Annotated in this window: 43 protein-coding genes and 1 tRNA gene (1 of these 44 cut by a window edge); 19 read left to right on the top strand and 25 right to left on the bottom strand. The window is 70.6% G+C overall.

Annotated elements, in window-relative coordinates:
• Positions 1-118: 118 nt before the first annotated feature.
• Positions 119-1,687 (bottom strand): AMP-binding protein, encoded by a 1,569-nt coding sequence (locus ACFWQG_RS17655; protein ID WP_378508937.1) that lies wholly within the window; start codon positions 1,685-1,687, stop codon positions 119-121.
• Positions 1,688-1,843: 156 nt separating this feature from the next.
• On the opposite strand from ACFWQG_RS17655, the gene ACFWQG_RS17660 reads away from it, so the two are divergent.
• Entirely contained in the window at positions 1,844-2,602 is a 759-nt protein-coding gene (locus tag ACFWQG_RS17660; protein WP_378508938.1) for an FAD-binding oxidoreductase, read from the top strand.
• A gap of 153 nt (positions 2,603-2,755) precedes the next feature.
• On the opposite strand, the gene ACFWQG_RS17665 is transcribed toward ACFWQG_RS17660, so the two are convergent.
• The 5 genes from ACFWQG_RS17665 to dnaK all read right to left on the bottom strand — a co-directional run bounded on the left by ACFWQG_RS17665 (position 2,756) and on the right by dnaK (position 8,357).
• Positions 2,756-3,919, bottom strand: coding sequence for an FAD-binding oxidoreductase (locus ACFWQG_RS17665; protein ID WP_378508939.1), 1,164 nt, complete (start codon positions 3,917-3,919; stop codon positions 2,756-2,758).
• Positions 3,920-4,279: 360 nt separating this feature from the next.
• Positions 4,280-4,681: a heat shock protein transcriptional repressor HspR gene (locus ACFWQG_RS17670; RefSeq protein WP_378508940.1), complete on the bottom strand. Its 402-nt coding sequence runs from the start codon at positions 4,679-4,681 to the stop codon at positions 4,280-4,282.
• A 41-nt stretch (positions 4,682-4,722) separates the two neighbouring features.
• Positions 4,723-5,904, bottom strand: a complete 1,182-nt coding sequence (gene dnaJ / locus ACFWQG_RS17675) for a molecular chaperone DnaJ (RefSeq protein WP_378508941.1) — start codon at positions 5,902-5,904, stop codon at positions 4,723-4,725.
• 33 nt (positions 5,905-5,937) lie between these two features.
• A complete protein-coding gene (gene grpE, locus ACFWQG_RS17680; protein ID WP_378508942.1) occupies positions 5,938-6,516 on the bottom strand; it encodes a nucleotide exchange factor GrpE in 579 nt (192 codons plus the stop codon).
• Complete coding sequence (dnaK, locus tag ACFWQG_RS17685) at positions 6,513-8,357, bottom strand: molecular chaperone DnaK (RefSeq protein ID WP_378508943.1); 1,845 nt, start codon at positions 8,355-8,357, stop codon at positions 6,513-6,515. Before dnaK ends, grpE begins: the two co-directional genes overlap by 4 nt.
• 260 nt (positions 8,358-8,617) lie before the next feature.
• Between dnaK and ACFWQG_RS17690 the strand changes: the two genes are divergently transcribed.
• Positions 8,618-9,238 carry a hypothetical protein gene (locus ACFWQG_RS17690; RefSeq protein ID WP_378508944.1) on the top strand — a complete coding sequence of 207 codons (621 nt, stop codon included), beginning with the start codon at positions 8,618-8,620 and terminating at the stop codon, positions 9,236-9,238.
• A 9-nt stretch (positions 9,239-9,247) separates the two neighbouring features.
• On the opposite strand, the gene ACFWQG_RS17695 is transcribed toward ACFWQG_RS17690, so the two are convergent.
• The 5 genes from ACFWQG_RS17695 to ACFWQG_RS17715 form a co-directional block, all read right to left on the bottom strand.
• Positions 9,248-10,057 (bottom strand): MHYT domain-containing protein, encoded by an 810-nt coding sequence (locus ACFWQG_RS17695; protein ID WP_378508945.1) that lies wholly within the window; start codon positions 10,055-10,057, stop codon positions 9,248-9,250.
• A gap of 177 nt (positions 10,058-10,234) precedes the next feature.
• Positions 10,235-11,023, bottom strand: a complete 789-nt coding sequence (locus ACFWQG_RS17700) for an MHYT domain-containing protein (protein WP_378508946.1) — start codon at positions 11,021-11,023, stop codon at positions 10,235-10,237.
• 214 nt (positions 11,024-11,237) lie between these two features.
• Positions 11,238-12,698 (bottom strand): dynamin family protein, encoded by a 1,461-nt coding sequence (locus ACFWQG_RS17705; protein ID WP_378508947.1) that lies wholly within the window; start codon positions 12,696-12,698, stop codon positions 11,238-11,240.
• Positions 12,695-14,521 (bottom strand): dynamin family protein, encoded by a 1,827-nt coding sequence (locus ACFWQG_RS17710; protein WP_378508948.1) that lies wholly within the window; start codon positions 14,519-14,521, stop codon positions 12,695-12,697. The genes ACFWQG_RS17705 and ACFWQG_RS17710 overlap by 4 nt, the downstream gene beginning before the upstream one ends.
• Positions 14,522-14,607: 86 nt before the next feature.
• On the bottom strand, positions 14,608-16,935 hold the full coding sequence (locus ACFWQG_RS17715) for an IniB N-terminal domain-containing protein (RefSeq protein ID WP_378508949.1): 2,328 nt from the start codon (positions 16,933-16,935) through the stop codon (positions 14,608-14,610).
• 324 nt (positions 16,936-17,259) lie between these two features.
• Here ACFWQG_RS17715 and ACFWQG_RS17720 point away from each other — a divergent pair, with 324 nt between their 5' ends.
• From ACFWQG_RS17720 to ACFWQG_RS17730, 3 genes are read left to right on the top strand one after another with little or no spacing between them, the layout of a single operon-like run.
• A complete protein-coding gene (locus tag ACFWQG_RS17720) occupies positions 17,260-19,068 on the top strand; it encodes an Hsp70 family protein (protein ID WP_378508950.1) in 1,809 nt (602 codons plus the stop codon).
• 11 nt (positions 19,069-19,079) lie between these two features.
• Positions 19,080-21,539, top strand: coding sequence for a LuxR C-terminal-related transcriptional regulator (locus ACFWQG_RS17725; protein WP_378508951.1), 2,460 nt, complete (start codon positions 19,080-19,082; stop codon positions 21,537-21,539).
• A gap of 53 nt (positions 21,540-21,592) precedes the next feature.
• Positions 21,593-22,156: an NADPH-dependent FMN reductase gene (locus ACFWQG_RS17730; protein WP_378508952.1), complete on the top strand. Its 564-nt coding sequence runs from the start codon at positions 21,593-21,595 to the stop codon at positions 22,154-22,156.
• Between the two features lies 1 nt (position 22,157).
• Here ACFWQG_RS17730 and ACFWQG_RS17735 read toward each other — a convergent pair whose 3' ends face one another.
• Together ACFWQG_RS17735 and ACFWQG_RS17740 are read right to left on the bottom strand one after the other, a co-directional pair.
• Positions 22,158-22,961: a family 1 encapsulin nanocompartment shell protein gene (locus ACFWQG_RS17735; RefSeq protein WP_378508953.1), complete on the bottom strand. Its 804-nt coding sequence runs from the start codon at positions 22,959-22,961 to the stop codon at positions 22,158-22,160.
• Positions 22,958-23,983 (bottom strand): Dyp-type peroxidase, encoded by a 1,026-nt coding sequence (locus ACFWQG_RS17740; RefSeq protein ID WP_378508954.1) that lies wholly within the window; start codon positions 23,981-23,983, stop codon positions 22,958-22,960. The genes ACFWQG_RS17735 and ACFWQG_RS17740 overlap by 4 nt, the downstream gene beginning before the upstream one ends.
• Positions 23,984-24,121: 138 nt before the next feature.
• Here ACFWQG_RS17740 and ACFWQG_RS17745 point away from each other — a divergent pair, with 138 nt between their 5' ends.
• The 4 genes from ACFWQG_RS17745 (at position 24,122) to ACFWQG_RS17760 (ending at position 29,160) form a co-directional block, all read left to right on the top strand.
• Complete coding sequence (locus ACFWQG_RS17745) at positions 24,122-25,855, top strand: Hsp70 family protein (protein ID WP_378508955.1); 1,734 nt, start codon at positions 24,122-24,124, stop codon at positions 25,853-25,855.
• A 96-nt stretch (positions 25,856-25,951) separates the two neighbouring features.
• Complete coding sequence (locus ACFWQG_RS17750) at positions 25,952-27,295, top strand: protease (protein ID WP_378508956.1); 1,344 nt, start codon at positions 25,952-25,954, stop codon at positions 27,293-27,295.
• A 198-nt stretch (positions 27,296-27,493) separates the two neighbouring features.
• Positions 27,494-28,783 carry a S1 family peptidase gene (locus ACFWQG_RS17755; protein WP_378508957.1) on the top strand — a complete coding sequence of 430 codons (1,290 nt, stop codon included), beginning with the start codon at positions 27,494-27,496 and terminating at the stop codon, positions 28,781-28,783.
• Positions 28,784-29,019: 236 nt separating this feature from the next.
• The gene (locus ACFWQG_RS17760) at positions 29,020-29,160 is read left to right on the top strand and encodes a hypothetical protein (protein ID WP_378508958.1); all 141 of its coding nucleotides are present in this window, start codon (positions 29,020-29,022) and stop codon (positions 29,158-29,160) included.
• A gap of 121 nt (positions 29,161-29,281) precedes the next feature.
• On the opposite strand, the gene ACFWQG_RS17765 is transcribed toward ACFWQG_RS17760, so the two are convergent.
• The gene (locus ACFWQG_RS17765; RefSeq protein ID WP_378508959.1) at positions 29,282-29,968 is read right to left on the bottom strand and encodes an ammonium transporter; all 687 of its coding nucleotides are present in this window, start codon (positions 29,966-29,968) and stop codon (positions 29,282-29,284) included.
• Positions 29,969-30,319: 351 nt separating this feature from the next.
• Between ACFWQG_RS17765 and ACFWQG_RS17770 the strand changes: the two genes are divergently transcribed.
• The gene (locus ACFWQG_RS17770) at positions 30,320-33,406 is read left to right on the top strand and encodes a (Fe-S)-binding protein (RefSeq protein ID WP_378508960.1); all 3,087 of its coding nucleotides are present in this window, start codon (positions 30,320-30,322) and stop codon (positions 33,404-33,406) included.
• 749 nt (positions 33,407-34,155) lie between these two features.
• The gene (locus ACFWQG_RS17775) at positions 34,156-35,106 is read left to right on the top strand and encodes a hypothetical protein (protein WP_378508961.1); all 951 of its coding nucleotides are present in this window, start codon (positions 34,156-34,158) and stop codon (positions 35,104-35,106) included.
• Between the two features lie 185 nt (positions 35,107-35,291).
• Here the strand turns inward: ACFWQG_RS17775 and ACFWQG_RS17780 are convergent, their stop codons facing one another.
• Together ACFWQG_RS17780 and ACFWQG_RS17785 are read right to left on the bottom strand one after the other, a co-directional pair.
• Positions 35,292-36,452 carry an alkane 1-monooxygenase gene (locus ACFWQG_RS17780; protein ID WP_378508962.1) on the bottom strand — a complete coding sequence of 387 codons (1,161 nt, stop codon included), beginning with the start codon at positions 36,450-36,452 and terminating at the stop codon, positions 35,292-35,294.
• 90 nt (positions 36,453-36,542) lie between these two features.
• The gene (locus ACFWQG_RS17785; protein ID WP_378508963.1) at positions 36,543-37,943 is read right to left on the bottom strand and encodes a carotenoid oxygenase family protein; all 1,401 of its coding nucleotides are present in this window, start codon (positions 37,941-37,943) and stop codon (positions 36,543-36,545) included.
• Between the two features lie 141 nt (positions 37,944-38,084).
• On the opposite strand from ACFWQG_RS17785, the gene ACFWQG_RS17790 reads away from it, so the two are divergent.
• The 5 genes from ACFWQG_RS17790 to ACFWQG_RS17810 all read left to right on the top strand — a co-directional run bounded on the left by ACFWQG_RS17790 (position 38,085) and on the right by ACFWQG_RS17810 (position 46,005).
• Positions 38,085-39,341: a pyridoxal phosphate-dependent aminotransferase gene (locus ACFWQG_RS17790; protein ID WP_378508964.1), complete on the top strand. Its 1,257-nt coding sequence runs from the start codon at positions 38,085-38,087 to the stop codon at positions 39,339-39,341.
• Positions 39,342-39,409: 68 nt separating this feature from the next.
• The gene (locus tag ACFWQG_RS17795; RefSeq protein WP_378508965.1) at positions 39,410-41,374 is read left to right on the top strand and encodes a hypothetical protein; all 1,965 of its coding nucleotides are present in this window, start codon (positions 39,410-39,412) and stop codon (positions 41,372-41,374) included.
• A 4-nt stretch (positions 41,375-41,378) separates the two neighbouring features.
• Positions 41,379-42,869: a hypothetical protein gene (locus ACFWQG_RS17800; protein ID WP_378508966.1), complete on the top strand. Its 1,491-nt coding sequence runs from the start codon at positions 41,379-41,381 to the stop codon at positions 42,867-42,869.
• Entirely contained in the window at positions 42,866-44,350 is a 1,485-nt protein-coding gene (locus ACFWQG_RS17805; protein WP_378508967.1) for a glycosyltransferase, read from the top strand. Before ACFWQG_RS17800 ends, ACFWQG_RS17805 begins: the two co-directional genes overlap by 4 nt.
• Positions 44,347-46,005: a glycosyltransferase family 39 protein gene (locus ACFWQG_RS17810; protein WP_378508968.1), complete on the top strand. Its 1,659-nt coding sequence runs from the start codon at positions 44,347-44,349 to the stop codon at positions 46,003-46,005. Before ACFWQG_RS17805 ends, ACFWQG_RS17810 begins: the two co-directional genes overlap by 4 nt.
• Positions 46,006-46,009: 4 nt before the next feature.
• On the opposite strand, the gene ACFWQG_RS17815 is transcribed toward ACFWQG_RS17810, so the two are convergent.
• Both ACFWQG_RS17815 and ACFWQG_RS17820 read right to left on the bottom strand, forming a co-directional pair.
• Entirely contained in the window at positions 46,010-47,059 is a 1,050-nt protein-coding gene (locus tag ACFWQG_RS17815; RefSeq protein ID WP_378508969.1) for a beta-mannosidase, read from the bottom strand.
• Positions 47,056-48,246, bottom strand: a complete 1,191-nt coding sequence (locus ACFWQG_RS17820; RefSeq protein ID WP_378508970.1) for a beta-mannosidase — start codon at positions 48,244-48,246, stop codon at positions 47,056-47,058. Before ACFWQG_RS17820 ends, ACFWQG_RS17815 begins: the two co-directional genes overlap by 4 nt.
• A gap of 134 nt (positions 48,247-48,380) precedes the next feature.
• Here ACFWQG_RS17820 and bluB point away from each other — a divergent pair, with 134 nt between their 5' ends.
• Positions 48,381-48,989 carry a 5,6-dimethylbenzimidazole synthase gene (gene bluB / locus ACFWQG_RS17825; protein WP_378508986.1) on the top strand — a complete coding sequence of 203 codons (609 nt, stop codon included), beginning with the start codon at positions 48,381-48,383 and terminating at the stop codon, positions 48,987-48,989.
• Positions 48,990-49,298: 309 nt separating this feature from the next.
• Here bluB and ACFWQG_RS17830 read toward each other — a convergent pair whose 3' ends face one another.
• Both ACFWQG_RS17830 and dcd read right to left on the bottom strand, forming a co-directional pair.
• Complete coding sequence (locus ACFWQG_RS17830) at positions 49,299-50,597, bottom strand: Hsp70 family protein (RefSeq protein WP_378508971.1); 1,299 nt, start codon at positions 50,595-50,597, stop codon at positions 49,299-49,301.
• A 208-nt stretch (positions 50,598-50,805) separates the two neighbouring features.
• Positions 50,806-51,384, bottom strand: a complete 579-nt coding sequence (dcd, locus tag ACFWQG_RS17835) for a dCTP deaminase (protein WP_378508972.1) — start codon at positions 51,382-51,384, stop codon at positions 50,806-50,808.
• A gap of 94 nt (positions 51,385-51,478) precedes the next feature.
• Between dcd and ACFWQG_RS17840 the strand changes: the two genes are divergently transcribed.
• Positions 51,479-51,552: transfer RNA gene (locus ACFWQG_RS17840), tRNA-Gly, on the top strand.
• Between the two features lie 234 nt (positions 51,553-51,786).
• On the opposite strand, the gene ACFWQG_RS17845 is transcribed toward ACFWQG_RS17840, so the two are convergent.
• The 3 genes from ACFWQG_RS17845 to ACFWQG_RS17855 all read right to left on the bottom strand — a co-directional run bounded on the left by ACFWQG_RS17845 (position 51,787) and on the right by ACFWQG_RS17855 (position 55,267).
• Positions 51,787-53,022: a hypothetical protein gene (locus ACFWQG_RS17845; protein WP_378508973.1), complete on the bottom strand. Its 1,236-nt coding sequence runs from the start codon at positions 53,020-53,022 to the stop codon at positions 51,787-51,789.
• 482 nt (positions 53,023-53,504) lie between these two features.
• Positions 53,505-54,437 (bottom strand): hypothetical protein, encoded by a 933-nt coding sequence (locus tag ACFWQG_RS17850; RefSeq protein ID WP_378508974.1) that lies wholly within the window; start codon positions 54,435-54,437, stop codon positions 53,505-53,507.
• Positions 54,437-55,267, bottom strand: coding sequence for a hypothetical protein (locus ACFWQG_RS17855; RefSeq protein ID WP_378508975.1), 831 nt, complete (start codon positions 55,265-55,267; stop codon positions 54,437-54,439). Before ACFWQG_RS17855 ends, ACFWQG_RS17850 begins: the two co-directional genes overlap by 1 nt.
• A 692-nt stretch (positions 55,268-55,959) precedes the next feature.
• On the opposite strand from ACFWQG_RS17855, the gene ACFWQG_RS17860 reads away from it, so the two are divergent.
• Positions 55,960-56,328 (top strand): hypothetical protein, encoded by a 369-nt coding sequence (locus tag ACFWQG_RS17860; RefSeq protein WP_378508976.1) that lies wholly within the window; start codon positions 55,960-55,962, stop codon positions 56,326-56,328.
• A gap of 60 nt (positions 56,329-56,388) precedes the next feature.
• Here ACFWQG_RS17860 and ACFWQG_RS17865 read toward each other — a convergent pair whose 3' ends face one another.
• On the bottom strand, positions 56,389-57,063 hold the full coding sequence (locus ACFWQG_RS17865; RefSeq protein WP_378508977.1) for a hypothetical protein: 675 nt from the start codon (positions 57,061-57,063) through the stop codon (positions 56,389-56,391).
• A 130-nt stretch (positions 57,064-57,193) separates the two neighbouring features.
• Positions 57,194-57,671: the final stretch of a sigma-70 family RNA polymerase sigma factor gene (locus ACFWQG_RS17870; RefSeq protein WP_378508978.1), read on the bottom strand. It continues 752 nt past the right edge of the window; the window shows 478 of its 1,230 coding nt (coding positions 753-1,230); the start codon falls outside the window, past its right edge; it ends in the stop codon at positions 57,194-57,196.

Genomic DNA, 57,671 nt, shown 5'->3' on the forward strand with positions numbered 1-57,671 from the left:
CTCTTTCGGATGTTCTTTCGGTGGGCGGCTTACGTGGTGGTTTGAGGGGCTCTCCTGCCGCCGCCCTGCTGTTGTGTGTCTTTGGTCCTCTTTCCGGGCCCCCCCCCGCGAGCGGGTGCTACACGGCGCGCGCCGCGCCCTCCCAGTAGCGGGCCCGCAGGGCCTTCTTGTCCAGCTTGCCGATCGGCGTCAGCGGGAGCGAGTCGACGAAGTCGACGGTCTTCGGGGCGTGCACGGCGCCCTTCGCGTCCTTCACGATCGTGTACAGCTCGTCGGCGGTGACGGCCCCACCGTCACGGAGGACGACGCACGCCTTGACGGCCTCACCCCACTTCTCGTCCGGCACACCGACGACCGCGACCGACGCCACCGCGGGATGCGCGGAAATGACGTCCTCGACCTCCCGCGGGAACACGTTGAACCCGCCGGTGACGATCATGTCCTTCTTGCGGTCGACGATGAACATGAACCCGTCCTCGTCGAGGCGGGCGATGTCGCCGGTGTGCAGCCAGCCGCCACGCAGCGCCTCCTCGGTCTCGGCAGGCTTGTTCCAGTACTCCTTCATCACCAGCGGGCCGCGGACGCAGATCTCGCCGAGTTCGCCGCGCGGCACCTCGTTGAGCTCGTCGTCGAGCAGCTTGACGTTCAGCCACGGCACCGGGCGGCCGCAGGACGCGAGCCGCTCGGGATCGTCCGCGAGGTGCTCCTCCTTGCGGAGGACGGAGATCGTCATGCCGCACTCGGACTGCCCGAAGTACTGGAAAAAGATCGGGCCGAGCTTCGCGATGCCCTCCTGCAGGCGGGCCGGGGACATCGCGGCCGCACCGTAGAACAGCGTCTCCAGGCTGGAGACGTCGCGGGTCTGCAGGTCGGGGTGGTCGAGCAGCATGTAGATCATCGTCGGCACCAGCATCGTCGAGGTGATCCGGTACTTCTCGATCGCCTCGAGCACCGCGCCCGGCTCGAAGGCGGGCAGCACGACGAGGGAGCCGCCGCGCATCAGCGTCGGCACGAAGAAGGCCATGCCCGCGTGCGAGAGCGGGGTGCAGGCGAGGAAGCGCATCTCGTCGGGGAACTGCCACTCCGCCATCTGGATCTGCGGCAGCGTGACCCCGGACGCGAAGGTGTTGACGACGCCCTTCGGCTTGCCGGTGGTGCCGCCGGTGTAGACCATGCTCGACGGGTCGTCGCCGTCGACGTCGGCGGCGACGAGTCGCGCGGGCGCGAATCCGGATGCGAGGGCGAGGATGTCGATGCCGACCTCGGACGGGCCGAGCGCGAAGAGGTTCTTGAGGGTCGGGACGGCGGCCTTGAGTTCGGCGGCCCGCCCCTCGAACGCGGTGGGATCGAAGATCAGCGTCTCGATCTCGGCGTCACCGAGGATGTACGCGTGGTCGTCGACCGACCCCATCGGGGCGAGCGCGGTGTTGCGGCAGCCGAGGACCATCTGCGATCCGACGCTGATCAGCACCTCGGGCCGGTTCTTCGACAGCATCGCGACCGTCGACCCCTTACCGATGCCCTGCGACGCGAGGGCCTGGCTGAAACTGCTGATCTGGTCGCGCATCTGGCCGCCGGTGAGCACCACGTCACCGAGGTACAGCGCGGGCCGGTCCGCGTTGCGTTCGAGCGCGGTGATCAGCAGGTCCGCCAGGAACTGCGGTCGGTGCAGGACGTCGGTGGTCATGGGAACTCCGCTCGTGATGGGCGCCGGGCGCGCGTGGTGTGACTCACACAGTAGATTCGAAACTGACACATGTTCTAGTGGTTGCGCAAGCGTCGGGTGCGCTTTCCCGGCATCGGACGCTCGGTATGTGCACCGGCACGGCGCGCGCCGAATACGATGTGCGGCGTGAACGATCAACCGGTGGAACTGTGGACCGCGACCGTGGTGCAGCACCACCGATTACGGGAAGACCTTGCCGTCATCCGCCTCGAGAGCGAGTTCGTCCCGTTCACCGCGGGGCAGTCGCTCGGGGTGATCGTGCCGCAGAACCCGGGTCTCGGGCGCCGCTACTCCCCCGCCCTGCCACCGTCCCTGGACGGCAAGCTCGAGTTCCATGTCCGCGCCGTGCCCGCGGGCTGGCTCAGCCGGGCGATCGTCGCCGAGACCGTCGTCGGGGACCAGTGGGAGGTCGGCGCCGCCAGCGGCCGATTGTCGGTGGATCCCGATGCCCGCGAGGTCATCATGGTCGCGGGCGGCACCGGCCTGGCGCCGCTGCGCGCGATGATCCTCGACCTGGCGCGTCGCGCGGAGCCGCCGCGGGTGTTCCTGTTCATCGGCGGCAGGCACCCCCGCGACCTGTACGCATCCGACATGCTGTGGCTGCTCGACGAGCAGCTCGACTGGCTGACCGTGATCCCGGTGGTCGAGGACGTCGTCGACCCGGCGTGGCCGGACGAGTGGCACGAGCGGGTGCGCGGCGCCGCCGGATACGGCGAAGACCATTGGATTCAGGGCACCCTCGCTGACGTCGTCAGCTCCTACGGCGCCTACGTCGACCATCAGGTGCTCGTCGTCGGCTCCCCCGGCATGGTGCGGGCCACCGTCCGCGCCCTCGTCGACACCGGCACCCCCGCTGGCGCGATCCAGGTCGGCTGACAGTCCCCCTGCCCCTGCCCCTGCCCCTGCCCCTGCCCCTGCCCCGAGTGAACGGAAGCGTTCAGTCGACCTGATCGAATGAACGTGCCGTTCGCTCGGGGTACCGCGACCACCAGTCGTGGCCGACGCGGGCACGGGACCGGTGCGACTGCGTCAGGTCAGCGGGTCGTGCCGGATGTTCTCCATCGGCGTGCCCTTGGCCTGCAGGCGGTACTTGACGGTCTGCACGGTCGACGGGGAACCGACAATCTGGATGTCGCGGTCCTCCCAGGCGCCGAACTCGGCCACCACCTCACCGAGCTTCCCGGTCAGCCGGGCCTGCATTCCCGGCGGGGTGACCGGCTCGGGATCGGTGTGCCACCACGGGTTCACATCCTCCGCAGACACCGGGATCACCGTCAGCCACGGGTTGGTGCGCGCGAGCTGCCACAGGATGTCGAGGTCGTACAGGTCGCACGGATAGGTGCCGCCTGCGAACAGGTGCACGCGCGGGTTCCGTCCCCGCATCGCCATCTCCATCACCTGCGCGCGCAGCGGCGCGATCCCGGTGCCGGAACCGATCATCAGCATGTCGCGGCCGCGGCTGCGGTCCACCCCGAGACCACCGAGCGGCGCGCTCAGCTGCCAGACGTCGCCGGGCCGGGTCTCCCGGACCATCGACGCGCTGACCCAGCCGCCAGCGACACGACGGACGTGGAACTCGATCTGGCCTGCCTCGTTCGCCGGGATCGCGGGCGAAAGGTACCGCCACATCCGCGGCCTGCCCGGCACACTGACGCCGACATACTGCCCCGCGCCGTAGTGCATGGGCTGGTTGAGCTGCAGCCGGATCACCGCGACGTCCTGCAGGACCTGCTTGTGTTCGACGACGGTGCCCGTCCAGGTGGCGGGCTCGCCGCCCTCGTTGAGCGCCTCGATCATCGTCGCGGCGATCAACGCGATCGCCTCCCGCCACGCGTCCTCGACCTCGTCGGTCCACAGTTCGGTGCCCGCGAACCGCTCGAGCGTCGACAGCAGCGTGCCGCCGACCGCATAGAAGTGTTCTTCGGCGATGCCGTATCGACGGTGGTCGCGGCCCAATTGGGTGAGGAACCCGCGAACCAGGTCCGGTTCGTCGAGCTTGTCGACGACATACCCGATTGCCTCGAGTAGGCGGTCGGCCTGCATTTCCATCACGGCCGGGAAGATGTCCCGCATCTGCGGGTAGCGGGCAAACAGAATCGAATAGAACGTACGCGTGACCTGGACGCCACCGTCCTCGGCAGCCGCAAGGGCCTTGAACGTCGTCCGGACATGTGAGATCGCCGTTGAATCCACCGCAGGTTCCCCGTTCCGCACACGCACGGACCCGCCACTGTCCCCGGCGGGCCCGTGATGCCCGCGACGGACGCCGCGGGCGTTTCGGAGAGTTTAGGCGACGCGCGGTGCTGGTGTGAAGAAGAGTGGCCGGTGGGAAGATGTGACGCTCGTCCCGTTTCCGGCCACCCGCCAGCGCTCCGCCCCCGACTGACCTCGCCCCGGCTGACCCCGCCCTCGGCTGACCCCGCCCCCGGCTGACCCCGCCCCCGGCTGACCGAATGTGGGATTCGGTCAGTTCAACTGACCGAATCCCACATTCGGTCAGGGGGTGGGGCGGCGGTCAGGGGGCGGGGCGGGTGGCAGGGGCTGGCGAGGCGCTCAGCGCTCGTGCCGGGGCTTCCACACGACGATGGAGTTGCTGCGCGGCAGCGGCACCAGGTCGCGGCGGTAGCCCGCGGCGAGGCGGGCGATCTCCGCTGCCATCTCGGTGACCCGATTCTGCAGGGCCTCGACCTGATTGGTCAGTTCGATGATCCGCTTGATGCCCGCGAGGTTGACGCCCTCGTCCTGGGACAGCCGCTGCACCTCGCGGAGCAGGGCGACGTCGCGCGGCGAGTAGCGTCTGCCGCCGCCGGTGGTCCGGTGCGGGGTGACGAGACCGAGTCGGTCGTAGTTACGCAGCGTCTGCGCGTGCATCCCGGCCAGTTCGGCCGCCACCGAGATGACGAAGACCTGCGCGTCGGGGTCGAGCGCACCGTTCGTGTTCGGCTTGTCGGCCATGCCTCACCTCCGCGGGATCCCGGTTGTCGCGATGCGGGTCATCAGGCACCCGCCCAGCCAGCGCGCGGATCGAATCCGCTCGCCTTCTCCGCCTCGAGGTACGCGGTCAGCGCCTCGGTGGCCTTCTCGTCGAGGTGGGTCGGCACCGCGACCTTGACGGTGACGAGCAGGTCACCGGCCCCACCGGACCGCTTCGGCACGCCGCGGCCGCGGACCCGCAGGATCCGGCCGTCGATGGTGCCCGCGGGCACCTTCACCCCGACCCGACCCTCGAGGGTGGGCACCGACAGGGTGGTGCCGAGCACCAGTTCGCCGTAGCTGACGGGGACGATGACGGTGAGGTCGTCGCCGTTGCGGCCGAACACCTTGTCCGGGGTGACGTGCACGGTGACGTACAGGTCGCCCGACTGCGCACCCCGCAGGCCGGCCTCACCCTGACCGGCGAGACGGATCTTCTGCCCGTCGCTGACGCCTGCGGGGACGCGGACGGTGATGTTTCGGGTGCGGTTCTGCACCCCGGTGCCGCGACAGTCGGTGCACGGATCGTCGATGATCGACCCGGTACCCCGGCAGTCGTCGCAGGGTTCGCTGAACCCGAACGCGCCCTGGTTGCGGCTGACGATGCCGGATCCGTTGCAGCGTGCGCACACCCGCGGGCTGGTGCCCGGCTTGGCGCCGCTGCCGTGGCAGGTGGTGCACGACGCGGGGCTGGTCAGCCGCAGCGGCACGGTGGCGCCGGTCGCGGCCTCCCGGAACGGGAGGGTGGTCTCGGCCTCCACGTCGGAGCCGCGCTGCGGACGGGTGGGGGTGCGGGTTCCACCGCGTCCACCGCCGAACAGTCCACCGAACAGGTCGCCGAGACCGCTGTCTCCGGCGGTCCCGCCGCCGAACAGGTCGCCGATGTTGAACTCGCCGCCGCCGAATCCACCACCGCCGGTGGTGTATTGGCTGCCGGGCGCGAAACCGCCGTGCCCGAACCCGCCGGACGAGAACATCCGCCGGGTCTCGTCGTATTCCTTGCGCTTGGCGGGGTCGGAGAGGACGGCGTTCGCCTCGCTGACCGCCTTGAACCGTTCCTCGGCGGCGGTGTCGCCGGGGTTGGCGTCGGGATGCAGATCCCTGGCAAGTTTGCGGTAGGCCTTCTTGATCTCGTCGGCCGAGGCGTCGGAGGAGACACCCAGGTCCTTGTAGAAGTCCTTCTCGATCCACTCCCGTTGGCTCACCGGGTGCCTCCTCCTCTCGTTGTTTCTGCTGTTTTACTCGGCCGGCGTGGCTGCGTCGCCGTCGGTGACGGTCACCATCGCGTGTCGCAGCACCCGGTCGCCGTACTTGTAGCCCTTGCGGAGCACGACGCCGAGCACCGGGTGGTGCCCCTCGCCCTCGTGCTGCACGGCCTCGTGCAGTTCGGGGTCGAAGGCGTCACCCTCGTCGCCGAACCCGGCGAGGCCGAGTCCGGTGAGCACTCCGGTCAGCTTGTCCGACAACGCCTTCAGCGGCCCGGTCTCCAGGTCGCCGTGGGCACGGGCCCGGTCGAGGTCGTCGACGATGTCGAGGAACTGCCCGACCACGGACGCCTTCGCCGCCTCGACGGCGGCCTGGCTGTCCCGCAGCGACCGCCGCCGGTAGTTGGCGTATTCGGCGGTGACGCGCTGCAGGTCCGCGGTCAGCTCGGCGACCGGGTCCCCCTCGGGGGCGGCAGCGGATTCCGCTGCCGCACCCTCGGTGTCGGAGTCGGGGGTCTGCGACTGCTGGTCCCCACCGGCCTCCGGGTCGAGCGTGATCTCGTCGTCGACGAGGGCGTCGCGTTCGGCGCCGGTTCCTTCCGAGGACGTCACTTCTTGTCCTGGTCGGTCGGCTCGTCCACGACCTCGGCGTCGACGACGTCGCCGTCCTGGGCCTGGGCCTGGGCCGCGCCGTCACCGGCGGACTCGGCGGCCTGCGCGGCGTAGATCGCCTCGCCGAGCGCCTGGGACTCGGTCGCGAGCTTCTCCACGGCCGTCTTCACGGCGGCGATGTCGCTGCCCGCCAGCGCGGTGTTGGCCTCGGCGATGGCCGCCTCAACCTTCTCCTTGACGTCGGCCGGGACCTTGTCCTCGTTGTCCTTGATGAACTTCTCGGTCTGGTGCACGAGGGACTCGGCCTGGTTGCGGACCTCGGCCTCCTCGCGGCGGGCCTTGTCCTCCTCGGCGTGCGCCTCGGCGTCCTTGACCATCCGGTCGATCTCCTCCTTGGACAGGCCGGAGCCGTCCTGGATCTTGATCGTGTTCTCCTTGCCGGTGCCCTTGTCCTTCGCGGTCACGTGCACGATGCCGTTGGCATCGATGTCGAAGGTGACCTCGATCTGCGGCACGCCGCGCGGGGCCGGCGGGATGCCCGCGAGCTCGAAGGAGCCGAGAAGCTTGTTGTGCGAAGCGATCTCGCGCTCACCCTGGAAGACCTGGATCTGCACGGACGGCTGGTTGTCGTCGGCCGTGGTGAAGGTCTCGGACCGCTTGGTGGGGATCGTGGTGTTGCGCTCGATGAGCTTGGTCATCACGCCACCCTTGGTCTCGATACCGAGGGAGAGCGGGGTGACGTCAAGCAGCAGCACGTCCTTGACCTCGCCCTTGAGGACGCCGGCCTGCAGGGCGGCGCCGACGGCGACGACCTCGTCCGGGTTCACGCCCTTGTTGGGCTCGCGGCCACCGGTCAGCTCGCGCACCAGGTCGGAGACGGCGGGCATGCGGGTGGAGCCACCGACGAGCACGACGCTGTCGATCTCGCCGACAGAGATCCCCGCATCCTTGATGACGGACTGGAACGGCGCGCGGGTGCGGTCCAGCAGATCGGAGGTGATCTTCTGGAACTCGGCGCGGGTGAGCTGCTCGTCGAGGAACAGCGGGTTCTTGTCCGCGTCGACGGTGATGTACGGCAGGTTGATCGAGGTCGACTGCGAGGACGACAGCTCGATCTTCGCCTTCTCCGCGGCCTCACGCAGACGCTGCAGGGCCATCTTGTCCTTGGTCAGGTCGATGCCGCTGGACGCCTTGAACTTCTCGACGAGCCAGTTCACGACCCGCTCATCCCAGTCGTCGCCGCCGAGGTGGTTGTCGCCGGAGGTCGCGCGGACCTCGACGACGCCGTCGCCGATCTCGAGCAGGGACACGTCGAAGGTGCCGCCGCCGAGGTCGAAGACCAGGATGGTCTGTTCCTTCTCACCCTTGTCGAGGCCGTACGCCAGCGCGGCCGCGGTGGGCTCGTTGACGATGCGCAGCACGTTGAGGCCCGCGATCTGACCGGCTTCCTTGGTGGCCTGCCGCTGCGCGTCCTCGAAGTATGCGGGGACGGTGATGACGGCGTCGGTGATCTCCTCGCCGAGGTAGGCCTCGGCGTCGCGCTTAAGCTTCATCAGCGTGCGGGCGCTGATCTCCTGCGAGGTGTACTGCTTGTCGTCGATGGCGACGGTCCAGTCGGTGCCGATGTGGCGCTTGACCGAGCGGATCGTGCGGTCGACGTTGGTGACCGCCTGATTCTTGGCGGGCTGGCCGACCAGCACCTCACCGTTCTTGGCGAAGGCGACGATCGACGGGGTGGTGCGTGCGCCCTCGGAGTTGGCGACCACTACGGGCTCGCCGCCTTCGAGCACTGCCACGACCGAGTTGGTGGTCCCGAGGTCGATACCGACCGCACGAGCCATAGTGATTCCTCCTACGTGTTGCAGCACTCCGGCCACGGATCGGCCGGACTCGATGTGCTGGGGTTTTCCGCTACCTCACCCTAAGTGAGTGGCACGGACTCAAGTTTGCAACGCTCCGATACGAGAGTCAAACCAAACTTGAGTCGACCACACTCAAGGCTGTCGAGATGGTCAACGGGGGCTCGCCGGGATTTGTTCCCCGACTCCCCCGCCCGGGTCGTGGTGACGTCGGTCACGACGGCCGCGGATACGATGCGTCCGTGCACAGCGACGGCTCGGACGGTGTCCCCGCGGGCCCGGACCCGATCCCCGACGGCCCGTCACCCGCAGCGCGCGCCGCTGCCGCGCCGGGACGGCGGCCGCCACCGCCGCGACCGGATTTCCGCATGCGCCCCCGGCGACCCGACGCCGACGCGGGCCCTCCGCGCCCGGCCACCGCGGCACTGTTGGCGTGGGGGTCGTCGCTCGCCCTCCTGGCCGGGATCGCTGCCGCCACCGTCCTTGACGCCACCGCCGTCCGCGACGCCATGGAGTCCGCCCTGGCCGCCCAGAACCCGGGCACCTCGCGGCGGGACGTTGCCGATGTTGTGTCGCTGACCCTGCTCGGCGCCGCGGGCATTGCCGCGCTGCTGGCGGTGGCGACCCTGATCGGGATGCAGTTGCTGCGTGCGCGCCGGCCGACGGGTCGAATCGTGCTCATCGCCGTCGGCACCCTCTCGATCGCCGCCGCCTTCGGGTTCTGGTCCCTGCTCGCCGCGGCGGCGACCTCCGTCGGTGCCGCAGCGCGGTGGGCGCTTGCTCCGTACGCGGTGTGCGTCTTCGCTGGCGTCACATTGCTTTTCGTGCCTGCAGTCAGGACGTGGATGCAACCGCGTCGGTGACACCGGCGGTCACGGGCGCGCGGCGACGCCAGCGGCGGGCACCGGCGTCTCCCAGCCGGCGATCTGCGCTTCCAGGCTGGCATCCCGGCGCGACGGGGTGACCAGCAACTTGACGACGAGCACGGCCAACACCACGATCCCGACGCCGAAGCCGGGGAAGAGCAGCCCGTTGACCGACAGCCCCACCGGGGCGGGGGCGGTCGGGTCGATGTGCACGGTCAGGCCCGCCATGCCGGTGTAGTGCAGCGCCACCACCGCGAGTCCCATCACCAGCGCCGAGGGGATCTGCAGATACCACCGAGTGGCCACCTGCGAGAACCACAGCGCCGCGGTCGCAGCCGTCACGCCGATGGCGATCGACGCCAGCACGTAGCCCGTCTCGTGCTCGATCGAACCGCGGATCCGGATCGCCCACATTCCGGTGTAGTGCATCGCACTGACCGCCAGACCCATCACCAGGCCCGCACCCAGCAGGCGCGGAACCCGCCCCCGCCCGGCACCCGACCCGACGGCCGCCAGCCCGAGAAAGGTCGGCCCGATCGCCAACCCCACCGAGAGCAGGGTCTGCATCAGGCTGTACCGGATCGTCGTTCCCGGCAGGTCGAAACCCATCATCCCGATGAAGTGCATCAGCCAGACCGCGACACCGCCGATCGACAACGCCGCAAAGCCCGTCCAGACGCCACGCGACCTCCGGTCGCTCGCGGACATTGCCTGCTGCACGCAGAGCAACCCGACGAGGGACCCGAGCGCGGATACGGCGTAGGCGAGGAACAGGACCCACACGCCAAGGGAGAAATGATGCATCTCGTGCGACATTCGCGACCTTCCGAATCACCCCCCGGTGACAGTTACCGGAGGGCATCATAGGCAGCACAACGCAACGAATCTCCCAATTCGGGCGAATTGTGCGCAATTGCCCAACGAAAGCCGCTGATTATCAAGCACTTAACCGGTCAAGCCCGGCGAGATTCTTCCGCAAGCACCCGACGTCAGTCACTTACCGGCAAACAGATCTGCACGATCGGGTACCGGCTCCTCCCAGCGCGCGATCTCCGCGTCCAGCGCGAGGTCGGTCTTCGACGGCGTCATCAGCACCGCGGCCGCGGCGGCCGCGATAATCAGCATGCCGATACCGAATGCGGGAAACAGCAACGCCGACACCGAGGTTCCGGACGGGAGAGCCGCCGCCGGGTCCACCTGGACCCGCACTCCGGCCATGCCGGTGTAGTGCAGGGACACGACCGCGAGGCCCATCACCAGCGCGGCCGGGATCTGGAACACCCACCGGGTCGCTACCCGGGAGAACCACAGCGCCGCCGTCGCCGCGACCACCCCGATCACGACCGACGCGATCACGTAGCCGCGGTCGTGGTCGATCGATCCGCGGATCCGGATCGCCCACATTCCGGTGTAGTGCATCAGGCTGACGGCCAGCCCCATCACGACCCCCGAAATCAGCAGGCGCACAATGCGCACCGTTCGCGACCCACCGGATCCGGCTACCGCGAGCCCGAATCCGGTCGCTCCGACGGCAAGCAGCACCGACAGCAGCGTCCGGGTCAGGTCGTAGCGGACCGGCGAACCGGGGAGGTCGAAGCCGGTCATCGCGATGAAGTGCATCAGCCAGATCGCCACGCCGCCGATCGACAGTGAGGCGAACCCGATCCAACGCCAGCGCAGCGCGCGACTGCTCGCGGACGCCGCGGCCTGGACGCAGATCAGCCCGACCAGTGAGCCGACCACCGCCACGGCATAGGCGAGAAAAAGAACCCACACTCCCATGGAGAAGTGATGCATCTCGTGCGACATGATGACCTTCCGACGGCGGCATCCACCGACAGCTGCCACCCCCGGCTTCGTCGCCCCCGAACGACGGCGACCGTGGCGACTGTAGCGTCAGACACTACGCAATGCGAACGGTGAAAGAGCTCGCGTTTCTGTGACATCCCGGCACGGACACCGGGCCCGAGCAGCGCGAACACCGCGGCGGCGCTGGTCAGGGAAGGTCGGCGAGCACACCCTCGGCGCTGCGGGCCGCGGCGGCGCAGGCGCGGGCGGTGAACCGGTCGACGAGCGGATGCTCGGCCCTGGCGCGCCAGTAGCGCACGGCCCCGAGGGCAACAGCGCGCTGCTGCGCGATCGGGGCGTCGGGGTCGAGACCGAGCCGGGCGTGTGCCGCGATTCCGCCGCCGCCGATCAGCCGCTGCAGGTGTCCGGCGTCCTCCTCCGACAGCGCCAGCGGCGTGGACCGCAGCCTGCCGAGCAGTCGGATCTCCTGGAATCCGTGCGTGTCCGACAGCGCCCTCGAGACCCCGCCACGGACCCCGGCCGCCGCGGCGCCCGGCTCGGCGGCCAGCACCCGCTCCACCGCGAGCAACGCCGAATGCGCCTTCAGCTGGTCGGCCCGCTGCCCGAACTGGACGTCGATGACCTGCCGCAACTCGTTCAGCCCGCTGCGCTCGACGAGGTCGGCGGCGAGCGTCGGGGAATCCCGGGCACCCAGCTTGATCAGGGCAACGGCGAGTCGAATCCCGAATAGCCCGAACCGATCCGCCAGCTGGGTCCGCAATTCGGCAGGGACCGGCAGCGGACTGTCGGGACGCGCGAAGCGGTCCGCCGAGAGCATCGCGATCTGAAGGTCGTCGGCCGGGACCGCCGCGAGGGCGCGGAACGCCTCAAACTCGCTCTCGCGCAGGGTGCGAGCCCCCAGTGCGAGCAGTCCGGCGACGGGCACCACGGCCTGACACAGCCCGGTGCGTTCGAGTTCGGTCGCGAACCGCGCGGCGACCTCCTTCGCCGACGTCATCGCATCGATCCGGCCCGCCCCGACCTCGTCCGCCCGCGACACGACACCGACGACGCCGAGCGGGCCGGACTCGCCGCCGACGTGCGCCCCGATCTGGCCGAGGAACCGCACGTCGGATGCGCCGAGGGACCGCAGCAGGTACACGACCGCGTCCGCGCCGGAGGTCGACCCCTCCGGGGTCAGCATCCGCAGGGTGCGGGCCGAGACGTCCGTCGACAGCGAGGACGTGCCGGGGGTATCGATGATGGTGGTGTGCGTCAACGCCCGCGCGGGCCACTCCACCTCCAGCCGGTCCACGTCGGTCGCGGTGAGATCGCCGAGGTCGAAGGTGAGGCTGCCGTCGCGGCGCTGCACCGGCACGTTGAGGGCGCGGCCCCGCTCGTCCCATGCGGTGACGGTCGGCGTCGCGCCGCCGCGGTACCAGGTCACCACGCGGGTGCACTCGGTCGCATCCGTCGGCGCGATGTCCTGCCCGACAATCGAATTGAGCAGTGTGGACTTGCCGGCCTTCAGCGACCCGGCCAACGCGACCCGCAACGGTTCCTCGAGCCTGCTGGCGCAGTCGTCGAGCTGGGCCCGCGCCGACCGCCCGCTGACGTCACGGGCGGCGGCGATCAGGTCCCGCGCGGCGGGCAGCGCCGCGGCACTCACGCGCCGTCCCCCGCGATCGCCTCCCGGGCGCGGGTGAGCACCCGCATCCCGTCCTCGAGTTCCGCGATCCGCCTGGCGCGTTCGGCGCTGGCCAGATTCGCCCCCTCCTGCGCGGATCGCAGCGATTCCGCGAGGGACCGCAGCGTCTGTTCCGCGATGGCCGCGAAGTGGTCCCGCAGCGCCCGCTGGATCAGCCGCAGCCGGTCCTTCGACTCCTTGCCCACCTGGAAACTGACGTCGTCGACGAACCGCCGGATCGCCATCTTGGCCTCACCGCGACGCTTGAGGACGCGGCCCTCCCGGTCCTCCCGATATGCCTTGGTACCCAACAGCAGACCCGCCCCGACCGAGATCGGGTTCACCAACGCCATCCCCATCATCGTGGTGATCAGGCCGAACATCAGCACCCCGCCATACGAGCCCCGCATGCCGACCAGCACCTTCTGGGTGATGCCGATCCGGCCCGACTCCAGATCCGCGAGGGAGGCAACCGGTTCGAGGACGCCGTCGAGGTCGGCGACGTCGAGGTGCGGCAGGGCGACGGCACCGGCGTCGGCAAAGTGCCCGGCAACCACCTCCGCCAGCCACACCGACCGGTCGTGCGCCCACACGAAGTTGTCGCCGATCGAGGTGGCGACCTGCTCCTGCAACCACTCACCGAGCTGCGGCCAGTCCTTGCCGGGGTCGCCCTCGTCGACAGTCTCCTCCGCCTCCCTGGTGACGCGGCGCAGCCGGTCCCGCAGATCGTGGTCGATGTCGGCGGCCAGATCGGCGATCCCGTCCGCGAGCGTCTGCTGCCACAGCGACGACTTCTTCTGCAGGTCCTCCGCCGCGGCCTTCGCCCGCTGCAGTTCCGCGACCGCCGCCGCTCCCCTCGCGGGATCCCGCAGCGCGGCAAGCTCACTGCCGAGTCCGAGGCTGAGATGTTCGGCGGCCGACCGGACGTCGAGCGCGACCGCGCGCCGGGTGGCGGCCTCTGTGCGGGTGCGCACCTGTTCGCGCAGGAAGTCGTACAGCGCGGCGAATCCGGACTCGGTGTGCAGGTCGTCGTCCCGGAGCCGGAGCGCATGACTGCGGAGCACCGACGACACCGGGATCAGCGGCACCGCCAAGCCCGCCCGCTCCAGATGTCCGCGGTCGGCGTCGACGATCGCCCGCCAGTGCGGGTACAGATCGGTCTTGCTGATCAGGCAGGCGACCGCCGGGCACAACGCGCGGACCTGCCGCAGGAAGGCCAGTTCCGGCTCGGTGAACTCCTGGCTGGCGTCGGAGAGCACCAGGACCGCGTCCGCCGCGGTGAGGAGCCCGAGAGTGCTTGCCGCGTGAGGATTTCCGTGACCACCGACGCCGGGGGTGTCGACAAGGACCAGCCCGTCCGCGAGCAGCGGGCTGGGCACGTTGACCTCGACGCGCAGCACCTCACGGCCCGCGGCGAGCGGTGTCGACGGGGTCAGCGCGGCCAGCTCGTCCAGGGGCACCGGGACCCGCACCGGGTCGAGTCCCGGCTCCGCGAGGACCAGCTCGGCGGACGGCGTCTGCGCGTTCTGCACCACCGTCGCCACCGCGGTCGTCTCGTCGTCACCGACCGAGCAGACGTTCAGGTTCAGCAGGGCGTTCACCAGCTGACTCTTGCCCTGCTTGAGGGTCCCGACCACCACCACCCGCATCCGCGGATCGACAAGGCGGCTGCGGGCGCCCGCGAGGCGGGCGGTCAGGTCGGCGCGGTTCGCGGCGCGGGCGATCGCCGCGACCTCGTCGAGCCGTCCGACCAGGTGCGTCGTCGCCTGCGCCGAGGGCACCGTCGTGCCGGATGCGTTGTCCATTGAACCGACTCACACTTCTCTCCGCGAAGACCGGCCCCGCACGCGTGTCACCGTGTGCGGGGCCGATTTCGTTACACCGGCGCGGATCAGGGGTGCAGCGGGTCCGCGTCGGTGACGCCGACCTCCGGCAGTCCGTGGACGGGGGCGAGGTCGTCGCCGAACAGGCTGTCCCCGGCGGAGAACAGCCCGCCGTCACCGGATCCGGCGGCTTCCGCGCCGAAGACGTTCGACGCGTCCACCGACGTCCAGGCGTTCGACGCGCCGACGGCGTCGGCGACCGGATCGGCGCCCGCGGCGCCCGACGCGGCACCGGCGAGCTCGCCGGAACCGGACACCGCCCCGGATCCGGACGCACCACCCGCGACGCCGCCATCGGCGACGGCCTCCAGCCCCGAGGTGAGGCCCGCGGCCACGTCCAGCCCGGCGCCCGCGTCGACCAGGCCCGAGACGGTCCCCCCGAGCCCGGCGCCCGCATCGGCGACCCCGGACACGGTCCCGGCCAGGTCCGCACCGAGACCGGTCCCCGCGTCGATCAGTCCGCCCAGTCCGCCGCCGAGGCCCGCGGTCAACCCCTCACCGAGCCCGGCGACGGTGTCGATCCCACCGGTGACCGCCCCGGTCACCGCGCCGTCGACGCCCGCGCCTGCGCTGCCGCCCGCGTCGACGGCACCACCGAGCGCGGTGCCGACCGAGCCGGCAAGCCCGGCGCCCGCGTCGACGACACCGCCGACCGCGCCGTCCAGGCCTCCACCGGCCCCGAGCACCGCGTCGAGCGCGCCACCCAGCCCGGCTCCGGCCTCCCCGCCCGCGCCGAGCGCGGCCCCGAGATCCAGCCCGGCGCTGCCGCCGACCCCGAGGTCGGTGGTGAGGTCACCACCGACACCGAGCAGACTCGACAGGTCCAGTTCGGTGAGTCCGCCAGCGCCGAGCGCGCCGCCGAGCGTCCCACCGAGGTCCGAGACGAGACCGCCGTCGAGGTCGAGGGCCCCGTCGAGGGCGGTGGTCAGCGCGCCACCGAGGTCGAGTCCACCGCCGAGGGCACCGTCCACGACGCCGCCGAGCTCCCCGCCAGCACCGAGTGCGCCGCCGAGGACCCCGCCGAGCGCGGCGCCGAGATCCGCGCCCGCCACGCCCCCCGCGCCGAGGGCGCTGCTCAGTGCGCCGCTCAGGCCCGCACCAAGATCGGCGCCACCGGCCAGGTCGACGAGTCCCCCCGCACCCAGGACCGCGTCGAGGGCCGTCCCGAGTTCCGCGGTCAGCCCGCCGCCGACGCCGAGGGCGCCCCCGAGCGCGCCTGCCAGGTCGCCACCGAGGCCGAGGGTGCCGTCGACGTCCAGGCCGCCGCCCGCGTTCACCAGCGCGCCGAGCACGCCGCCGAGGGCACCCCCGAGGTCGGCACCGACATCCCCGCCCGCGCCGAGCGCCCCGCCGAGGGCACCGCTCAACGCCGCGGTCAGGTCGCCGCCGAGATCGCCCGTCAGGTCGAGCATTCCGTCGATGCCGCCGCCGAGACCGAGCGCGGCGTCCAGGGCGCCGCCGAGGACGGTGGACAACTCGCCCCCGACCCCGAGCGCACCACCGAGGGCAGCACCAAGGCCCGCACCGAGGTCGAGCCCACCGGACAGCAGCGACGTCAGGTCCGCTCCGAGGCCGCCGCCCGCATCGACCGCGCCACCGAGGACGCCGCCGAGCGCGGCCCCAAGCTCGGCGCCAAGGTCGCCACCGACCCCGAACGCCGCACCGAGCACCGTGCCCAGGTCCAGCGCACCCCCAAGATCGAGGCCTGTGACCGCGCCGAGCGCGCCCCCGAGCGCGCCTTCCAGACCGGCGGTCAGGTCGCCGCCGACGCCAAGCGCACCGCCGAGGGCGGCGGCCAGCTCGGCACCGAGATCGACGCCGAGTCCGGTGGAGAGGTCGAGTCCGGTGGAGACGTCAAGGGCCGCACCGAGGGCCGCACCGAGATCGGCACCGATCTGCCCGCCGACCTGCAGCGCCGCGCCGAGTGCCGCGCTGAGGGCCGCACCGAGATCGGCGCCGACGTCGAGGCTGCCACCGAGGCCGCCGCCCGCGGCAGCGCCGAGGCCGAGCCCGGCGCCGGCACCCAGGCCGAGTCCGCCGCCGAGCCCGCCGCCCAGTCCGGCGCCGAGTCCGCCACCCAGCCCGCCGCCCAGCCCGCCCGCAACGCCGCCCGCCACGTCGCCGCCCGCGCCGAGGATGCTGGTCAGCTCGGTCCCCGCCCCCGCGAACAGTCCCGATTCGGCGACGAGCGGTGCGACGGCGGCGATGTCGGCCTGGCACACGTCACCGAGCCCGGCGGCGGCCAGCACCGCGTCGGGGTTCCGGCAGTACGCGGCCCGCGCCTCGTCGTCGCGCAGCAGGCTGAGGATGAAATCGAGCAGCGCGTTGGTGGCCATGTCGGACTCCTGACGGGTTGTGTGGAGCGGCAGTGCATCCACCTGGGAAGTGACCCTCTCGACGCTAGGCAGTGGGACGCGTCCACCCAACGGGGTCGAGTCCCCCCGTGCGGCAGGCGCATGGGGGGTGGGCCGGATAGGGGATTGCACCGGTATCGGGGAAAGGCCCCTCAACTGCGGATATGGTCGTGCACCCGGTAACGAAACCCGGTTGTCTGACGACACTGCAAGCATCGGCGACCCCCGTGCGCCGCCCCCTGGGACCCCCGGAAGCGGTCCCGACGGGGCCTCGGGGCACCGGCACCTACGACACGGGAGAAGACCATGGCGACAGGACTCGGACTGACCGTCGGTTCGGCGAATGCGGTGGCCATCACCGACGATCGCGGGCAGGGCGAGCGCGGCGCCGCGCTGGTCGCACCGACCGCGCTGCTGCTCTCCGGCGACGGCTCGGCCCTGCTCCCGCCGACCGGGTGCCGCGACGGCGTGATCGTCGGGTACGCGGACCGCGTCGGTGATCCGGTCGCGCTGATCGACGAGGACGGCGTCGCGCACGCGGGTGAGGACCTGGTCGCCGCCACGATGCGGTGCCTTGCCGACGAACTGCCGACGGCGGACGCGGTCGTTGCCGCGCATCCGGCGGTCTGGTCGGGACACCAGGCGAACTCACTCGCCGCCGCCCTGGACCGCGTCGGCCTGACCGGTGCGGATCTTGTCCCGGAACCGCTCGCGGCGGCCGCGTGGCTACACCGCACCCGCCCCGGATCCGCCGAGGCGCCGGTGATCGTCTACGACCTCGGCGCGGGCTCGCTCGACGTCACCGTCGTCGATGCCGGTGAGCAGCCGGGCATCCTCGGTACCCCGCTGCGGTCCGAGGACTATTCGGGATCCGAATTCGACCACACGACATTGAGTTACGTGCTGGACGGGCTGGCGGGCAGCATCGACGGCATTGACCCGTTTGCCGGTGAGTCGGTCGCCGCACTCTCCGAACTGCGGTCCCGGTGCCGGCTCGCGAAGGAGGCGCTGTCGGCGGACACCGTCACCGTCATCCCCGTGGATCTGCCCGGTGCGCGGCGGGACGTGCGGCTGGTGCGGGAGGAACTCGAGGACCTGATCCGCGGGCCGATCACCGATTCGGTTGCCCTCGTGCAGGAGGCGGTCCGGGGTGCGGGACTCGAACCGTCCGACATCGGCATCGTGCTGCTGACCGGCGGCAGCTCCGCGATCCCCCTGGTCACCGAGATCCTCTCGGCCGCACTACGTCTGCCGGTGGTGGCGGACACCGACCCGGGTTTCACCGCCGCCGGGGCGGCGATGCTCGCGGCCGAGCGGGCGGCGGCAACGCCAGCGGCCACCGACACCGCCGTGTTCGCGGTGCTCGATGCGGCGCTGCACGACACCCCGGCCCCGCCCGCGGCGCAGGCGACGCGGTCCCACCCGCGCAGCGGCAGCGGGCTGAGCACCCCGAAGAAGGCGGCGCTGGTCTCCGCGGCCGCAGCCGCGCTGATTGCGCTCACCGCGGCCGGGTTATCCCTTGGCACAGTCGGATTCTCCTCGACGGCGGACCCGCAGACCGCGGGGAGCACCCCCGCGACGCGCACCACCACCGGGTCCGACGCCGCCGCGCCGTCCGGAACCGGGCAGGCAGTCGCCACCGGGTCGGGTCCCGCGCACCCGACCCGCTCGGTCACCGGCCAGGCCGAGCCGGGCGCGGGATCGCCGGGATCCGTGCAGGCCGTGACGGTGGCAGGCACGCCCGCCGGCACCCCTCGGGCCGCCGATCCGGGTGGGCGGGCGCCCGCACCCGCGGCACCGCCCGCGGCCAACAACCCGGCCCCCGCACCCGCACCGGCGCCCGCACCGGCACCGGCACCCGCTCCGGCACCCGCTCCGGCACCCGCTCCGGCCCCGCGGCCCGGGCCCGGCGCCGGTGAGGTCGCGACCGGGGTCGGCACCGGGGTCGGCGAGGTGGCGAACGGCGTCGGTCAGGGCGTCGGCGGGGCCGTGACCGGGGTCGGCGAGGGGGTGGGCGGCGTCGTCGACGGGGTCGTCGGCGGTGTGGACGGGGTCGTTGGGGGCGTGGTCGGTGGGGTCGGCGGGGTCGTCGGCGGCCTGCTCGGCAACCAGTGAGGGAGCAGCGCATGCGGGACCAGTTGGTGCGTCCCGCGCCCACCGTCGCGACCCCCGCCGTGCGGGGCCTACTTGAGGCGGTCCGGACCGGTCACCCGCATCTGCTGGTGCGCGGGGTGTCCGGCACCGGGAAGTCCGCCCTGCTCGCGCTGATCCGGGACCGAGTTCCCGGTCCGGTGGTGACCGCGGTGACCGACGACCCCGCACCCGGCGGCGCGGTGGTCGTCGACGACGCCCACCTGCTGTCCGCGTCGGGTCTTGCCGCACTGACCGGGTTGGCGTCCCGGCCGGATGTGACCGTGGTCGTCGCGACCGAACCGCGCCCGGGCCATTCCGGGTTGCGGAGCCTCGCGGCGGCATTGGACGGCACCGTCCCGCTGGGCGCCCTGACCACCCGCGAGATCGCAATGCGGGCGGAAACCGTTCTCGGCGCGACCCTTCCGACACAACTCGTCGGGGTGATCCACCGCCTGTCCGGCGGGCTGCCGCGCTGCGTGGACGCCGCGCTCACCGCCTTGACCGGCGGCCCCTCCCCGCTGCCCGCGGAACGGTCGATCGCCGCAGCGGTCGCCACCTGCCACGCCGAGGTGATCGCGTCCCTGGACCCGGACCTGCTGTGCGCGTTGGCCGTTGCCACCACCGGTAGCGGATTGGACGGGTCCGAGCTGGCTCGGGTGCTCGGCCTGACCGTCGACGGCAGCCGGGACCTGGTGGAGCGGGCGCGGGGCTGCGGACTGCTCCAGCAGGCCGACACCGTGCTGGTGTCGGCGGTGGAGCCGCTGCGGGCCGCGCTCGGCGCGCAGCGGATGGCCGGGCTACACCTGGACGCGTTCCGCGCGAAGCACGCCCTCGGCACCCTCGACGTGCCCGCGGCGCGGGCCTTCGCCGCGGCGGGCGTCACCGATCCGGATCTCGCCGATTACCTCTGCGGGCAAGCCGATCTCGCGCACCCCCGGTTGGCCACCGCCCTGTACCAGGAGGCGGTGTGGGCGGGCGCCGACCCGGAGCCGCTGGTCCTGCGCCGTGCCGAGGCCGCGGGCCTGGCCGGTGACCTCGAGACCGCGGCGCGGCTCACCGACGGGCTGTTGGAGCGGTCCGGGACCGCATCGGACGCCGACCTGGCCGCCGCGGTGCGGATCGCGGCGGGCGTCGCCGCCCTTCAGGGGATGCTGGTGCGCAGCGCCGACCTGTACGAGTGGCTCGGATCGGACCGGATGGGCACCGACGGTCCGGTCGCCGAGCTCGTGCTGCTCGCGGCGGGACGCCCCGAGTCCGCTGCCGCGGCGGCCCGCGCCGCCACCGGTGCCCCACCCACCTCGGTCACCGCATCGGAAACCCTCCTCGCCCAAGGCCTGAGACTGTCCATCGAGGGCTCCACCCCGATCGCGCTGAACGCACTCACGCGCGGCGTTGCGCTGTCCGCCGCCGCCCGCACCCGGCTGCTGCCGGACAGTGGGGCCGCGCTGACGGCGCTCGCCGCGATGCACTGCGGCGAGCTGGGACGCGCCACGGCCGTGCTGGCGCGCGCGGTGGAGGGCGACGAGGAGGGCGCCGTGCACGGCGACCGACACCGGCTGCTGACGGCGTGGGTGGCGATGCTGCACGGCGACCTGGACGCCGCGGACCGCACCGTCGACGCCCTGCCCGCGGCCGGACTCCGCCCGCGGGACGCGCTGTTCGCGGCGGCCCTGCGGGTCGGCACCGCGCGGCGCAGGGGCGACATCGGCACCCTGCGCCGGTCCTGGGACGAGGCCGAGACCGCGGTCGCGGAACACTCGGTGGACCTGCTGAGCCTGCTGCCGCTCGGCGAACTGTGGCTCGGTGCGGCCCGACTCGAGGAGATCGGGCGGATCGCACACCTGGTGGACCAGGCCAGGGATCTGCTGGCCCGGCTCGGGGAACCGGTGCTGTGGGGCGCCCCGCTGCACTGGTACGGGGTGCAGGCGGCGATCCTCACCGAGTCCCCCGCCGACCTGGTGCCGCACGCCAACGCGCTCGGGATCGCGGCCGAGTCCAGCGCCTACGCGGCCGGACTCGCGCGGGCCGGTCGCGCCTGGCTCCGCGTCCTGCAGGGCGACACCGCGGCCGAAGAGGTGACGGCGGCGGCGGTCGGGCTCGGCGCGATCGGCCTGCCCTGGGACGGTGCCCGGCTCGCCAGCGAGGCGGCGCTGCGGGTCACCGACACCGCGACCGCGACCGCGCTGCTGCAGGTGGCGCGCGGGCTGCGTCCGGTGCAGGCAGCGTCGGGAACCCCGGCGGCGGCACGGGAGATCGGTGCCGCGCTCACCGAACGCGAATCCGATGTCGCCCGCCTGCTGGTGACCGGGTTGACCTACCGGGACATCGGTGCGCGACTGTTCATCTCGGCGAAAACAGTCGAGCATCACGTCGCCCGGATCCGCAGGCGTCTCGGCGCGCAGTCCCGGGCCGAGATGCTGTCCATGCTGCGGGCGATGGGGCACGGCGCGTAGGCTCGGGCACCGTACCCGAGGCTGCTCCGGCGCGATCCGCGAGAGGTGACCCGATGTCGTATCAGGTTGGCGTGTTCATCGGCAGTTTGTCCACGGTCTCGATCAACCGCAGGCTCGCGAAGGCGTTGCAGCGCCTCAGCGCGGGCACCTCCCTCACGCTCGAGGAGATCCCGATCGGGAACCTGCCGCTGTACAACCACGACTACGACGCCGACTACCCGGCGGAGGGACTGGCACTCAAGGAGGCCATCGCCGCCGTCGACGCGTTGATCTTCGTGACCCCCGAGTTCAACCGCTCGGTTCCCGGGGCGTTGAAGAACGCGATCGACTGGGGGTCGCGCCCGTGGGGCCAGAACTCCTTCGCGTACAAGCCGTCCGCGGTGATCGGCGCCTCGCCCGGCAAGATCGGGACCGCCGTCGCGCAGCAGCATCTGCGCAGCATCCTGTCCTTCGTGAACTCGCCCGAGCTCGCGCAGCCCGAGGCGTACATCCAGTTCACCGAGGGCCTGATCACCGCCGACGGCGAGATCACCGACCAGGGCACCGCCGCGTTCGTCGCCGACTGGCTGCAGAAGTTCGAGATGTTCGTCGGCAAGGTGACGAACGCCCATCGTTGACTCAGCGGGCAAGGACGACGGCGGCCTCCGCGGTCAGCGACGAGAACGTCAGCGACTCTTCGAGATACAGCGTCACCTCGGTCGCGGTGTGACTGTCGTAGCCGATCGACAGGTTAACACCGAGGGTCAGCTGATTGTCGCCGCCGCGGGTGGACAGCACATAGCCGCCGCGGACCGCGGGCGCCCAGACGATCTCGTCGACGAGGTCCTTGAGATGGTGGAAGACCGGGTGCCCCTCGTCCCGGGTTTCGCTGACGGCCGTGTACGACTCGGCGTCGAGGACCACCGCGTACGGGCCCTCCACCCCGGCCAGCCGCAGCGCCGACAGCGCCGACACCACCGCATCGGGCACCGCAAGCGGATCCGACGGCAGTTGCAACACCGGGTTGGACGACGACGGGCCGAGCCCACGGATCCCGGCCGCCTGGTAGCCAGCGAACACGGCCCGGTCCTCCGCGAACGCGATCGCCTTCGCGGCGTCCTTGACCGGCTGCCAGTCCGAGTCCAGCGAGCCGCGCTCGACGTCGTCGATCTCGGCGCGGCTCAACGTGAACGGGTACCGCAACTCCACCAGCGGATGCACCTCGCGCAACTGCGCGCGAATCCGGTTGTCCGACACGTCGATCGAGGTGACCCGGCCGGTGTTGTGCGCCGAGTACGCATAGCCTTCCGGCCCGGCGACATCGACGACGCGCCTGCCCGCGACGTGCCGTTTGAAGGTCCGGGCCGCCTCCTCCCCGATCTGCTGCCACGCGGCCTCGGTCACCGGGGCGAGCTGACGGTGCAGGTTGTTCGATTCGGTCATCCGGACACTCCTTTGAGATCGCCGATGTCGAGGGACAGTGCGTAGCGAGACGGGGACTCGGCCGGGGCGGCGTCGTCGGCGGACGGGTCGGCGAGGGCGTCGAGGGCGTCGAGGGTGCCCACGCTGGGGACGAAGAACAGGGACCCGGTCACCGCGGTGGAGAAGTCGAGGATCCGGTCGTAGTTGCCCGGCGGGTCGCCGAGGAACATCCGCCGCAGCATCTCCTCGGTCACCGCGGGGGTGCGCGCGTACCCGATGAAGTAGGTGCCGAACTCGCCGCGGTCGAGGCTGCCGAACGGCATGTTCGCGCGGAGGATCTCCCGCTCGGTGCCGACCGTGTCGACGAGGGTGTTCAGGGCCACGTGCGAGTTCGACGGCAGCTCGTCGAGTTCGACGTTGTCGAGTTTGGTCCGGCCGATCACCCGTTCCTGCTCGTCGGCGGGGAGCGCGGTCCACGCGTCGAGGTCGTGCAGGTACTTCTGCACGATCACGTAACTGCCGCCCGCGAACTCGGCGTCCTCGTCCCCGATCAGGGTGGCGGTCGCGGCGTCCGGTCCGGTGGGGTTCTCGGTGCCGTCGACAAACCCGAGCAGGTCGCGCGCGTCGAAGTAGCGGAAGCCGCTGACCGAGTCGACGACGGTGGCAGATCCGCCCAGCGCGGATCGGATCAGCCTGCCCAGTTCGAAGCAGAGGTCGGCCCGCGACCCCTGAATGTGGAACAGCAGATCCCCCGGCGTGGCAGGCGCCCGGTGCCGCGGCCCGGTCACCGGCTCGAACGGGTGCAGGCCCGCCGGGCGGGACGGGTGGCCGAGCCGGTCCCAGAACTCGGAGCCGACACCGACGACGCAGTGCAGCGAGCCCCGCTGTTCCCGGAATCCGACGGCCCGCACCAGCGACCCGATGTCGGCGGCCACCCCCGCCGCGCTGTCGGCATCGGCCCGGCCCGGCCCGACGGTCACCACCAGGAACAGTGCCGCCGCGTCGAGCGGCCGCTGCAGGGGCTGGGGAACCGCTCGACTCATCGACGCTCCAAGCTCGTTGGCCGTCCCCGCGCGGGGCGGTCGACTTGAGCGTAGGGCGATCCGTCGGTGCCCGCTGCCCGAGCCGAGCGGCGGCCGATACTGTGACCCGTCGGCTCACCGAGGAGATGGGGCAGGGAAATGACGGTCGGACACGGCATCGGGCTCGGTGTCGGAAGTACCGAGGCGGTCGCGGTCGTGCAGGCCTCGGATGCGCCGCTGGCCGACCCGCCGGTGCTGGTGGAGCCCGCGACCCTGCGGGTGTCCCCGACCGCCGCGACCCTCGGCGCACCCGCGGACGAGCCGGGGGTGCTGAGCGGTTTCGTCGCCCGCGTCGGCGACGCCGAGGCGGTCGCCGGCGCCGACGGCACCGGGTACCTCGCCGAGGACCTGGTCGCCACCGCGACGGCAAGCCTGCTGGCGACCGCCGTCCGGCACTTCCCCGGGCTGCCCGCGGACCCGACCGTCGTCGCGACCCACCCGGCGCGGTGGAGCAAGACCCTGGTTGCCGCGCAGCGCGCCGCGTTCGACCGGACCGGGCTGTCCGCGGTGACGCTGGTCCCGGACGCCGCGGCGGCGGTCCGGTGGTACCAGGCCGACCGGAACCCGGCCGACGGCGCGGTCGTCGCGGTGTGCGACTTCGCCGCCGCCGGGGTGACGGTGTCGCTGGTGCGGACCGGCGCCACCCCGCTGCTGCTCCCGCCGTCGACGTTCGCCGCCCGGTTCGGTGGCGACGGCATCGACCGCATGATCGCCGAGCATGTGCTCGGCGCCGCCGACGCGGACCTCGGCCCGATCGACCCCGCCGACCCGGCCACCCGCGCCGACCTGGACCGGGTTCGGGCGTGCTGCCGCACCGCGAAGGAGCAGCTGTCGACGGCGACCGAGGTCGTGGTGCCGGTGCCGGTCGGCGGCGGCGCGTCGGTCACCCTCACCCGCGCCGACCTGGACGAGATCCTGCGGGGGCCGCTCGAGGGGGCGCTGTCGCTGGTGCCGGAGACCGCGCGGGCGCACGACCTCGACCCCGCCGCGGTGTCCGCGGTCCTGCTGACCGGCGGGGGCGCCGCGATCCCGCTGCTGTCGGCGCTGGCGGAGGCGCTGCCCGCACCGGCGGTGACCGCACCCCATCCGGGTCGGACGGCCACGCACGGTGCGGCGATCCTCGCGGCGGGCGGCGCGGGGGTGCCCGCGATCGCCGGCGCCGCCGGCGTCGGTGCCGCTGTGGGTGCGATCGCCGCCGGTGACTCCGAGGCGGACACCGATTCGCTGCCCGCCGTGCCGCCGCCCGCGACGCCGACCGCGTTCACCGAGGCCGGGCCCGGGCGGGCCGTGCAGCCCGCCGCGCAGGCGGCACCGGTGACGGCGGTGACCGCCCCGGCCGGGGAGCCGCGGAACCGGGCGGCGATGGTCGGCGGTGGTGTCGGCGCGGCCCTCGTCATTGCGGCACTCGTCGGCGCGGTGGCGCTGTCCGGGTCCGACGGCACGGCGGGCACCCCACATCCGCATCTCGAACCGCAGCCGACGACGACGGCGTCCGCCGCACCGACGACCACCCCGCGGCGGACGTCGACGGTCCCGGTGTCGACCGCCGAGGTCGCGGTCGCCCCGGCGGCGCCGACGACCTGGGAGCCGCTGCCCACCGCGGCACCGGCCCCCACCACCGCGACCGCGCGGCCGTCGATACCGACCCGGACGACGCAGGCGCGCCCGACGACGACCACCGCAACCACAACGACCACGGTGCCGCCGACGACCACCACAACCACCACCGTCGCCCCGACCACCACCACGACGACCACCACCACCACGACCACGACGACACCCGCGCCGGAACCGGAGCCCGAACCCGACGACAAGGGCCCCGTCGCATCCTGACCGAAACCCCGCCACCTGCACCGACGGACACCGTCCCCCGGTTTCCCCTATGGTGGGGCGCTGTCCCCCGTCTCGATCGCCTCCAGAAGGGTTTTCATGCGTCTGCCGCTGGCGCTGCGCGCCGCCATCCTGGCCTCTGCCTCACTTCTCACGGCCGGCGCACTCGCCCAGGCCGCACCGGGTGAACGCCTGGTCAGCGAGGAGCACGTCCAGCAGCTGCCCGCCGAACTCGTCGAGGCCATCGCGCGGGACCTGAAATTGACGCCGCAGCAGTACCTGCAGCGCGCGGAGCTGGCGCAGCGGCTCAGCAGCTACTCCGACGAGCTGCGGGCCTCCGCCCCGGACACCTTCGCCGGGTCCTGGATCGCGACCGACGGCCGTCCCATCGTCGCCGTCACCTCCACCGAGGCCGCTCAGCAGGTCGCCAGCGACGGGTACGGCACCCACATCGCCGCGGTGTCCGAGCGGCAGCTGGAGGACGCCCGGGCGCAGCTAAACGACTGGATCACCGCGCTGCCGAAGGACATCTCCTCGCAGATCAACTCCACCTCGGTGGACGTGCTGAACAATCAGGTCGTCATCGACGTGGTGAACAGCCCGATCGGCCAGGCACTGAACCTGCCGACCCTGCTCGCCGGCCTGCAGGTGGTCCTGTCCCCCGACCGCGGCGGCCCGGTCGATCCGCGGCCGCAGGGCGGCGACACCTACGTGACGACCGCGCAGCCGATGTCCGCGGCGACGACGCCGGAGCAGATCGGTGTCTGTTCCTTCGGGTTCAACGCGGTCGGCGGCGACGGCACCCCGTACAACCTCAGCGCCGGGCACTGCGACCCCGTGCAGGAGCAGCCGGGCGCCACCGCGGGCTCGCCGGTGTACCTGCCGAACCCGGTCGACGTCACCCGCAGCACGCAGGTCGGCAGCTTCGCGCACTCCGAGATGGGCATCGACTCCGGCGGCCTCGACTACTCGGTGATCAAGCTGAACCGGGCGGGCGTCGACGCGGGCCTCGACCAGCCGACGGTCCGCGGCGCGAACGGCACCACCGTCACCGTGACGGGCACCGCCCGCCCGGTGGTCGGCGCACCGATCTGCAAGTCGGGGCAGTCGTCGACGTTCACCTGCGGGATCGTGCTCGCCGAGTCCGTCGACGTGCCGCTGGAGATGATGGACGGGTCCTCCCGCCTGGTCCGCGGCTTCGCGGGGTCGACCTGCACCCTCAGCGGTGACAGCGGCGGCGCGATCCTGACCGGCACCCGCGCGCTCGGCATCACGTCCGGCTCCAACGCGAGCGGCGCCCCGAACTGCACCGAGGCGAACCTCGTCCTCGCCCTCGACGGCGGCACCGCGAGCATCGGCATCCCGATCGAGAAGGTCGTCGGCCGCGCCGGTGCCGCCCTCGGCGCCGACCTGCGGGTGCGGTCGGTGCCCGCGCCCGCCTGACCCGCCGTCGCACCAGCACCGGCGGTGCCGATCCCGACATCCGTCGCGAAATGGATGAGACGGTGCGGCAACGCCACCCGAGGCCATATAGTCAGGGGCATTCGACGCGACCACCCCACGGTGCTCGAGTCGTGTTCGCATGCCCGACTGCACTGTGCAGGTTCCGAACACTGCACGTCACCGACCCGGAAGGTCCCCATGCGCAGCATCCGCGCGCGCCGTGCCGCGATGATCGGCTCGGCCGCCCTGCTCCTGCTCGCTCCCGCCGCCCTCGCGCACGCCGAACCGGCCGCGCAGGCGCCGACCACCACCCTCCCCGAGGACCTGGTCGCGGCGGTGCAGCGGGACCTCGGGCTCACCCCCGAGCAGTACCTGGAGAAGGCGGAGGCCGGGCAGAAGCTGGTCGCGTTCGCGAACGATCTGCGCGCGAAGTTCCCGGATACCTTCGCCGGTGCCTGGCTCGACCAGGCGGGTGTTCCGCTGATCGGGCTCGCCTCCGGGCAGGACGCCGACGCGGCGCGCAAGGCCGTCGAGGACGCCGGGTACACGGTCAAGGACCTGCCGCACAGCGAGCGCGCCCTGCACGACCAGCTGACCAAGGCGCAGGACTGGATCGCGAAGCTGCCGAAGCCGCTCGCCGACCTCGTCGGCGGCGCCGCGGTCGATGTGGTGAACAACAACCTGGTGCTGCGGGTCGCGGACACCGTCGACCTCGGCGGCCTGCAGCTGCCCGACTTCCTGCAGGGCGCCGTGCTCGCACTGCAGCCCGCGCTCGGGTCCGTGGCCCCGCAGGCCGTGGACAACGGCGGCGCCCCCGCCGACGCGCTGTTCGGCGGCGACTCGTACGCGGCGGAGAACGCGGCAGGCGCCTTCCGCTGCTCGCTCGGGTTCAACGGCACCGACGGCTCCGGCCGCACCGTGAACATCTCCGCCGGGCACTGCGACCCCAACCGCGGCGCCCCCGGAACCCAGGTGTTCCAGATGCCGACCGACGGCACCTTCGGCCCGCACATCGGCACCTTCGCCCGCACCCACCTCGACGGCCTGGACTACTCGATCATCCGCATCGACGACGCCGCCAAGCACCGCTTCCAGAACAACCTGGTCCGGGTCCCCGGCCGGTCGCCGCTGCGCATCACCGGCACCGCCGACCCGGTCGTCGGCGCGCCGGTGTGCAAGTCCGGTCTCACCACCGGCTTCACGTGCGGCACCATCAACGCCGTCAACCAGACCGTCGGCGTCGGCCAGCGCACCCTGCGCGGCGGCTTCTCCGCGAACATCTGTGCCCTGCAGGGCGACAGCGGCGGCACCATCGTCACCGGCGACCGCGCTCTCGGCATCTCCAGCGCGTCGAACGTCGCGGACCTGAAGTTCTGCGAGCTCGCCGCCGTCGTCACCACCGTCCTCGGCGACAGCACGCAGCTGTTCGCGACCCCGATCAACGCGATCCTCGCCGACAACCCCGGCCTCAAGGTCCGCACCAGCTAACTGATCTGCGCTTCGCGCCTGTGCGTGAGTTTTACCCCGATTGGGGTAAAACTCACGCACAGTTGCTTTTCGGGACGGGGTAGCGGCACCGGCCCGGGAGCGGGCACGGTAGGATGCCCGAAGTTGTTGCTGGCGAATCTGTTTCGCACCGACAACGAATTGGACGAACTGACTGGGGGGATCCAGTCGGGAAGCCGCCGGCCCGTGGTCGGCCCACACGACACGAAGGAAGTGCCATGCTCGCAGACATCGCCGACGCCACCACCCCCGACGCCGGAACCGGATCCGACGCGGGAACCGTGCTGGATCTCGGCATGACCGTGTTCGGCTACGTGTTCAAGATTGCGACAAACGCTGGCGGCGCAGGACTCTCCTGATCCGCCCAGTCGAGGCCGGTCGACATACCCGGCCTCGACTGGCTCCCGGGCGCTACGGCGCCAAACGCGGAGCGGCCCGTCACCTCGATGAGGTGACGGGCCGCTGTGCGTGGTACGTGGGCTACTTCTTCGCGTAGATCGTGGTGCCAGGCTCGGCCATCAGAGTCTGTCCCAGCCCGATGCCCGCAGCGATCAAAGCGGGACCACCAACCGCGATGGTTCCGACGACTCCACCAATCGCCGCGCCCGCCGGAACTGCGACCAGCACCGCCGGCCCACCAATGATCCCGGCGAATCCAAGGCCGGCACCGATAATGGTGCCGATAAGCCCACCCGCTGCGGTCGCGACGGCGAGCTGCGAGTTGAAGGTGCTCTGCGCCATAAGGTTCTCCTCGGGCGAGGCGATGTCCTTGACGGCGAGACCGAAGCCGTCGATCGGCTGCGCGGTGGCGTCACCGGCGATCGGCTTGGCCTTGCCGAGGTCGAAGACCGGGGTCAGGGTGACGGTCTTGCCGTCCTCGCTGATCTTCTGCTCCATCGGGAACTGGAGGGTGTTGAGCTGGAAGGCGAGCGGCAGGCTGACGACCGCGTTGCCGTTGCCGTCCTGCAGCTCGATGTTCTTGCCGTCACCGGAGACCTTGAACGCGCCCGCGTCGATGGTGGTGACGACGGAGGTGCCCTCGATGTTGGACTTCCAGTCGATGGTCTCGGGAGCCTCGGCGGCGGGGTTGGCGTACGAGGTACCCGCGCCGACACCGAGCGCGGCGACCGCGAGCATCGAGGTGACGGCGAACTTCCTGAGCTTCATTCTGTGATTCCCCTCCAGAGTTGCAGACGCGCGCTGCGCGCGAAAAGACACACAATCACGCGAACCCTAGTCTGTGAGACGGCTGAGAACAATGTCGTTGAGCGAGGGTAAGGACACCCTCATTCTGCGAGGTTAAGTTACCGGTCGGTTGTCCAAGTTAGGTTCACCTGCACTAAACGCCCGATAGCCGAGGACTTACCGTGTCCGACAGCACTACTGCGACGCCGGGCCGATGACCGGCACACGCAGCGACGAATGCCGTCTTGAACGACCATGCTACCGGCGGGTAACTTACGGTGGCTTACTCTTGTTGCCGTTGCCGAATGCCGTTGGAGAAGGAAAGGCCGTGACATGAACGCCCTGACGATCACGTTGGGCACGATCGGCGTACTGCTCAGCCTCGTGTGCTGGGCCTCGTTCCTGAGCGGGGCCTGGACCATGGGCAAGACAGTCATGATCGGGCAGTCCGCGCCCGACCGCTGGCGCCCGTTCTTCCCCCGCTTCAAGCAGATGATCGTCGAGTTCATCGCGCACACCCGGATGCAGAAGTTCCGCACCGTCGGGTGGGCGCACTGGCTCGTCATGATCGGCTTCCTCGGCGGCTTCCTGCTGTGGTTCGAGGCATACGGGCAGACGTTCAACCCCGAGTTCCACTGGCCGATTTTCGGCAACACATGGGCCTGGCATCTGTGGGACGAGATCCTTGGCATCGGCACCGTCGTCGGCATCGTGACACTGATCGTGCTGCGTCAGCTCAACCACCCGCGCGTTCCCGCGCGACTCTCCCGCTTCAGCGGCTCCAAGTTCGGGCCCGCCTACTTCGTCGAGATCGTCGTCCTCGTCGAGGGCCTCGGCATGATCATGGTGAAGGCCGGCCGCATCGCGATGACGGGCCACGCCAACCCGTGGACCGACTTCTTCACGATGCAGGTGGCCAACCTGCTGCCGTCCAGCGCTGTCATGGTTTCGATCTTCGCGTTCATCAAGCTGATGTCCGGCATGGTCTGGCTCTACGTCGTCGGCCGCAACATCACCTGGGGCGTCGCGTGGCACCGCTTCTCCGCGTTCCCGAACATCTACTTCAAGCGTGAGGACGACGGCGACGTCGCCCTCGGCGCCGCGAAGCCGATGATGTCCAAGGGCAAGGCCCTGACCATGGACAACGTCGACCCCGACACCGACACCCTGGGCGCCGGACGGATCGAGGACTTCTCCTGGAAGGGCTGGCTGGACTTCACCACGTGCACCGAGTGCGGACGCTGCCAGTCGCAGTGCCCGGCCTGGAACACCGGCAAGCCGCTGTCCCCGAAGCTGCTGATCATGTCGCTGCGCGACCACGGCTACACCAAGGCGCCGTACCTGCTGGCCGGTGGCCGCAAGGACATGGGCGGCGACGAGGTCGGCCTGGTCGACGCCGACGGTAACGTCGACGAGGCCGCGCTCGCGAAGATTCCCGAGGCCGCGCGGCTGGAGGCCGAGCGCAGGCTGGTCGGTGAGACCGCCGAGCTGGTCGCCGCGGGCGAGCAGGCCCCGGTCATCGACCTCGAGACGCTGTGGTCGTGCACCAACTGCGGCGCCTGCGTCGAGCAGTGCCCCGTCGACATCGAGCACGTCGACCACATCATCGACATGCGTCGCTACCAGGTGCTGATCGAGTCGGAGTTCCCGTCCGAGCTGGCTGGCCTGTTCAAGAACCTCGAGAACAAGGGCAACCCCTGGGGCCAGAACTCCAAGGACCGGCTCAACTGGATCTCCGAGATGGACTTCGAGATCCCGGTCTTCGGCAAGGACGCGGAGACGTTCGAGGACTACGAGTACCTGTTCTGGGTCGGCTGCGCCGGCGCATACGAGGACCGCGCGAAGAAGACCACCAAGGCCGTCGCCGAGCTGCTCGCCACCGCTGGCGTGAAGTTCATGGTCCTCGGCGCCGAGGAGACCTGCACCGGCGACTCCGCACGCCGCGCGGGCAACGAGTTCCTGTTCCAGCAGCTCGCGATGCAGAACATCGAGGTCCTCGACAACCTCTTCGACGGCGTCGAGGAGTCCAAGCGCAAGATCGTCGTCACCTGCGCGCACTGCTTCAACGCGCTCGGCAACGAGTACCCGGAGGTCGGCGGCCGCTACGAGGTCGTCCACCACACCCAGCTACTCAACCGCCTGGTGCGGCAGAAGAAACTGATCCCGGTCGCCTCCGTGCAGGAGGACGTCACCTACCACGACCCGTGCTTCCTCGGCAGGCACAACAAGGTGTACGACGCGCCGCGTGAGCTGATGGCCGCGACCGGCTCCAACCTCAAGGAGATGCCGCGGCACGGCGAGCGGTCCATGTGCTGTGGCGCTGGCGGTGCCCGCATGTGGATGGAGGAGCAGCTCGGCAAGCGGATCAACGTCGACCGCGTCGACGAGGCTCTCTCCACGGATCCGAAGAAGATCGCGACCGGCTGCCCGTTCTGCCGCGTCATGCTCACCGACGGCGTCACCGCACGCCAGGAGTCGGGCCAGGGCGAGGGCGTCGAGGTCGTGGACGTCGCGCAGATGATGCTCGAGTCGATCACCCGCCTCGATTCGGCGCAGCTGACCGAGAACATCAAGGTCGTGCAGAAGCCGAAGGAGACGGTCGTCGCCGAGGCCGCACCGGTCGCGGAGGAGGACGTCGCCGAGGCTCCGGCCGCGGCAGCTCCCGCCGCGGCGCCGGTGGCCCCGAAGGCGGGCGGGCTGCAGATGAAGGGCGGCCCCAAGGCACCGGGTGGTGCGAAGGCACCCGGCGGCGGTGCGGCTCCCGCCGCAGGCGCCCCCGCCGCGAAGGCCGGCGGGCTGCAGATGAAGGGCGGGCTCAAGGCACCCGGCGCGAAGGCTGCCGCTCCTGCCGCCGACGCTTCCGCTCCCGCAGCCGAGGCTCCCGCCGCGCCGACCGCCAAGCCCGGCGGACTGCAAATGAAGGGCGGGCTCAAGGCACCCGGCGCGAAGGCACCGGGCGCCAAGGCCGCGACCCCCGCCGCACCGGCGGCCGACACTGCGGCGCCTGCCGCCGAGGCACCGGCGGCTCCCGTCGCCAAGCCCGGTGGACTGCAGATGAAGGGTGGGCTCAAGGCACCCGGCGCGAAGAAGGCAGCGCCTGCTGCCGCGCCCGCGCCTGCTGCCGAGGTCCCGGCCGTCGAGGAGCCGGTGGCGCCCGCTGCCGAGGCGCCAGCACCGCCGCAGCCGAAGGCAGGCGGGCTCGGGTTCAAGGGTGGCGCGAAGGCCCCCGGTGCGCGGAAGGCCGCAGCCCCCGCGACTCCGGCGGCCGCACCCGTCGAGACGGCCCCGGCGGACGAGCCGGTCGCCGAGCCGGTCGCGGACGCTCCTGCGGCCCCCGCAGCCGAGGCGCCGGCGCCGCCGCAGCCGAAGGCAGGCGGGCTCGGGTTCAAGCCCGGCGCCAAGGCCCCCGGCCGCAAGTAGCGCAGCACGCAGAGCGCGCCCCCACCGCACCGGTGGGGGCGCGCTCTGCGTCCGGGCGCCCCGCCCCGCCCCCGCGCACCACCCCTGTGCACACACCACTTCCCGCACCCACACCCCCACTGCACGCCGAAAACCCCCGCGCACCCCACAACACCCCTGTGCACACCCCCGCCGACCACACAGACCCGCGACCGCCGCGATCGACACGACCGACGCCGACGGTGCCAGCCAGGCAACACCCCTGTGCACACACCACTTCCCGCACGCACACCCCCACTGTGCGCCGAAAACCCCCGCGCACCCCACAACACCCCCCTGCGCACACCCCCGCCGACCACACAGGGCCCGCGACCGCCGCGATCGACGCCGACGGTGTCAGCCAGGCAACACCCCTGTGCACACACCACTTCCCGCACCCACACCCCCGCTGCACGCCGAAAACCCCCGCGCACCCCGCAACACCCCTGTGCACACACCACTTCCCGCACGCACACCCCCACTGCACGCCGAAAACCCCCGCGCACCCCGCAACACCCCTGTGCACACACCACTTCCCGCACGCACACCCCCACTGCACGCCGAAAACCCCTGCACGCCAGGGAATCCCTCTGTGCACAGGCCAAATCGGACACCACCCATAGCGCACGCCACCGCGTCCGACAACGACGTTGTCCACAGTTTGCGCGCAGTTATCCACAGGTTGGCGTCGACGGGTGTGCGGGCGCGTCGAGGCCGGGCACGATATCGGCATGGGGGAACAATTCATTCGACGAGAAGAGGCGCTGCGGCGCGGGGCGACCGACCGGGAACTGCAGCGGCAGTGCCGGACCGGGGTGTGGAAGCGACTGCATCCCGGGCGGTTCGCCCACGCGGAGGCCTACCTCGAGCTCGGTGCCGAGGCGCGCCACCGGCTTGTTGCCGAGGCCGTGCTGGATGTCGCGTCACCGGAGGCCGTGCTGAGCCATCAGTCGGCGGCGGTGGTCCACGGGTTCGACCTGTGGAGCACTCCGTTGGCGCGGGTGCACCTGACCCGCAACAGGTCGTCGGGCGGCAGCCTGAGCCGCCGGCGTCGGGTGCACTCGGTACCGCTACCGGACAGCGACATCACGACGGTCGACGGTCTCCGCGTGACCACTCCTGCGCGGACCGTCGTCGACCTGGCCGCGACTCTGGGATTCGAGCAGGCACTCGTCGCCGCGGACCACGCCCTGCACGTCGGCGCCGTCGATCAGGCCGCACTCGAGGCCGCCCTGACGCCCGCGCGCAAGCACCCTCACCGGATCCGTCGAGTGCTGCGCATGGCGGACGGCCGCTCCGAGAGCGTCGGCGAGACCCGAAGCCGCGCACTCCTCGTCCGCGAGCAGTTGCCGCTGCCCGACCTGCAACCGGAGCTGCACTCGCACAAGGGCGTCCTGCTCGGTCGCGTCGACTTCCTGTTCGACGGTGTGGTCGGGGAGTTCGACGGACTGTCCAAGTACGGCCGCCTCGTCCCGGACGGCACGCTCCCGGAGGACGTGCTGGTCGCGGAGAAGAAGCGGGAGGACGCGATCCGGGACGCCGGCTGGCAGGTGGTGCGCTGGACGTGGGAGGAGCTGACGACGCCGGAGGTGATCGCCGACCGGATCCGGCGCGCGCTCAACCGTGCCCGGCGGTCCGAGCCACCCACTGGACGCATCGTCCGTATGCCGCCGGTCGGATAGTCGTCGTTCGGCCGCACGCACGACAACCCCTGGCACACGCCCACTGACGACGCCGCGGCACCCGTCCACCGCCGCACACACCAGAACCCCTGTGCACACACCCGTCCCCGCACCCACACACGAACTACACGCCGAAAACCCCCGCGCACCCCACAACACCCCTGTGCACAGGGCGACCGGCGCGGCTACGTGCCGACGCGGTTGATCCGGGACAGGTCGCCGTCGTAGTGCTCGAGCAGCCGCGGGTCCATCACCCGACGCCACAGCGGCGGCACGAAGGCGAGCACGATCAGCACCGCGTAGCCGGCGGGGAGTTGCGGGGCGTCGGGCATCGAGCGGAGGGTCTGATAGCGGCGCAACGGGTTTGCGTGGTGGTCGCTGTGCCGCTGCAGGTGGTACAGGAAGACGTTGCTGCACACGTGGTCGCTGTTCCAGCTGTGCTCGGGGGCGACGCGCTCGTAGCGTCCGTTCGCCTTCTTGGCGCGCCGCAGCCCGTAGTGCTCGAGGTAGTTCGCTGCCTCGAGGAACGTGAAGCCGAGCACCGCCTGCACCACGAGCCACGGCGCGACGCTCCACCCGAACGCGGCGATCAGCACCGCGAACAGCGCGATGCTCATCGCCCAGGCGTTGAGGACGTCGTTGCGCGGACTCCAGGTGCGCAGGCCGCGGCGGGCGAGGCGGGCCTTCTCGTACACCCAGGCGGAGCGGACACCCCCGACCACCGACCGCGGCAGGAACGCCCAGAACGACTCGCCGTAGCGCGCGGACGCCGGATCGTCCGGGGTGGCGACCCGCAGGTGGTGCCCGAAGTTGTGCTCGACGTAGAAGTGCCCGTAGAACGACTGCGCGAGAGCGACCTTCGCGAGCCACCGCTCGTGCTGCGGGCGCTTGTGGCCGAGTTCGTGGGCGGCGTTGATCCCGACACCCGCGACGACGCCCACGGTCGCGGCCATCGCAAACCGTTCGGGCCAGCCCATCGGGGCGGTCGTCCACATGTAGCAGGCAAATACCAGCCCGGCGAACTGGATCGGCAGGAACAGGTAGGTGCACCAGCGGTAGTACCGGTCGTCCTCGAGTGCGGCCATCACCCGGTCCGGCGGGTTGGACTTGTCGACACCGGACACCAGGTCCACCAGCGGGATGATCACGACGAGCAGGATCGCGCCTGCCGCCCAGAACAGTCCGAGCCCGAACAGCTCCACCAGCACCCACGCCGCGAAGGGGCTGAGCGGGGCCAGCAGGCCCAGCAACCAGAAGTAACGCCTGGGATCCCGCCACGGGGTCCGAGGCGCCGAGGTGAGTTCTTCACTCACCGGGTGTATATCGGTGGTCACGTCACTTCCCATGCCGATGTCCTAGTGGCCTGCGCTTGTTAACGCGCCGGTAAGTATCACCAACTTGGGCGCACCCGACAAGGCGATGGAGGGTCGTCTCGGTCACATCTGCGGCAGCCACACCCCGTGCAGTCCGGCGGGCACCCGGATCGGCATCCGGACCCGCGCCACCGGCCCGGACGCCGGGTCGTCGGCGGGCAGGATCACGAACCACGACGCCATGGTCTCCCGGTCGGTGCCGAGCATCCCCCAGTAGTCGGATCCGGTGCCGGGCAGGTGGATCGGTTCGCCGACGGATAGCGGCCCCGGATCCCACGACGTCTCGGTGCCCGCGTCGGGGTCGAAGAACCACAGCGAGTCCATGTGGCCGTCGCGGGGGCCGCGTTTGCCGATGGTCGCGATCCGGCCGCGGGCGCGGGCGAGGGTGCGGTCGTCGATGCGGGGGAATTCGACGTCCCGGTCGTGCATGACTTGACGGTCGATGGCGCCGCGGTCGGGGTCGACGGTCGCGCGGACCAGTCCGCCGACACATGGTGCGTCCAGGTCCGCGAACCCGCCCGGATACGCCCACTGCGCGTAGTCCACCTGCACCCGCCCGTCGGGGAGGTCGCGGGCACCGGCGAAATGCCACACCCAGAACGCCTCGCAGTCCGCCCACCGGACGGGTCCGCCTGCGCGGGGAATCAGCGCGACCCGGGTGCCGTCGTCGGGGCGCCAGTCCAGCAGCGCGCCGCCGGTGAGCGCGGCGGCCAGGTCGAACACGAGCGGACACAGCACCAGCACCACGTAGCGTTCGGTGAGCGCCATGTCGTGGATCATCAGCGGTTCACGCAGGCCCTCGACGACCGTCGGTTCCCGCGCCACCGTCCCGTCCGCCGCGACCACCGACCAGGTCAGGTACGGCGCGTCGAGGAGGTAGGTGAACAGCACCAGTTCACCGGTCACCGGGTCCAGTTTCGGGTGCGCGGTGCTGCCGACCGCCATCGCGCCGTCGCAGGTGTCCCTGCCGAGGGTGGCCAGGTCGGTCGGGTCGAGTCGGTACGGCGGGGCGGCCTCCGCCATCGCGAGCAGCCTGCCGCCGTGCCGGACGACGTTGATGTCGGGCAGGTCCCGGCCGGTGCCCGCCAGTTCGGGGCCGACCTCGTCGACGCCCGGGGTGTAGAGGTCGGTGACGCCGCCCCAGATGGCATGCCCGGCGCGTTCCTCGGCGACGACCATCGGGGTTCGGACGAACCGGTTCGTGTACCTGGCGCGGCCACCGTCGAGTTCGATGCGGTGCACCATCCCGTCCCCGTCGAGCGGGTACACGTAGTTGCCGATCGGATCGAACCGCGGGTTCGGCCCGTTGCGCAGGTAGGCGCCGTGCAGTTCCGGCGGGATCTCGCCGATCACCTCAAGGTCGGGGACGTCGACCTCGGCGCGTTGCGGCGCGAACACCCCGGTCAGGTGGGTGTGGTGCGCGACGTCGACCGGGGCGGGGCGAGGAATTCCGGGTGCGCTCATGTGAACCACTTCCAAGTCGGCACTGACCGCGTCCCATCGTCCTCCCCTCGGCGCGGGCGCGCAGCCGTTCGGCGCACGGTTTGCGCTGATCGGAGGCTCCCCGCGGGTAAATCGCTTTACCGACAGTGGCACCATGGACGGGTGACCGTCTCGGAGCCCTCCCACCACACCCACACCCAGCCGCGCGTGCTGACCCAGTCCGCGAAGCTGCAGAACGTGCTGTACGAGATCCGGGGCCCGGTACACGCGCACGCCGCGCGACTGGAGGCGGAGGGGCACCGCATCCTCAAGCTGAACATCGGCAATCCGGCGCCGTTCGGGTTCGAGGCACCGGACGTGATCATGCGGGACATGATCGCGGCGCTGCCGACCGCGCAGGGCTACTCCGAGTCGAAGGGCATCCTGTCGGCGCGGCGCGCGATCGTCACCCGCTACGAGCTGGTCCCCGGGTTCCCGGACCTGGACGTGGACGACGTCTACCTCGGCAACGGGGTGTCCGAGCTGATCACGATGACGATGCAGGCGCTGCTCGACAACGGTGACGAGGTGCTGATCCCGGCGCCGGACTACCCGCTGTGGACGGCGACGACGTCGCTGGCGGGCGGCACCCCGGTGCACTACCTGTGCGACGAGTCGGACGGCTGGAACCCGGACATCGCGGACATCGAGTCGAAGATCACGCCGCGCACCAAGGCGATCGTGGTGATCAACCCGAACAACCCGACCGGCGCGGTGTATTCGCAGGAGGTGCTGAGCCGGATCGTCGCGTTGGCGCGCAAGCACTCGCTGCTGCTGCTCGCCGACGAGATCTACGACAAGATCCTCTACGACGACGCCAAGCACATCTCCCTCGCCACGCTCGCACCGGACCTGCTGTGCCTGACGTTCAACGGTCTGTCGAAGGCGTACCGGGTGGCGGGCTACCGGTCCGGCTGGGTCGCGATCACCGGCCCGAAGGACCACGCGACCAGCTTCCTCGAGGGGCTGAACCTGCTCGCCTCGATGCGGCTGTGCCCCAATGTTCCTGCGCAGCACGCCATTCAGGTGGCGCTCGGCGGCTACCAGAGCATCGAGGACCTGATCCTGCCCGGCGGTCGCCTGCTCGAGCAGCGGGACGTCGCGTGGGAGCGGCTGAACATGATCCCCGGCGTCTCATGTGTGAAGCCGAAGGGTGCGCTGTACGCGTTCCCGCGGCTGGATCCGAACGTGTACGAGATCCACGACGACGAGAAGCTCGTGCAGGACCTGCTGCTGCAGGAGAAGATCCTGATGGTGCAGGGCACCGGCTTCAACTGGGTCGACCACAATCACCTGCGCATCGTGACGCTGCCGTGGGCGCGGGATCTGGCGGTCGCGATCGAGCGTTTCGGGAACTTCCTGGCGAGCTACAGCCAGTAGCGGCGCGTCCACCGCGCGGCGGCGCCGTTCCGCTCGTAGGGTCGAAGGGGTCGACTCGAGGAGGACGGATGTCCGAACGTGTACGCCGCGGCGCTGGCTTGGCCGCAACCTGTGTTGCGGTCGCCGCGGTCCTGGGTGTGACGGCCGCGTCGCCCGCGCTGGCGCAGCCGGTGCCCGCCCGCCAGGACGCGACGCTCGGACTGCCCGCCGTCGGACTCGGGCGGACGCTGAACTTCCCCGGACAGGACGCGACGGTAAGCCTGCACCTGCCGGTTCCGCCGGGGATGGCCCCAACCGCGCTGCACGGCACCATCCAGGTGCCCGCCGGGTCGGGCCGCGGCTGGATCGACGCGGTCGCGGGCGGCCGCATCCTCAGCCGCATCGACGTTCCGGCGGGGGCGCCGACCGCGCCGGTGACGATCCCGCTCGCCGGGGTGCCGATCACCGACAACGCCGCGCAGGTGCAGCTGCGCTCGCACCTGGCGCCGCTCGACGACCAGTGGTGCGCCGAGGACTGGTCGGAGGACTCGCTGTCGATCGTTGACGCGTCGATCGACTACGCGGGCAACGAGATCCAGCCCGCGGTGATCGCGGACTTCCTGCCGCCGGTCCTGCAGCGCCTCGACCTATACGTACCGGAGAACCCGACCCCCGACGAGTCCGCGGCCGCGTTGGAGTTCGGGACCGCGGTCACCGCGCACTACGCGAACCAGGGCACCGTCGTCGACCTGCGCCCGCTGCCCGCGGGACAGTCGATGCCCGACCAGCCGGTCGGGCAGTTCGAACGCCAGGTGGTGATCGCCGAAGCGGACAGCCCGGCCGTGCAGTTGTCGCCGTCCCCGGCCGGCGTCCCGGTGCTCACCCTGTCCGGGCAGGGCGCGACCTTGCTGGATCAGACCCGGCTGCTGGTCGACTCACTGGCCGAGGTGGTCGTCGCGTCGACCGCGACCGCGGGCGCCCTCGACACCGCGCCCATCCTCGCCCCCGACGCCACCACGCTCAGCGACCTCGGCGTCACCCAGCTGACGTCGACGTCGACCGGCCGCGCGCGGGTGGTGGTCGGCCTGGACCAGACCCGGCTCGGCCGCCCCTCCGACGACGTCACCGTGCACCTGCTCGGCAACTACACGCCGCTGCCCAGCGCGCAGAACGGGCAGATCACGGTGACGGTCGGCGACACCACGCTGGCGCACTGGCCGGTCGACGACACCGGACGCATCGACCAGTGGGTGGACATCCCGAACGACCTGCTCACCCGGTACACGGAGGTGGTGGTGACGCTGCAGGTCGCGGGCGTCATGACCTGCGGGTCGACGCAACCGGTGACGCTGACCCTTGACCCGGCCAGCCCGGTCACGAGCGACACCGCGACGCCGCCGAGCCCCGCCGGGTTCGGCGCGCTGCCGCAGGCGCTGCTGCCGACGGTCGACGTCGGGCTGCAGGACAACACCTTCGCGAACCTGCGCCGCGCACTGTCCCTGACCACCGGCCTGCAGGCGATGACCGTCTCCCCGATGCGCCCGGAACTGGTGTCGTTCGACGACGCGGTGAACTCGACGTCGCCGACGATCCTGGTCGCCCCGGACGGCGGCCTGCCGGACTCGATCGCGCTGCCGCTGACCCGGACCGGCGAGGACACCATCGAGCTGGCCGATCCGAACGATTCCGGTCACAGTCGCACCGTCGACGTCCCGACGCTGCAGTTCGGGTCCGTCCAGGCGACCTGGGACGCGAACAAGGAGCGGATGCTGCTCGTCGCGACGTCGACGGCGGTCCCGGAGAACCTGGATCGGATCCTGGACTGGCTGCAGGCGGACCGGAACCGCTGGTTCACCCTGACCGGTGACGTGCTGTTCCAGACCGCGGACCGGGAGCCGGTGAACCTGTCGTCGCTGACGGAGCCCACCCCCGAGACCACGTCGAGTTCCACCGTTCGCGGGGTGCTCGCGGCGGCGGGCGGCGTGCTGGCGCTCGGCCTGCTCGGCGGTCTCGCGGTGTGGGTGGCCAGCCGCAAGCCCCGGTCGACGACCTAGCGTCATGGTCACGGTCGCGGAACGTCCCGCGTCGACCGGGCGGCCGGGCGCGCTCGCCACCCTCGCGGTGCGCTGGGCTGTGATCGCGGCGTGCCTGGTGGTCGGGTTCTGGGCGTCGACGCTGCGCACCCTGCCCGATTCGGCGGAGACCGGCCTGCTCTGGTACCTGATGCTGCTGCCGCTGCTCGGGATCACGATGGGTATCGGTGTCACCCGGCGCAGGCACGGCGAGCTGCCGATCCACGACCGCGAGGTCGACTACATCGTCGGGACGATCGCGCTCGGTGCATCGCTGGCGATCTCGTATTGGCTGGTGCCGCGGTACCGCGAGGAATTCCTGCTGCTGCGGCTGGACCTGCTGTCCGCGCTGGTGTTCGTCTTCGGCGCGTGCGTGCTGATGTTCGGCACCCGCGCGACGTGCCGGTACTGGCCGGTGTGGCTGGCGTACCTGGCGTTCACGCCGTGGGGCTACCGGACCCTGGTCATCACGCTCGGCGGATCGTGGTTCGCCGCCGGCGCGACGTTGGTGGTGATGGTCGCCGTCGCGACCGGCATCGCCGTCGCGCGGACGTGGCAGCGCGGGGTGATCGCCGCGCTGATCACGCTCGTCGTCGGCCTGGCGATGGTGGCCGCCGTGGACGCCCTGTGGCCCGCGTCGGACACTCCGCTGCTCCGGTCGCTGCCCGCCGTGGTCATTGGCGTGGTGGTGTGCCTGACCTCCTTGATCCTGCTGGCCAGACGCGGCACCGACCCGGGAATCTCGATCCGGGCGCCGCGCATGCCGACAGTTCGGTCGGTGGGCGTTGCCGTCGTCATTCTGATCGCCGCGACCGCCGCGCAGGCGTTCTCGCCGCTGCCGCCGCCGGTGACCGTCCACGTCGACCCCGGACCGCCGGAGGTGGCAGGCGAGACGTGGCTGCGGGTGCCGGACGGCTGGACCGAGACCGCCCTCGACACCGTCGACTGGGCACCGATGTTCTTCGGCCCGGACGCCACCTTGGTGCGGCAGATGCTGCGCGCGGACGAGGTGAACCCGGAGTGGGACACCAAGAACCGGGTCCGCAGCGTCGTGGTGGACAACATGCGCACCCACCAGCCCGAGACCCTGGCCGTGTATCCCGGCGAGATGCTGTATTCGACGCTGGGCAGCCGCCGGTCCGAGACGATCGACGTCGACCTCGGTCACGATGTGATCGGCAGGCTGTACACCGTCGTCGACGAGAACCTGTTCCTCACCTGGACGAAGCTGCAGTTCATCTGGCAGCGCGGCGACGTCACCCAGGTGGTGAACCTGCTGTCGGTGGACAACCACGATCCCGGTGCGACGTTCCCGGAACTGAATCCACAGACGGCAGCCGTCGCGGGCCAGTCCCTGAATGTGCTGTTGCGCGGCAACGCGATCCAGATCGATCAGCACCCGTCGTTCAAGGACGTGAACCTGCTCTCGACCCTCGGCCGCGAGCTGGTCGCCGAGCAGTGGAAGGCGGCGCCGTGACCGAGTCACCGGATCCCCAGCGCTCCCCCGAGTTCCGCGAGCGGGCCCTGCATGACGCCGTCAACGGTCTGCGCGAACGGGATCCGATGGCGTCGGCGTCACGGGCGTTCGTGCCGTGGCAACGGAACCTGCTGCTGGTGATCGCCGTGGTCGCGGTGGTGTGCCTGGCGTTCTTCCCGACGCCGACGCTGATCGTCGGGACGGCGCTGAGCACCGTCGCGTACGTGTTGACGCTGATCGACCGGCTGATCATCTTCCGGCGCGGCCTGCCCGCCGACGCGATCCACACCGTCACCGACGAGCAGGCCCGCGCGATCCCGGACGCGGACCTGCCGACGTACACGGTGCTGATGCCCGCCTACAACGAGACCGAGGTGATCGCACAGCTGATCGCCGCGATGGGCGCACTCGACTACCCGCGGGACAAGCTGCAGATCCTGCTGCTGCTCGAGGAGGACGACGCCACCACCATCGCCGCTGCAGCCGCGGCCGGGGTGGACGAGGTGGCGACCGTGGTGCTGGTCCCGGCGGCGGATCCGCGGACCAAGCCGAAGGCCTGCAACTACGGGCTGCACCTGGCGACCGGCGAGATCGTGACGATCTACGACGCGGAGGACATCCCGGAGCCGCTGCAGCTGCGCCGGGTCGCCGCGACGTTCGCCCGCCTCGACCCGAGGGTCGTGTGCGTGCAGGCGAAGTTGGCGTTCCGCAACGGAACCCAGAACCTGCTCACCGGGTGGTTCACCGTCGAGTACGGCGTCTGGTTCAGTTATCTGCTGCCCGGCCTGATGCGGATCAAGGCGCCGATCCCGTTGGGTGGCACGTCGAATCATCTGCGCAGGTCGGTGCTCGACGAGATCGGTGCATGGGATCCGTTCAACGTCACCGAGGACGCCGACCTCGGCGTGCGGATCGCGGCCGAGGGATACAAGACCGCGGTGCTGGACTCGACCACGCTCGAGGAGGCCAACAGCGACGCGATCAACTGGCTGCGGCAGCGGTCCCGCTGGTACAAGGGGTATCTGCAGACATGGCTGGTGCACACGCGGCGGCCGCTGCGGCTGTGGCGGGAGATCGGGTCACTGGCGTTCCTGCGGTTCACCCTGCTGCTGGCCGGCACCCCGATCATCGCCTGCCTGAACATGGTGTTCTGGTTCATCACCCTGACGTGGCTGCTGGGCCAGCCGCTGCAGATCGGGGAGATCTTCCCGCCGCTGGTCTACTACCCGGCGCTGATCTGCCTGGTGTTCGGCAACGCGGTCACGATCTTCCTGAACCTGGTCGGCTGCCGGGAGGGCCGCGACCCGCGCCTGCTGCTGGCCTGCCTGACGGTGCCGCTGTACTGGCTGCTGATGAGCATCGCCGCGATCAAGGGCTGCTGGCAGTTGCTGCGCAATCCGTCGTACTGGGAGAAGACGTTCCACGGTCTCGACGAGCCGTCGACCGAGCCGACTGTGGCCCCGACGGGGGCGCGGAAGTGAGGCGCCTGCGGCCGGTGCAGGGCGTGTTCGCCGCCGCCCTCGTCGTCTACCTGGTCCTCGGGTTCGTCCTCGCGCTGCGCTACCACTTCCTGATTGGCGACGCCCTGAGCCGGGTGCAGTCGGCGCAGGGCGCACTGTTCAGCCGCGACCCGCACCTCGCGGAGATCGGGTTCATCTTCACCCCGCTCACCTCGCTGGTCGAGCTGCCGCTGGTCGCGCTGAGCCCGTGGATCCCGGAGCTGACCCGCTACGGCCTTGCCGGGGTGATCATGTCGGCCGCGTTCATGGCGGCGGCGGTCGCGCAGATCTGGGGGATCGCCGCCGACCGCGGCACCCCGCGCTGGCAGCAGGTCGCCGTCACGCTGCTGTTCGCGCTGAACCCGATGATCCTGTTCTACGGGGCCACCGGGATGAGCGAGGCACCGTTCGTGTTCCTGATGTGCTGGGCGACACGACGATTGATCCGCTGGATCAGCACCGACGACGTGCACGACCTGATCTCGGTCGGCGTCGCACTCGGGCTCGGCTACCTGACGAGATACGACGCCGCGGCCGCGATCGCGACGGCCGCCGTGTTCGTCGCGGTCCTCACCCGCCTCCGCGCGGGCCGGTCCCGCGGCCACGCCCGCCGGTCGGCGCTGCTGGACGCGGTGATCGTCGTCGCGCCGGGCGCCCTCGCGGTGTCGGTGTGGGCGGTGACGAGTTGGCTGCTGACCGGGCAGCTGTTCGCGCAGTTCCAGTCCGGCTACGGCAACGCGCAGATCCTCGCCCAGTCCGGTGGCCCGTCGGAGGCGGGGCTGTCCGCGCTCGGGTTCTCGGCGGCGTCGATGCTGGTGTTGGCGCCGGCGCTGCCGCTGCTGGTGCCCGCGGTCGCGGTGCTGGCGGTCCGCCGCCGCGACCTCGAGGTGCTGGTCCCGACGCTGCTGTTCGGGTCGGTGCTCGCGTTCCAGACGTACTCCTATGTCACCGGGGTGACGTTCCCGTTCCTGCGCTTCTACATCTGCGTGATCCCGCTGATCGCGGTGTACGCCTTGCAGTTCAGTCCCGCGCGCGGTCCCCTGCCGTCCCGGCGTCCCGGCGCATATACCCGCGAGCGGGACGTGCGGCAGCCGCGGCTCCCGGTGGCGGCGCTGGTCGCCACGCTCGCGTTGGCGGCGAGCCTGCCGATCACGCTCGCCGGGATGGCGCACCGGCAGCTGTCGGTGCAGCAGTATGCGCTGGGGGTGCTGTTCGGCGGGGGTGAGGACGATCCGGCCGAGCAGGCGAAGCAGCGCGCGATCATGGACACCTTCGCCACCGAACGGCAGATCGCCGATTACCTGGATGCGATGAACCTGCCGGACGGATCGGTGCTGATGGACACCGTGTACGGGTTCGCGATCGTCGCGGCGTCGACGAACCCGAAACAGTTCGTGGTGCCGTCGGACCGGGACTTCGTGGCGGCGCTCAATGACCCGGCCGGGCACGGCATCGAGTACATCCTGGCGATCCCCACCTCGGGGCGCGGCGCGTCGGACGCGGTGAACCGCCGCTACCCCACCATCTTCGACAACGGCGGCGCCGTGGCGACGCTGGAGCTGGAGATCCCGAACACGGGCGCCGACCAGCCGACCTGGCGGCTGTACCGGGTGCCGGAGGGTCCGGACGCCGAGTAGCCGTTCAGTACGGCCGCCTGGCACCGACCGTGGTGTGCCGCTCCAGGATCCCGAACAGTGGATCGCCAGCACCGATGTCGTAGGTGGCCTGTGCCGGTCGCGGGTCGGGGACGAACGACCACAGCAACGCCCCCGCGGTACCCGCGGCCCGCTGCCCGCGGATCTTGGTCTCGATGTCGGCGGCCCGGTCCGCGAGGGACAGCCCGCCGCCCGCGGCCTGCCCGATCTCCGCGACCAGCAGCGGCTTGCCCAGGTCCCGCGCCTGCTCGAGCCGGCGGGCCAGCCCGTTCCACTCGTCGCCGGGCAGGGCGACGCCGTCGGCGTGATAGTCGTGGTACTGCAGCACATCCGCGTTCGGGGAGGCGCCGACGTACCGGTAGTCGTCGCCCGCGGTGCCGCACTGCCCGCCCCCGGTCAGCCCCGCGGTGATCAGCCGGTCCGGGTCCAGGTCACGCACCCGGTCCCCCGCCACGTCCATGAAGCGGCGCAGCACCGCCCCCGCGTCGTCGGGGCACAATCGGTTCGCGAAGTCGCAGTCGCCGTCGGGGCAGACACTCGTCTCCGGTTCACCGACGAGTTCCCAGGCGGCAAGCGCGGGCGATCCGCGCCACCGGGCGACGGCGGTGTCCACCCAGTCGGCGAACGACAGCGGGACACCGGGTGCGGCCTCCCGCCAGCCGTCGACGTACCAGGCCCGCTGCTTGAACAGCTCGTCCTCGCACGCCCCGTCCTGCGCGGTGAGGACGGGGATCAGCAGCTGCCCGTGCCGGTGCGCCGCGGCGAACACGTTGTCCAGCGCGGTGAAGTCGAGCCTGCCGGTGTGCTTGTTCACGGCGAGGGATTGGAAGGCGTTGAACCGGGTGACGGTGGCGGCGGGCAGCAGCGCGAAGTAGCCGTCGAGATCCACCTGGGCGCCGCAGCCGCGGTTGATCGACCAGTCGGTGCCGAGCTGGTAGGCGTTCAGCCCGGCGGGCCACCACGGTCGACCGTCGAGGGTGAGCCCGGTGCCTGCGGCGCCGACCCGCGCCCGCACCGGACCGGTGACCGTCGTCAACTGCCCGAGGAGCCTGCCGAACCGGAGGATCCGCCGCCGGTGCCCGGATCGGGGATCGGCGGGGGCACCGAGCCGACGGTGGTGTACTTCGCGAGCACCCCGAACAGCGGGTCACCCGGGCCGACATCGAAGGTGCACAGGTCGTGCCGCGGATCCGGCACGAACGACCACAGCATCGCGCCCGCGGTGCCCGCGAGCCGCTGCCCGCCGATCTTGTGATCGACGTCCGCGGCGCGCTGGTCGAGGGTCTCGCAGGGTGCGCCCGCCATCTGCCCGATCTCCCCGACCACGATCGGCTTGTTCAACTCCCGCGCCTGCCGGATCCGAACCTCCAACCCGTTCCAGATGTCGCCGGGCAGCGGGATGCCGTTGAAGTGATAGTCGTGGTACTGCAGCACATCCACGTTCGGGGAGTCGTTCACGTACTTGTATTCCTCGCCCGCGCTGCCGCACTGGCCGCCGCCGACCAGTCCCGCGGTGATCAGTTCACCGGGGGCGTGCCGTCGGATCACCTCGCCGGCCTCGTCCATGAAGTTGCGCAACACGACCGCGGCGTCGGGTGGGCAGATGCGGACACGGAGCACACAATCCCCGATGCACACACCGGGTTCCGGCTCACCGACGGTTTCCCAGGCCGCCAGTGCGGGCGAGTTCTTGTAGCGGTCGACGACCGCACCGATCCACGATTGGAACGACGGCTCGAGGCCGTGCTGCCGGGTCTTCCAGCCCTCTATGTACCAGTCGTGCTGCTTGAACTGCTCGTCCTCGCACGGCCCCTCCTGCCCGGCCATCACCGGCACCAACAGCTGGCCGTGCCGCTGCGCGGCCTCGAAGACGCGGTCGATCGGGCGCCAGTCCCGTTGCCCGGTGGTCTTGTTCGTCGCCAACGCCTCGAACGCGTTGAACCGGGTGACGGTGCGCGGCGGCAGGTCCGAGAAGTAGGCGTCGAGGTCCACCTGGGCGCCGCAGCCGTGGTTGATCGACCAGTCCGTCGCAAGTTGGTAGGCGTTGAACCCGGCGGGCCACCACGGCTGGCCGTCGAGGGTCAGGCCGGTGCCCGCCGCACCGACCCGGCCACCGGTCTGGGCGTTACTCACCGCCGGGGACAGGGCCCCGACCCCGAGAATCATCACCGCCGCGACGAGGGCCGCCCGGGCCCAGCGTGCAGCGAACGCTGTGGACACCATGGTCCGACGTTACCGCCGGACCCGAACCGCCGCGCGGCGACGGCGTCGCGTGGCCGATCGGATACGGTCGATTCGTGTCCAGCGATGTGAACAACGCCCCTGCTGCGTCCGCCGAGAGCGGCCCCACCCTGTCGGTGTACGACGCGATCCGGATGCGCCGCGACGTGCGCGCCGAATTCACCGGTGACCGGATCGATGAGGAGCAGCTGACGCGGATCCTGCGGGCCGGGCACAACGCGCCGAGCGTCGGCAACACCCAGCCGTGGGATTTCGTTGTGGTGCAGGATCCGGCCACCCTCGGCACGTTCGCCGACCACGTCGCGGGCTGCCGCCGCAACTTCGCCGACTCGCTACCGCCGGAGCGGCAGGAGACGTTCGATCCGATCAAGGTCGAGGGCATCCGCGAGTCCGGCACCGGCATCGTCGTCACCTACGACCCGAGCCGCGGCGGAACGAACATCCTCGGCAGGCACACCGTCGACGACACCGGCGTCTTCTCGGCGGTGCTCGCGATCCAGAACATCTGGCTGGCCGCGGTCGCGGAGGGTATCGGCGTGGGGTGGGTGTCGTTCTACGAGGAGGACTTCCTCACCGAGCTGGTGAAGGTGCCCGCGCCGATCCGGCCGATCGCGTGGCTGTGCGTCGGCCCGGTGTCCCGGCTCCAGGACACGCCCGACCTGGTGCGGTTCGGCTGGCGCGAGGCGCGCCCGCTGTCCGAGGCCGTGCACCGCGAGTCGTTCTGACCTGCACGAATGTCGCGCCGCGCACAGGCGGGCGCGGGTGTGGCCGGAACCTCGCCACGAAATCCGACCCCCGGTGAGACAGATCGGGAAAGACACGGTAGATTCGGACACGACACCAATGGTGTCCAGCACGCTCGATTGCACCTCCCCCCCTGTGTGCAATCGAGCCGGTGGCGGGGAGACACCCCCCTGTACCCCGCCACCCCGCTGGGGGGATCCCAGCCTTCTTCTTCGCTCACTTCCCTGACGCCGCGCGCGATGCCGCGCCCCAGGGGGATCTGATTTCCCCACCGGGCCGAACGTCCGCGGTCAGCGCACCATGCCGGGCGGCAGCTGCAGCCCCGGCGGGACCTCGATCTGGATGGGTGCGGGCAGGTTCAGGTACCGCGGTCCCGGCGGGGGCGGCGGCGTCGGCTCGGCGGTGGTGGACGGTTCCCGGTCCGCCGTCACCACGGGCGCGGCCGGCGTCGGAGTCGGCGTCGTTGTGGTGGTGGTCGTTCGCGGAGGGGTGGTGGTCGGGGTCGTCTGCTCGACGATGACCTCGGAGACGGCCGGCTCACGCTGACTGGTGGTGTCGTCGCCGCGGTCGAGCGCCAGCCCGATCGCCGCGATCACCAGCAGTCCGCTCGCGGCGGACCCGGCGAGGGCCAGCTGCTTGCGCGTCGCCCCGCCCGGCAGGCGGCGGACGGGGGTCGTCGCGGTGTCCGACCAGTTCGGTTCGGGCAGTGCGGGTTCCGGGGTCGCCTCGACCGGTGCCGCGAGCAGTGCGGCGCCCTGCGCGGCGACCATCTCCGGTTCCGGGGGCTGCACGATGGGCAGCGCCAGCCACCCCTGCAGCACCGACTGGACCAGTGGAATGCGCGCTCCCCCACCGAGGAACACGAGCACGTCGGGTCGACGTCCGGACGCGGCGATGACCTCGCGGGCCAGCCGTGCGGACCCCTCGACGGGCACCCGGATGAGCGCGTCGAACCGTTCCCGGTTCAGCAGGATCAGCCCGCGATCCCCCGGCAGGCACACCGCGCCGATGGTGGACAGTTGCTCCTTCGCGGTGCGGCAGCGGGCGGTGAGTTCCGCTGCGGCCCAGGTGTCGACGGGGCGTTCGTGGCCCCGTTCCCGCACCTGCTGTTCGGCGATGAGGGCGTCGAACTGGTCGCCGCCGACGACGTCGCTGCGTTCACTGGTGATGACGCTGCGGGTGTAGCGGTCGACGACGCTGATCGTGACGCCGGTGCTGCCGAGGTCGTAGAGGACGAGGGTGTGGGTGTCGGGGCCGAGCTGCCCGACGCTCTCGAGGAGGGTGACGACGGCGGCGGCCTCGGGTACCAGTTGGTAGTTCCACAGGTGCTGCCGGGCCATCGCGGCGTGGATGGCGTCCGCGTCGACTCCGCTGCCGTAGACGATGCCGGTGGCGCCGATGTCGCCGTGCCATTCGTGTTCGAGGAGGACCCCGATGGACTGGGCGGCGACGTCCTCGACCGGGCCGGTGACGACGTCGACGGCCTGCTGCTCGAAGGCACCCGGCTGATCGGCCGAGTGATAGTGGTCGGTGCGGGTGGCCATGCGGACAGCACTGGCCCCGACCGAGACTCCCAGCACCGCGCTCATCGCGTCGTCCTTGTCTGTCGGCGTGCCCGCCCCCGATTGCGCGCACTACGAACCCGGGGCAGTCTAACCAACCGGTAACGCCGCGCCAGACCCCGTCCGGACAGATCGGACAGCCCGCGCGGGCGGAGCCGGTAGCCGGCCGTTAGCCTCCCACCGAGGCGGTTCCGCTGTCCGGCGACGATCCGGTGTTGCCCACCGGTGTCGGGGGTTACGGCGTCGGCGACTTCGCGAAGTTCAGGTATGCCTTCGACGGCGTCGGGCCCCGCTGCCCCTGGTACTTGGAGCCGACGGATGCGCTGCCGTACGGGTTCTCCGCGGGACTGGTCAGCCGGAACAGGCACAGCTGGCCGATCTTCATCCCCGGCCACAGCGTGATCGGCAGGTTCGCGACGTTGGACAGTTCGAGGGTGATGTGCCCGTTGAAGCCGGGGTCGATGAACCCGGCCGTCGAATGGGTGAGCAGACCGAGCCGCCCGAGGCTCGACTTCCCCTCCAGTCGCCCGGCGAGATCATCGGGGAGGGAACAGAATTCGAGTGTCGACCCGAGGACGAACTCCCCCGGATGCAGCACGAACGGCTCCCCCTCCGCCGGCTCGACCAGGCTGGTCAGCTCGTCCTGCTGCTGCGCCGGATCGATGTGCGTGTACTTCGTGTTGTTGAACACCCGGAACAGTCGGTCCAGGCGGACGTCGACGCTCGACGGCTGCACCATCGACTCTTCGTACGGATCGATACCCAGACGGCCAGTGGAGACGGAGGAACGGATGTCACGGTCGGAAAGAAGCACGACCTAGAGGGTAGACGCACGACCGAGCAGGCGTCTGCTAGAGTTGCCGCTCGCAGGGACTTGCACCACTCGCAGGGTGGCGTTTGCCCAGCGTGCCGATGTAGTTCAATGGTAGAACATCAGCTTCCCAAGCTGAATACGCGGGTTCGATTCCCGTCATCGGCTCCATAGGGTGTTCACCCTTTGGGGCCTCTTGGGTTCACCTATTGGACCCGCAGACGGAATCGGAATCAGATTTCCCGCGCGAATGCACTAAAGCCGACGTAGACGGCCAGTTCTCGCTTCCGCTGCAACGCAAACAGGCCCGCGTGCACGCTCACGACCGTTGGTGAGCAGCGATTTTCGTGATGTGGTCGAGGTCGAGCCGCGGAATCCGTGGATTTCGCTTCCGGTGCGAGGTGGCTATCTGCCGAACCGAGCAGCAGACGAGGATTCCGCGTGGCGCCGGGATACGGAACGACGCGGCCGCATACCGATGCGGCGGACAGGCTCGGGCTCGCCCAGGAAACGGCCCCACGGATCGAGGCGTTCGCGTTTGGAATACCAGTCGTGCAGGTTGAGAAGGTTCAGTGCCGCGAGGGTGAAACCGATGAGTAGCGTGTAGCGACTGATTCCGAAGCCGCGGAAGTAGCCACGGTGCACGTGCAGCCGATTCTGCTTCAAGTCCGCGAACACGCTCTCGATGCCGACACGTCGGTGATACGACGCCTCCCACGCCAGGGTGCCGTGCTGGAACGGCATCCTCATGTCGGGGTAGTCGGTGTCGTGCAGGGTGATGGTGTGGCCGCACCCGCATTCCTTGCCACGAACGCAGGACGTGGTGGGCACGCCCTGCGGCGCTCGCATCGAGATCGGGTTGTTCGGGCACCGCACCCGCACAGCTGGCACGGCCGGCCCGCGGTAGCGCTGCGCCCCGCCGAGGTGGCGGGCATCGTGCGGAACGTACGCGTACGCCTGCCGCGCCTGGTGCCGGCGCTCGACCCGGACGCGTTCGTTCTCCTTCATGTCGGTGTCGATCGGGTCGATGTCGTACAAGCTTTCGGGGAGGCTGTCCGCGTAGAGAACCCCGTCAATCCAGATGGTGTGTGTGCCTTTCGGTCCGGGGTGCATGCCGCGTTGGTTCGGGTGCAGGTCGTAGATGGTGGTGTACCCGAGTTTCCATACCGGGATCGCGAACGTGCCGTTGCGGACGTTGTTGTAGGCGCGGTCCGCGATGAGTTGGCGAGGTTTCGGGATCCGATCTCGCAGTGCCTCAACTGCGGGGAGTCCGCCCTCACCTTTGTGCGATCCCGCCGGGGTGAGGTTCATCGCGCGTGCAACCTGCACCACCGGCCCGAGGCCAGGAGCGGCGGGGACATCGGTGATCACGTGTAGGTCGTATCCACAGAAGTAGCAGGTCTCCTCGAACTCCGCGCTGCGCCAGCCCATCCGAGCAGTGACATCCACCGTATAGATGTACCTCGTGTCCTTGCCGACGCGCGCCTTCGGTAGTTGATGCCCACGCCGCCGAGCGTGCGGATGTTTCGGGTCCGGAGGCGCGAGCGGGTGATCGGGTGGCGGCAGCCCGTCGGGATCCGCATCGACGCGCGGTTTGCGGAAATTCACTCTCCCCCACGTCGAGACGTCCGTCGAATCCAACGCAACGGCCCCAGTCGGTGGATGGCACCAGAGGGATGCGTCGAGCAGGGCCTGCGCGAAGGCACGTCCGGTCCACTCCGGATACCGGGATGGTTGACACGCCCACATCATTCGACGTAGTGCGTCGTTGACGGACTTGTACGTGATGTCGGCGTGCGACGGCAGTCCCAGTGCTCGGCGCTGCGAGCCGGTCCACCCGCGGACCACCGCGGTCACGTTCGTCTGGTGCAACGGGATGCCGAGCATCGGTGTGACCAGGTACGCGGCGAGGAAGGCATCGGCGGTGAACACCCGATGTACGCCGCGATGGTGCTCGAACACCTCACGGACGAAATCGCGCGCAGTGCAGTGCTCGATCAGCGCGAGGACCCGCTTGAACTGCCACGGCTCGGTCCGGTACACCGCAGTGCTCACCTCGTGCAAACGCCGCACGCGGCGGGGGTCCGCCGCAGGCCGGCGGTGGCGCGGGCGCGAATGCTTCGTCACCACGGCACCGCCTCCGCGAGGGCATCGAGCTCGGCACTCGTCCACCACCGCCGCCACTTCCGCGGCGCAAAGCCAGCAAGAATGGCGGCGAGCCTGGTGGTGTTCGCCAGCCCCGACATCCTCATGAACACCGGCAGCGGAACGGCCTGCACCATGGCAACCTCCCACGTCAACCGCAGCCGCGACGCCGTCACCGGTTCCAGCCCGTCAGGGACCTCGCATCGCCCCAGCAAAAGCCCCACGAACTCGACCCGGGGCACCGGATCCCGGAACAGGTGACCTCCACCCGCCTGCTTGGCCGCATCAAGCACCGCGGCGGCATACGCCGGTCGGACCGGGACCTGCCGTGCTCTCGGCCCCGACACGGCAACGATCACATGCTCACCACGCCGCCGGATGTCCGAGGCCCGGACACGAAGCATCTCGGTACCACGCAGCCCCGCACCGACGCCAAGTGCTACTGCCGCGGCGAGACCCTGCCGGCGTACGACGCTGCGCTGCCGCGGCGCCCACCACAACAGCTGCGAGACTTGCCTCCCCGAGTACGGCACCGTCGAGCGGGGATACGGCAGGGCCTCGCGGGGTGGCTCCCACGGAGCTGCCCGCGTGATGCGCCGCGACAGCGTAGTCAACGTGGACCGTCGCGTGCAGCGCGTTGCGTCCGACAAACCGCCGATAGTGACGGCATACCGGTTCACTGTCGCCGGGTGGAAGATCTGCTCGACGTCGAGCGGCAAACCTTGATCGAGTGCCCACCGCACCAGCGACGTCACCATCCCGATTCGGCCCATCGCGACCTGCGCCACCTGCGTCGGCGCGAACCCTCGCCGAACCACCTCAACGACGAACGGCCTGATCGCCTCCCACTCATCTTCCGGCATGCGCGGGGCGTACAGCTCGATGATCTCCTCCGGGGTCCGAGGCGCCATCACTGCTGCCCTCCCAAGCGCCGCCAGTTCAGCGAACCGACCTGCGGCGCAGGCAGATACGGAACCAGATCCGACAGCGCTTTCCCGCTGGAAATGCCGGCGGCCGCGAAGATCTCCGCGACACCGCAGTCGGTGAGCACCCCGGTCAGCCACGTCGACCGCAACCGCGCCACCTTCAACAGAGGGATTCCGGACGGGTACTCGAACGAGCCCACCAGCGCCGACGCCTGATCCCGACCCACACGCCGCGACGCGATCAGCGGACCCTTCCCTGCACCGTCGGCGACTTGCCGCATTCGCTCGACCCACCAGGTGCGGACAGGAACGACTCGCTCCGCCCCGGCCGGCCCGAGGCGCACCGCCGCCACCCTCTCGACATCGACGACGTCCTCCCCCGTCACCGCGAACAACTCCCGCGCCCGAGCCCCCACCCCCACCGTCAACGCCAGCACCGCGCGCATCGCCTGCACCCGAAACGGCCCGTTCTGGGCAGCCGCGGCCTCCCAGTACTCGTCGATTTCCGCGTCGGTGTACGGCGGGGACAGCCCCTGCCGCGACCCGCGCTCGTTAGGCCCGGGCCACGGCGCCCGACGCGTCACCGCCCTCGCGAGGGCCCGCAATCGGGAGAGCTCCGTCGACCGCGACGTCGCAGCGAGTTCCCGCATCCCGGTCGCCTGATACCGCTCGAGTACTTCCGGAGTCAGGACAACCTCTCGGTCCAGGTCGTAGCCGACATCGAGGGCCCACACCGCCAATCGGGAGAGCACCTTGAGCGCGTTCGCGGCCTGACTGTGCAACGTCGGCGCCGACAACTCGACCGTCTCGCGCACCCACGGACCCACCACCGCCCACGCCGCCGGATCAACCGATCGAGGTTCAAAACGCCTGATACACGCCGCGATCGACCCCGGATCATCGGTACGGCGTCGATACGCGGCCATCACCGATCACCACAGCAGTGAAGGCGAGCAAGGCACCGCGGGCGCTCTGGCCGCATCAAGACACAAGAGAGTATCGTCATGAGTGCGTTCAACCTCATGAGTCACTTGGATCCACGCGGGATCATGGTTGGCAGCTTGCGAGGGACACCGACTCCAACTCGGCGTCCCTCGTCGTCTCAGTATCCGTGTATCGACACCACCTCACCAAGTACAGGCAACGGCACTCGCTCTACGCGGCGGCGTAAGCGAGGAGGTGGAATTAGGTGGCGTAACAACAACGCTAGACCGCATCGACGCGGCACAACACTCCCCAGCCAGGTTGCGTGTCCGGCGAACCTGGACCTCGCTCGAAGCGCCACAGCCCGGTCACCGAACTGCCGCCATTCACCGCGCGACCGTAGGCCTACAATCAAAGTGCGGGCTCGCTCCCACACGGAGCGCACAACCCGAAGCGCCGCCACAGGTGGTGACGGCACGGTTCACGGCGCCAGCGGAGGGCCCCCGACGTCGCCGGGCTTTGCGTAGATGGGCGTCGAGATGGGGACAACGCCCATATGCCACCACGGAGCGAGCGAATCGTCATGGCGGGCAACAACCACACACCCGAAGCCGACGTCCGCGAGATAATCGCAGACCTTCGATCCATACTCGGTGCGAAGCTCGTCGCCTACCTCGCTGGAATCCACAGCACGGATCTGGTCCGCCGTTGGGCAGACGGCACGGGCCCGCTTCCCGACCGCGCCGTCCTCGACCGACTCCAGGTCGCCCTCACCGCCGCTCGCCTCATCACAGCCCGGGACACTCCCGCTGTCGCGCAGGCCTGGTTCCAGGGCCGCAACCCCGCTCTCGGCGATCAGCCGCCGGCGCGACTTCTGCGCGAAACGAACCCTGGCATGGTCCGCGACATCGTTCTCGCTTCGGCAGCCGAATTCACCTCGCACGGTGGATGATCGACGACATCACGGCATCACGGTGCGCAACACACGCTGCGCCGCGGTAAACGCACCGCGTCAGCTCGGCCGGGCGCGAAGCAACGAGGGCACTCTGCTCCGGCCGCGCACCCACTCCTCGATGTGAGGATCAATCCACCCGAGCAGCTCGAGCAGCTCGCTGTGCAAACCGGCGAGGTCGAGCCCCGTCCCGCCGATCTGTGCTCGGTGGATCGGCTCATGGTGCGCGACACGGTTGCGCAGGGTGTTGAGGTGGTCGAGTCGGCTGTAGACGCTTTGGCGCCGGCGCGGCTGGAGATGGGGATACGCGAGGCGTAGACACGGCGTCCACAGAGTGGCCTCGTAGCCTCTGGCGTGCAGGAACCGCCAGAACCCGAACATCAGCTCCGCGACCACCCGACCGGGCAACTCGGTCCGGCCACCGCGGGTCGCTCGTTGCCTGGCCTTCGCGATGTCGTCCTGAGACGCCCGATTGAATGCTGGGTGCAGGTACCACAACGGGCCCGCCCCCTGCTGCCTGGTCCACGCGTCGAGCTGGTGGTGGCAGGCGTTCCGCAGGGCGACCTCGAGGTGACCGAGGTCTTCGAACACCGCCGCACTGATGCGGCTGTTCCACTCGTACAGATCCAATGCGCGCTCGATGTCTCCGCCGGTCGCAGCCCTGTACGGGGCGAGTCGTTCGGGCGTGAGCAGGGTGTCCAGGCTCTGGGTCAGCTCGGTGGAACGGTTGGTCATCTCACTCCGGTCGTTGTGGCCGTTCGTGGAAAGTACTGTAGGATTCTCTGTGAAGACCCCGGATCGGCCTCTGCACTTCGTGCATGTCACCGGGGTTTTGATATTCCCACCCAGTGCGACGTATCCGGGGTCACTCGAGGTCGAAGTAGTTCGCGGCCTGCGCACGGATCCGGTTCAGGCGCTTCGAGACAGCGCTGTGGTTGCTGTAGCCCAAGGTTTCGCCGACCTCGGTCAGCTTCGTCATACCGCTGTGCAGCAGGACGACGATCTCCCGGTCACGCTCGTTGAGGAGTGTGAGGAAGTCCCCGTACACAGTCCGATCGATGACCTCGGTTTCCGGGCCCTGCACCAGGATGGTGTCCGTCAGCTCCACAAAGCGGACCTTGACCTTCGCCCGCTTGTTGTACAGCTTCCGCTCGAAATCCTCCCGAGCTCGAGTCCAATACGAGGTGAAGTCGTCCTCCACCCGATTCGACCGCACAGCATCGAGGATGCCCCGCAGCCGGCCATCAGCATCGGCAACCTCCACGGTCCTACGCGTGACCTCGTCGGCCTCCTCCTCACCCGCCCACAGCTCGCCGCCACACCGTGGGTTCTCCACCGTCGCC

Source organism: Rhodococcus sp. NPDC058532, from assembly GCF_042719255.1.
Classification (GTDB): Bacteria; Actinomycetota; Actinomycetes; order Mycobacteriales; family Mycobacteriaceae; genus Rhodococcus_G.

What these genes read in the sequence shown, in the direction of transcription:
- ACFWQG_RS17655 (WP_378508937.1), bottom strand. Translation starts at nt 1,687, where the DNA reads ATGACCACCGACGTCCTGCACCGACCGCAGTTCCTGGCGGACCTGCTG.
- ACFWQG_RS17660 (WP_378508938.1), top strand. Translation starts at nt 1,844, where the DNA reads ATGTGCGGCGTGAACGATCAACCGGTGGAACTGTGGACCGCGACCGTG.
- ACFWQG_RS17670 (WP_378508940.1), bottom strand. Translation starts at nt 4,681, where the DNA reads ATGGCCGACAAGCCGAACACGAACGGTGCGCTCGACCCCGACGCGCAG.
- dnaK (WP_378508943.1), bottom strand. Translation starts at nt 8,357, where the DNA reads ATGGCTCGTGCGGTCGGTATCGACCTCGGGACCACCAACTCGGTCGTG.
- ACFWQG_RS17695 (WP_378508945.1), bottom strand. Translation starts at nt 10,057, where the DNA reads ATGTCGCACGAGATGCATCATTTCTCCCTTGGCGTGTGGGTCCTGTTC.
- ACFWQG_RS17700 (WP_378508946.1), bottom strand. Translation starts at nt 11,023, where the DNA reads ATGGGAGTGTGGGTTCTTTTTCTCGCCTATGCCGTGGCGGTGGTCGGC.
- ACFWQG_RS17710 (WP_378508948.1), bottom strand. Translation starts at nt 14,521, where the DNA reads ATGGACAACGCATCCGGCACGACGGTGCCCTCGGCGCAGGCGACGACG.
- ACFWQG_RS17715 (WP_378508949.1), bottom strand. Translation starts at nt 16,935, where the DNA reads ATGGCCACCAACGCGCTGCTCGATTTCATCCTCAGCCTGCTGCGCGAC.
- ACFWQG_RS17720 (WP_378508950.1), top strand. Translation starts at nt 17,260, where the DNA reads ATGGCGACAGGACTCGGACTGACCGTCGGTTCGGCGAATGCGGTGGCC.
- ACFWQG_RS17725 (WP_378508951.1), top strand. Translation starts at nt 19,080, where the DNA reads ATGCGGGACCAGTTGGTGCGTCCCGCGCCCACCGTCGCGACCCCCGCC.
- ACFWQG_RS17730 (WP_378508952.1), top strand. Translation starts at nt 21,593, where the DNA reads ATGTCGTATCAGGTTGGCGTGTTCATCGGCAGTTTGTCCACGGTCTCG.
- ACFWQG_RS17735 (WP_378508953.1), bottom strand. Translation starts at nt 22,961, where the DNA reads ATGACCGAATCGAACAACCTGCACCGTCAGCTCGCCCCGGTGACCGAG.
- ACFWQG_RS17740 (WP_378508954.1), bottom strand. Translation starts at nt 23,983, where the DNA reads ATGAGTCGAGCGGTTCCCCAGCCCCTGCAGCGGCCGCTCGACGCGGCG.
- ACFWQG_RS17745 (WP_378508955.1), top strand. Translation starts at nt 24,122, where the DNA reads ATGACGGTCGGACACGGCATCGGGCTCGGTGTCGGAAGTACCGAGGCG.
- ACFWQG_RS17750 (WP_378508956.1), top strand. Translation starts at nt 25,952, where the DNA reads ATGCGTCTGCCGCTGGCGCTGCGCGCCGCCATCCTGGCCTCTGCCTCA.
- ACFWQG_RS17755 (WP_378508957.1), top strand. Translation starts at nt 27,494, where the DNA reads ATGCGCAGCATCCGCGCGCGCCGTGCCGCGATGATCGGCTCGGCCGCC.
- ACFWQG_RS17760 (WP_378508958.1), top strand. Translation starts at nt 29,020, where the DNA reads ATGCTCGCAGACATCGCCGACGCCACCACCCCCGACGCCGGAACCGGA.
- ACFWQG_RS17765 (WP_378508959.1), bottom strand. Translation starts at nt 29,968, where the DNA reads ATGAAGCTCAGGAAGTTCGCCGTCACCTCGATGCTCGCGGTCGCCGCG.
- ACFWQG_RS17770 (WP_378508960.1), top strand. Translation starts at nt 30,320, where the DNA reads ATGAACGCCCTGACGATCACGTTGGGCACGATCGGCGTACTGCTCAGC.
- ACFWQG_RS17775 (WP_378508961.1), top strand. Translation starts at nt 34,156, where the DNA reads ATGGGGGAACAATTCATTCGACGAGAAGAGGCGCTGCGGCGCGGGGCG.
- ACFWQG_RS17780 (WP_378508962.1), bottom strand. Translation starts at nt 36,452, where the DNA reads ATGGGAAGTGACGTGACCACCGATATACACCCGGTGAGTGAAGAACTC.
- ACFWQG_RS17785 (WP_378508963.1), bottom strand. Translation starts at nt 37,943, where the DNA reads ATGAGCGCACCCGGAATTCCTCGCCCCGCCCCGGTCGACGTCGCGCAC.
- ACFWQG_RS17795 (WP_378508965.1), top strand. Translation starts at nt 39,410, where the DNA reads ATGTCCGAACGTGTACGCCGCGGCGCTGGCTTGGCCGCAACCTGTGTT.
- ACFWQG_RS17800 (WP_378508966.1), top strand. Translation starts at nt 41,379, where the DNA reads ATGGTCACGGTCGCGGAACGTCCCGCGTCGACCGGGCGGCCGGGCGCG.
- ACFWQG_RS17820 (WP_378508970.1), bottom strand. Translation starts at nt 48,246, where the DNA reads ATGGTGTCCACAGCGTTCGCTGCACGCTGGGCCCGGGCGGCCCTCGTC.
- ACFWQG_RS17830 (WP_378508971.1), bottom strand. Translation starts at nt 50,597, where the DNA reads ATGAGCGCGGTGCTGGGAGTCTCGGTCGGGGCCAGTGCTGTCCGCATG.
- ACFWQG_RS17850 (WP_378508974.1), bottom strand. Translation starts at nt 54,437, where the DNA reads ATGGCGCCTCGGACCCCGGAGGAGATCATCGAGCTGTACGCCCCGCGC.
- ACFWQG_RS17860 (WP_378508976.1), top strand. Translation starts at nt 55,960, where the DNA reads ATGGCGGGCAACAACCACACACCCGAAGCCGACGTCCGCGAGATAATC.
- ACFWQG_RS17865 (WP_378508977.1), bottom strand. Translation starts at nt 57,063, where the DNA reads ATGACCAACCGTTCCACCGAGCTGACCCAGAGCCTGGACACCCTGCTC.